At 65.2% G+C, this 55,410-nt stretch carries 52 protein-coding genes and 1 tRNA gene (2 of these 53 only partly in view); 35 read left to right on the top strand and 18 right to left on the bottom strand.

The features are described 5' to 3' along the window. A protein-coding gene (locus tag IB255_RS04070; RefSeq protein WP_081516085.1) for a TAXI family TRAP transporter solute-binding subunit crosses the window boundary here: on the bottom strand, positions 1 to 1,097 show its 5' portion. The gene continues 265 nt to the left of window position 1, outside the view; the window shows 1,097 of its 1,362 coding nt (coding positions 1-1,097); it begins with the start codon at positions 1,095 to 1,097; the stop codon falls past the left edge of the window. 237 nt (positions 1,098 to 1,334) lie between these two features. Between IB255_RS04070 and sbcD the strand changes: the two genes are divergently transcribed. The 4 genes from sbcD to IB255_RS04050 all read left to right on the top strand — a co-directional run bounded on the left by sbcD (position 1,335) and on the right by IB255_RS04050 (position 7,354). Continuing rightward, positions 1,335 to 2,555, top strand: coding sequence for an exonuclease subunit SbcD (sbcD, locus tag IB255_RS04065; RefSeq protein ID WP_081516083.1), 1,221 nt, complete (start codon positions 1,335 to 1,337; stop codon positions 2,553 to 2,555). Then, the gene (locus tag IB255_RS04060; protein WP_081516081.1) at positions 2,552 to 6,016 is read left to right on the top strand and encodes an AAA family ATPase; all 3,465 of its coding nucleotides are present in this window, start codon (positions 2,552 to 2,554) and stop codon (positions 6,014 to 6,016) included. The genes sbcD and IB255_RS04060 overlap by 4 nt, the downstream gene beginning before the upstream one ends. Then, on the top strand, positions 6,016 to 6,471 hold the full coding sequence (gene aac(6') / locus IB255_RS04055; RefSeq protein WP_081516079.1) for an aminoglycoside 6'-N-acetyltransferase: 456 nt from the start codon (positions 6,016 to 6,018) through the stop codon (positions 6,469 to 6,471). The genes IB255_RS04060 and aac(6') overlap by 1 nt, the downstream gene beginning before the upstream one ends. A 391-nt stretch (positions 6,472 to 6,862) precedes the next feature. After that, the gene (locus IB255_RS04050) at positions 6,863 to 7,354 is read left to right on the top strand and encodes a Dps family protein (RefSeq protein ID WP_138216203.1); all 492 of its coding nucleotides are present in this window, start codon (positions 6,863 to 6,865) and stop codon (positions 7,352 to 7,354) included. A 46-nt stretch (positions 7,355 to 7,400) separates the two neighbouring features. Here IB255_RS04050 and IB255_RS04045 read toward each other — a convergent pair whose 3' ends face one another. Further along, the gene (locus tag IB255_RS04045) at positions 7,401 to 8,216 is read right to left on the bottom strand and encodes a hypothetical protein (RefSeq protein WP_081516075.1); all 816 of its coding nucleotides are present in this window, start codon (positions 8,214 to 8,216) and stop codon (positions 7,401 to 7,403) included. 29 nt (positions 8,217 to 8,245) lie between these two features. After that, entirely contained in the window at positions 8,246 to 9,481 is a 1,236-nt protein-coding gene (locus tag IB255_RS04040; protein WP_081516073.1) for a dienelactone hydrolase family protein, read from the bottom strand. Between the two features lie 158 nt (positions 9,482 to 9,639). Between IB255_RS04040 and IB255_RS04035 the strand changes: the two genes are divergently transcribed. Next, entirely contained in the window at positions 9,640 to 10,362 is a 723-nt protein-coding gene (locus tag IB255_RS04035) for an energy transducer TonB (RefSeq protein ID WP_192209821.1), read from the top strand. Positions 10,363 to 10,400: 38 nt separating this feature from the next. Next, the gene (locus IB255_RS04030; protein WP_081516069.1) at positions 10,401 to 10,943 is read left to right on the top strand and encodes a hydrolase; all 543 of its coding nucleotides are present in this window, start codon (positions 10,401 to 10,403) and stop codon (positions 10,941 to 10,943) included. Between the two features lie 18 nt (positions 10,944 to 10,961). Here IB255_RS04030 and IB255_RS04025 read toward each other — a convergent pair whose 3' ends face one another. Beyond that, a complete protein-coding gene (locus IB255_RS04025; protein WP_081516067.1) occupies positions 10,962 to 11,852 on the bottom strand; it encodes a LysR family transcriptional regulator in 891 nt (296 codons plus the stop codon). Positions 11,853 to 12,010: 158 nt separating this feature from the next. Here IB255_RS04025 and IB255_RS04020 point away from each other — a divergent pair, with 158 nt between their 5' ends. Next, on the top strand, positions 12,011 to 13,534 hold the full coding sequence (locus IB255_RS04020) for an MFS transporter (protein WP_081516065.1): 1,524 nt from the start codon (positions 12,011 to 12,013) through the stop codon (positions 13,532 to 13,534). 196 nt (positions 13,535 to 13,730) lie between these two features. On the opposite strand, the gene rlmF is transcribed toward IB255_RS04020, so the two are convergent. From rlmF to IB255_RS03995, 5 genes are all read right to left on the bottom strand, one after another. Further along, positions 13,731 to 14,738: a 23S rRNA (adenine(1618)-N(6))-methyltransferase RlmF gene (gene rlmF, locus IB255_RS04015; RefSeq protein WP_139791472.1), complete on the bottom strand. Its 1,008-nt coding sequence runs from the start codon at positions 14,736 to 14,738 to the stop codon at positions 13,731 to 13,733. Positions 14,739 to 14,790: 52 nt separating this feature from the next. Further along, positions 14,791 to 15,369, bottom strand: a complete 579-nt coding sequence (locus IB255_RS04010; protein WP_081516063.1) for a VTT domain-containing protein — start codon at positions 15,367 to 15,369, stop codon at positions 14,791 to 14,793. A gap of 10 nt (positions 15,370 to 15,379) precedes the next feature. After that, entirely contained in the window at positions 15,380 to 15,676 is a 297-nt protein-coding gene (locus IB255_RS04005) for a winged helix-turn-helix domain-containing protein (RefSeq protein WP_024762881.1), read from the bottom strand. A 34-nt stretch (positions 15,677 to 15,710) separates the two neighbouring features. Further along, positions 15,711 to 17,540, bottom strand: a complete 1,830-nt coding sequence (locus IB255_RS04000) for an SLC13 family permease (protein ID WP_081516061.1) — start codon at positions 17,538 to 17,540, stop codon at positions 15,711 to 15,713. Between the two features lie 111 nt (positions 17,541 to 17,651). Continuing rightward, positions 17,652 to 19,307: a thiamine pyrophosphate-binding protein gene (locus tag IB255_RS03995; RefSeq protein WP_192209820.1), complete on the bottom strand. Its 1,656-nt coding sequence runs from the start codon at positions 19,305 to 19,307 to the stop codon at positions 17,652 to 17,654. Between the two features lie 249 nt (positions 19,308 to 19,556). Between IB255_RS03995 and IB255_RS03990 the strand changes: the two genes are divergently transcribed. Beyond that, positions 19,557 to 21,461 carry a M14 family metallopeptidase gene (locus IB255_RS03990; RefSeq protein ID WP_081516057.1) on the top strand — a complete coding sequence of 635 codons (1,905 nt, stop codon included), beginning with the start codon at positions 19,557 to 19,559 and terminating at the stop codon, positions 21,459 to 21,461. Between the two features lie 6 nt (positions 21,462 to 21,467). Here IB255_RS03990 and IB255_RS03985 read toward each other — a convergent pair whose 3' ends face one another. From IB255_RS03985 to IB255_RS03960, 6 genes are all read right to left on the bottom strand, one after another. Continuing rightward, the gene (locus tag IB255_RS03985; RefSeq protein ID WP_081516055.1) at positions 21,468 to 21,821 is read right to left on the bottom strand and encodes a DUF86 domain-containing protein; all 354 of its coding nucleotides are present in this window, start codon (positions 21,819 to 21,821) and stop codon (positions 21,468 to 21,470) included. Next, positions 21,814 to 22,104 (bottom strand): nucleotidyltransferase family protein, encoded by a 291-nt coding sequence (locus IB255_RS03980; protein WP_081516053.1) that lies wholly within the window; start codon positions 22,102 to 22,104, stop codon positions 21,814 to 21,816. The genes IB255_RS03985 and IB255_RS03980 overlap by 8 nt, the downstream gene beginning before the upstream one ends. Positions 22,105 to 22,188: 84 nt before the next feature. Next, the gene (locus IB255_RS03975) at positions 22,189 to 25,038 is read right to left on the bottom strand and encodes a valine--tRNA ligase (protein WP_081516051.1); all 2,850 of its coding nucleotides are present in this window, start codon (positions 25,036 to 25,038) and stop codon (positions 22,189 to 22,191) included. A gap of 211 nt (positions 25,039 to 25,249) precedes the next feature. Then, positions 25,250 to 25,621 (bottom strand): DNA polymerase III subunit chi, encoded by a 372-nt coding sequence (locus IB255_RS03970; RefSeq protein ID WP_081516049.1) that lies wholly within the window; start codon positions 25,619 to 25,621, stop codon positions 25,250 to 25,252. 21 nt (positions 25,622 to 25,642) lie between these two features. After that, positions 25,643 to 26,071, bottom strand: a complete 429-nt coding sequence (locus IB255_RS03965) for a DNA polymerase III subunit chi (protein WP_081516047.1) — start codon at positions 26,069 to 26,071, stop codon at positions 25,643 to 25,645. A gap of 34 nt (positions 26,072 to 26,105) precedes the next feature. After that, complete coding sequence (locus IB255_RS03960) at positions 26,106 to 27,596, bottom strand: leucyl aminopeptidase (RefSeq protein WP_081516045.1); 1,491 nt, start codon at positions 27,594 to 27,596, stop codon at positions 26,106 to 26,108. 190 nt (positions 27,597 to 27,786) lie between these two features. On the opposite strand from IB255_RS03960, the gene lptF reads away from it, so the two are divergent. Together lptF and lptG are read left to right on the top strand one after the other, a co-directional pair. Further along, complete coding sequence (lptF, locus tag IB255_RS03955) at positions 27,787 to 28,911, top strand: LPS export ABC transporter permease LptF (RefSeq protein WP_081516043.1); 1,125 nt, start codon at positions 27,787 to 27,789, stop codon at positions 28,909 to 28,911. Continuing rightward, entirely contained in the window at positions 28,904 to 29,971 is a 1,068-nt protein-coding gene (lptG, locus tag IB255_RS03950; protein ID WP_081516041.1) for an LPS export ABC transporter permease LptG, read from the top strand. The genes lptF and lptG overlap by 8 nt, the downstream gene beginning before the upstream one ends. 71 nt (positions 29,972 to 30,042) lie before the next feature. Here the strand turns inward: lptG and IB255_RS03945 are convergent, their stop codons facing one another. Next, complete coding sequence (locus IB255_RS03945; RefSeq protein ID WP_081516039.1) at positions 30,043 to 30,558, bottom strand: RDD family protein; 516 nt, start codon at positions 30,556 to 30,558, stop codon at positions 30,043 to 30,045. A 161-nt stretch (positions 30,559 to 30,719) separates the two neighbouring features. Between IB255_RS03945 and IB255_RS03940 the strand changes: the two genes are divergently transcribed. The 7 genes from IB255_RS03940 (at position 30,720) to IB255_RS03910 (ending at position 38,965) form a co-directional block, all read left to right on the top strand. Further along, the gene (locus IB255_RS03940; protein ID WP_081516037.1) at positions 30,720 to 32,267 is read left to right on the top strand and encodes a cyclic diguanylate phosphodiesterase; all 1,548 of its coding nucleotides are present in this window, start codon (positions 30,720 to 30,722) and stop codon (positions 32,265 to 32,267) included. 586 nt (positions 32,268 to 32,853) lie between these two features. Further along, positions 32,854 to 33,243, top strand: coding sequence for a type IV pilin protein (locus IB255_RS03935; protein WP_081516035.1), 390 nt, complete (start codon positions 32,854 to 32,856; stop codon positions 33,241 to 33,243). A 5-nt stretch (positions 33,244 to 33,248) separates the two neighbouring features. After that, entirely contained in the window at positions 33,249 to 33,800 is a 552-nt protein-coding gene (pilV, locus tag IB255_RS03930) for a type IV pilus modification protein PilV (protein WP_081516432.1), read from the top strand. After that, positions 33,797 to 34,915, top strand: a complete 1,119-nt coding sequence (locus tag IB255_RS03925; RefSeq protein ID WP_081516033.1) for a PilW family protein — start codon at positions 33,797 to 33,799, stop codon at positions 34,913 to 34,915. Before pilV ends, IB255_RS03925 begins: the two co-directional genes overlap by 4 nt. Next, positions 34,912 to 35,400: a PilX N-terminal domain-containing pilus assembly protein gene (locus IB255_RS03920; RefSeq protein WP_081516031.1), complete on the top strand. Its 489-nt coding sequence runs from the start codon at positions 34,912 to 34,914 to the stop codon at positions 35,398 to 35,400. Before IB255_RS03925 ends, IB255_RS03920 begins: the two co-directional genes overlap by 4 nt. 2 nt (positions 35,401 to 35,402) lie before the next feature. Further along, positions 35,403 to 38,453: a pilus assembly protein gene (locus IB255_RS03915; protein ID WP_218189934.1), complete on the top strand. Its 3,051-nt coding sequence runs from the start codon at positions 35,403 to 35,405 to the stop codon at positions 38,451 to 38,453. 11 nt (positions 38,454 to 38,464) lie between these two features. Then, the gene (locus IB255_RS03910) at positions 38,465 to 38,965 is read left to right on the top strand and encodes a GspH/FimT family pseudopilin (protein WP_081516029.1); all 501 of its coding nucleotides are present in this window, start codon (positions 38,465 to 38,467) and stop codon (positions 38,963 to 38,965) included. 118 nt (positions 38,966 to 39,083) lie between these two features. Here the strand turns inward: IB255_RS03910 and IB255_RS03905 are convergent. Continuing rightward, positions 39,084 to 39,169, bottom strand: a tRNA-Leu gene (locus IB255_RS03905). Between the two features lie 105 nt (positions 39,170 to 39,274). On the opposite strand from IB255_RS03905, the gene queA reads away from it, so the two are divergent. From queA to IB255_RS03875, 6 genes are all read left to right on the top strand, one after another. Then, positions 39,275 to 40,318 carry a tRNA preQ1(34) S-adenosylmethionine ribosyltransferase-isomerase QueA gene (gene queA, locus IB255_RS03900; RefSeq protein WP_045210558.1) on the top strand — a complete coding sequence of 348 codons (1,044 nt, stop codon included), beginning with the start codon at positions 39,275 to 39,277 and terminating at the stop codon, positions 40,316 to 40,318. Positions 40,319 to 40,330: 12 nt separating this feature from the next. Further along, positions 40,331 to 41,449, top strand: coding sequence for a tRNA guanosine(34) transglycosylase Tgt (tgt, locus tag IB255_RS03895; protein ID WP_138215487.1), 1,119 nt, complete (start codon positions 40,331 to 40,333; stop codon positions 41,447 to 41,449). A 38-nt stretch (positions 41,450 to 41,487) separates the two neighbouring features. After that, positions 41,488 to 41,829 (top strand): preprotein translocase subunit YajC, encoded by a 342-nt coding sequence (gene yajC, locus IB255_RS03890; RefSeq protein ID WP_017522301.1) that lies wholly within the window; start codon positions 41,488 to 41,490, stop codon positions 41,827 to 41,829. A gap of 64 nt (positions 41,830 to 41,893) precedes the next feature. Further along, positions 41,894 to 43,756: a protein translocase subunit SecD gene (gene secD / locus IB255_RS03885; protein WP_081515992.1), complete on the top strand. Its 1,863-nt coding sequence runs from the start codon at positions 41,894 to 41,896 to the stop codon at positions 43,754 to 43,756. 10 nt (positions 43,757 to 43,766) lie between these two features. Next, the gene (gene secF / locus IB255_RS03880) at positions 43,767 to 44,684 is read left to right on the top strand and encodes a protein translocase subunit SecF (RefSeq protein WP_081515990.1); all 918 of its coding nucleotides are present in this window, start codon (positions 43,767 to 43,769) and stop codon (positions 44,682 to 44,684) included. A gap of 159 nt (positions 44,685 to 44,843) precedes the next feature. Next, positions 44,844 to 45,380 (top strand): glycine zipper 2TM domain-containing protein, encoded by a 537-nt coding sequence (locus IB255_RS03875; protein ID WP_081515989.1) that lies wholly within the window; start codon positions 44,844 to 44,846, stop codon positions 45,378 to 45,380. 176 nt (positions 45,381 to 45,556) lie between these two features. Here the strand turns inward: IB255_RS03875 and suhB are convergent, their stop codons facing one another. Then, positions 45,557 to 46,372, bottom strand: a complete 816-nt coding sequence (gene suhB / locus IB255_RS03870) for an inositol-phosphate phosphatase (RefSeq protein ID WP_081515987.1) — start codon at positions 46,370 to 46,372, stop codon at positions 45,557 to 45,559. 146 nt (positions 46,373 to 46,518) lie between these two features. On the opposite strand from suhB, the gene trmJ reads away from it, so the two are divergent. The 12 genes from trmJ to rlmN form a co-directional block, all read left to right on the top strand. Further along, entirely contained in the window at positions 46,519 to 47,298 is a 780-nt protein-coding gene (gene trmJ, locus IB255_RS03865; protein ID WP_081515985.1) for a tRNA (cytosine(32)/uridine(32)-2'-O)-methyltransferase TrmJ, read from the top strand. Further along, entirely contained in the window at positions 47,291 to 48,070 is a 780-nt protein-coding gene (gene cysE / locus IB255_RS03860; RefSeq protein WP_081515983.1) for a serine O-acetyltransferase, read from the top strand. Before trmJ ends, cysE begins: the two co-directional genes overlap by 8 nt. A 140-nt stretch (positions 48,071 to 48,210) precedes the next feature. Then, positions 48,211 to 48,705: a Fe-S cluster assembly transcriptional regulator IscR gene (gene iscR, locus IB255_RS03855; RefSeq protein WP_017522294.1), complete on the top strand. Its 495-nt coding sequence runs from the start codon at positions 48,211 to 48,213 to the stop codon at positions 48,703 to 48,705. Positions 48,706 to 48,733: 28 nt separating this feature from the next. After that, entirely contained in the window at positions 48,734 to 49,948 is a 1,215-nt protein-coding gene (locus tag IB255_RS03850) for an IscS subfamily cysteine desulfurase (protein ID WP_081515981.1), read from the top strand. A gap of 27 nt (positions 49,949 to 49,975) precedes the next feature. Continuing rightward, positions 49,976 to 50,362, top strand: coding sequence for a Fe-S cluster assembly scaffold IscU (gene iscU, locus IB255_RS03845; RefSeq protein ID WP_015478505.1), 387 nt, complete (start codon positions 49,976 to 49,978; stop codon positions 50,360 to 50,362). A gap of 26 nt (positions 50,363 to 50,388) precedes the next feature. Next, entirely contained in the window at positions 50,389 to 50,712 is a 324-nt protein-coding gene (gene iscA / locus IB255_RS03840; protein ID WP_017522292.1) for an iron-sulfur cluster assembly protein IscA, read from the top strand. Between the two features lie 8 nt (positions 50,713 to 50,720). Then, a complete protein-coding gene (hscB, locus tag IB255_RS03835) occupies positions 50,721 to 51,242 on the top strand; it encodes a co-chaperone HscB (RefSeq protein WP_081515979.1) in 522 nt (173 codons plus the stop codon). A 44-nt stretch (positions 51,243 to 51,286) separates the two neighbouring features. After that, on the top strand, positions 51,287 to 53,146 hold the full coding sequence (hscA, locus tag IB255_RS03830) for a Fe-S protein assembly chaperone HscA (RefSeq protein ID WP_081515977.1): 1,860 nt from the start codon (positions 51,287 to 51,289) through the stop codon (positions 53,144 to 53,146). A 6-nt stretch (positions 53,147 to 53,152) separates the two neighbouring features. Beyond that, complete coding sequence (fdx, locus tag IB255_RS03825) at positions 53,153 to 53,491, top strand: ISC system 2Fe-2S type ferredoxin (protein ID WP_081515975.1); 339 nt, start codon at positions 53,153 to 53,155, stop codon at positions 53,489 to 53,491. Between the two features lie 14 nt (positions 53,492 to 53,505). Continuing rightward, complete coding sequence (gene iscX / locus IB255_RS03820; protein WP_017522288.1) at positions 53,506 to 53,706, top strand: Fe-S cluster assembly protein IscX; 201 nt, start codon at positions 53,506 to 53,508, stop codon at positions 53,704 to 53,706. A 250-nt stretch (positions 53,707 to 53,956) separates the two neighbouring features. Further along, a complete protein-coding gene (ndk, locus tag IB255_RS03815) occupies positions 53,957 to 54,388 on the top strand; it encodes a nucleoside-diphosphate kinase (protein ID WP_024762960.1) in 432 nt (143 codons plus the stop codon). Positions 54,389 to 54,415: 27 nt separating this feature from the next. Continuing rightward, positions 54,416 to 55,410, top strand: partial view of a 23S rRNA (adenine(2503)-C(2))-methyltransferase RlmN gene (gene rlmN, locus IB255_RS03810; protein WP_081515973.1) — the 5' portion only. The gene runs 154 nt beyond the window's last position; only the first 995 of its 1,149 coding nucleotides appear in the window; the start codon lies at positions 54,416 to 54,418; the stop codon falls past the right edge of the window.

The raw sequence follows: 55,410 nt of genomic DNA, 5'->3' as shown, positions 1-55,410 counted from the left end.
CGCCAACGGTACAGCGGGCCGATGGACTTGAGCAGCGGGATGAGGATGGCGATGAAGGGGATCAGCAGGATGATGTAGCGGTCCGCCAGCGAGGCAATGCGGAACGGCAGGAAGCGCTGCAGCAGCGGCGGGCCGCTCTTGTAGTAGCGCTCGGCGTCTTCCTGCAGGGCCAGTGTGCGCGGCTCGGCGCTGGGGAAGGCGCCGGCTGCGTCGAGCAGGGTGCCGCTCTTCATCACCGCACGCGCGGCTTCGAGGATCAGCGGGGTGAGCGCCGGGTGGAAGTCGCCGTTGACCACCAGGGTGGCGACCGGCGAGAGGGTCGCAAGGTCCTCGTCCGGCACGTTCTGCGCCAGGTTCAGCAGGCCCTCGCTGACTTCCACGCGCTTGAGGAAGGGAATCCGCGCCTCGTAGGCATGGGCGCGGCGAAACCCGGTGAGCTTGAGCTCGGGGCTCGCCGCCAGGCGCTGGATCAGCGGGTTCTCCGCCGGACCGACGAAGAAGGCGGCGTCCAGTTCGCCGGCCAGCAACTGGTTGGCCACCGCGTTGCCGCCGTGCGCTTGCCAGCCGGCGGGCAGGGGATCGGTGGGAATCTCGTTGGCCTTGAGGATGGCCTCGGTCACCGCCTCGGTGCCGCTGCCGGAACCGCCAATGGCGACGCGCAGGGCGAGCAGGTCGGCCAGGCGGTCGATCTTCGCCTCGCGGCGCTGGAACAGCCACAGCGGCTCCTGGAACATCGCGCCGAGGGTTTGCAGGTGCGCGCGCTGCTTGGGTTCGAGCTGTTGCTCCTGGCCACTTTGCACCAGCGCCAGGTCCACGCCGCTCTTGCCGTCCAGCAGCTTGCCGAGGTTGTCGCGGGAACCTGCGGTGCGTACCAGCTGCAGGTCGAAGCCCTGCTTGGCCAGTTCCTCCTTCAGCCGTTGGCCGAACACCGCGTAGCCGCCACCCGGCGCGCCGGTGGCCAGGGTGGCGCTCATCGGTGGCGGCGGCGCGACGAAGTAGAAGACCGCGGTGACCAGTGCGGCCAGCACCGGCACCAGCCAGAGGTTGGCGCGGACCAGGATGGCAAGGTCCTTGAGCATGTTCAGAAGGCGTTGCATGGGGAGTCCTTGTGACGACGTGCTGTCCTGAAAAGATAGCCAGCCTGGACGCTGGTGAATGACGGGTGACGAATCAGGTGTTTCCGAACCGCCAGCACCGCGGCTCCGTGGCGCAGGAGATTCCCTGTAGGAGTGGGTCATGCCCGCGATCCGCCGGCAAGGCCGGCGAATCCGCCATCGGCAGGGCGCAAACCGCTATCATCGCAAGCCTCGAAACACGGCTGCGGACTTCACGGCATGCGCATTCTCCACACCTCCGACTGGCACCTGGGCCAGCATTTCATGGGCAAGAGCCGCGAGGCCGAGCACCAGGCGTTCTGCGCCTGGCTGGTCGAACAGGTGCGCGAGCAGGCCGTGGACGCGGTAATCATCGCTGGCGACGTGTTCGATACCGGCGCGCCGCCCAGCTATGCCCGTGAGCAGTACAACCGCTTCATCGTCGAGCTGCGCGATACCGGCGCGCGTCTGGTGGTGCTGGGTGGCAACCACGACTCGGTGGCGATGCTGGAGGAGTCCCGCGACCTGCTGGCCTGCCTGGATACCCAGGTGATCGCCGCCGTCGGCACCGACCTCGATCGCCAGTTGCTGGTGCTGCCGCAACGTGACGGCCAGCCTGGCGCCATCCTCTGCGCGATTCCCTTCATCCGTCCGCGCGACGTGCTCACCAGCCAGGCCGGGCAGAGTGCGCAGGACAAGCAACTGGCCCTGCAGCAGGCGATCCAGGCGCATTACCGCGAGCTGTTCGAGCGCGCCGAGGCGCAGCGCGAACAGCTTGGCCGGCACCTGCCGATCATCGCCACCGGCCACCTCACCACCGTTGGCGCCAGCGCCAGCGAGTCGGTGCGGGAAATCTACGTCGGCACCCTGGAGGCTTTCCCCACCAGCGCCTTCCCGGCGGCGGACTACATCGCTCTCGGCCATATCCACCGGCCGCAGAAGGTCGGCGGCCTGGAGCACATCCGCTATTGCGGCTCGCCCATCGCGCTGAGCTTCGACGAGGCGACCCAGGGCAAGGAAGTGCTGCTGGTGAACCTGGATGACAGCGGCCTGCAAAGCGTCACCGCACTGCCGGTGCCGCGCTTCCAGCCGCTGAAGTCGGTGTCCGGCAGCCTCGCCGAGCTGCCCGCCGAACTGGCCCGCGTCGCCCGCGAAGGCAGCGCGGAGCAGCCGGTCTGGCTGGAAGTCATGGTGCACACCGACGACTACCTGACCGACATCCAGCTGCGCGTCGAGAAGCTCTGCGAGGAGCTGCCGGTGATCGTCCTGCGCACCCGTCGCGAGCGCGGCACCACGCAGGCGGCGCTGTTCAGCGAAGCCAGGGAAACCCTCGACGAACTCAGCCCCGAAGACGTGTTTCGCCAGCGCCTGGACGCCGAGGACCTGGAGGCGCCGCTGCGCGAGCGCCTGACCGGGCTCTACCGACAGGTCGTGGCCGATCTGCAGGAGGAGCACCCGTGAGAATCCTCAGCCTGCGCCTGAAGAACCTCAACTCGCTCAAGGGCGAATGGAAGATCGACTTCACCGCCGAGCCCTTCGCCGGCAACGGCCTGTTCGCCATCACCGGGCCGACCGGGGCGGGCAAGACCACGCTGCTCGATGCCATCTGCCTCGCCCTGTACCACCGCACGCCGCGCATGAGCGTGCTGTCGCAGAGCGGCAACGAACTGATGACCCGGCACACCGCCGACTGCCTTGCCGAAGTGGAATTCGAGGTGAAGGGCCAGCCTTACCGCGCCTTCTGGAGCCAGCGCCGCGCCCGCGACAAGGCCGAAGGTGCATTGCAGGCGCCAAAGGTGGAGCTGGTGCGCATCGACCGCGCCACTGGTGAAGGGCAGATTCTCACCGACAAGATCAACGACAAGCTCAAGCAGACCGAGACGCTCACCGGCCTCGACTTCGAGCGCTTCACCAAGTCCATGCTGCTGGCCCAGGGCGGTTTCGCCGCCTTCCTCGAGGCCAACGCCAACCAGCGCGCGGAGCTGCTGGAGGAGCTCACCGGTACCGAAATCTACGGGCTGATTTCCCAGCGTGTATTCGAGCGCACTCGTGAAGTACGCGGCGCGCTGGACCAGTTGCGCGCCCGCGCCGAAGGCTTCGAGCTGCTCAGCGCCGAACAACGCGGCGAACTGGAACAGCAGGGCCGCGACGCCGCCGTGCAGGAAACCGCCTGGCAAGCACAGCACGCAGCACTCCAGGCACAACGCCGCTGGCGCGAAGACCTGACCCGCGCGCAGCAGCAGGTCGAGCAGGCCGGTGCGAAAGAGGCAGGCGCGCGCCAGGCGCTGGAGCAGGCGCAACCCGATCTGCAACGCCTGGCGGACAGCGAGCCCGCCGCACGACTGCAACCGCTGCACCAGGCCTGGCGCAGCACCCACGAGAGCGCTGAACAGGGCCGCGCGGCGCTGGAGGACAATCGCACACAGCAGGCGTCCAACCGTGAAGCAGTCGCCCAGGCTCTGTGGGCGGCCAGCCAGTACGCGCAGCAGTTGCTGGCTGCGCGCGAGGGCGAGCACAAGGCTGTCAGCGAACAACACCAGGAACTGCAGGCGCGTCTGGCGCAGCATCCGCAGCGCGCGAAACTGGGAGAACTGCTCGGCGGCTGGCGCGCGCAATTCGCCCAGCGCTCGCGTCTGGCGCAGGCCATTGCCGATCTGCAGCGGCAGACGCAGGCAGCCGACCAGGCATTGCAGAACGCGACCGCGCAGCGGCAGACGCTGCAGGGCACCGTCGCCTTCATGCAGCAGCAGATCGACACGGCCGGCACGCAGGAGCGTCAGCACCAGCAGCAGCTCGATGCCTTGCTGGGCGGCGCAACTGAAACTGAGCTGCGTGAACGCCTGCAACAGGCGCAACTGCATAGCCGTGGGCTGGACCGTCTGGAGCAACTGGCCCAGGCCCGCGCCCAGGCTGCTGCGCAGCTGGCGCGCTGGCAGCCCGAACTGGATGCGCTGCGCCAGAAAAGAGCCGAGCGCGACACGGCCATCGTCGCGCTGCGCGAGCGTTATCAGGCGACCAAACAACAGGTCGCCGACAAGGAAAAACTCCTGCAGCAGGAGCAGCGCATCCACCAGCTGGAGCATCTGCGCGCGCAGTTGCAGCCCGGCGAGGCCTGCCCGTTGTGCGGCTCGCCGGAGCACCCGGCGGTGGCGGCCTACCAGGCGCTGGATGTTTCCTCCACGCAGTCAGCGCTGGAGCAGGCACGTCAGCAGCTGGCCGAGCTGGAAAGCCAGGGCATTGCCCTGCGGGGTGAACTGGCCGAACTGGATGCGCAACTGCAGCAGGGGCAGCGTCAGCGGGACGAAGCCCAGGCCGCGTTGGCGCAGCACCAGCAGGCTTGGCAGCAACAGTGTGAAGCACAGGGCATTGCGCTGAAGGACGATCAGCAGCTCAGCGCCGAGCGTGAGCGCCATGAAGCTTTGCAGGCTGCCTTGCAGCAGCAACTGAAGGCGCTGGAAGCGCTTCGGGTTCAGCTCCAGCAGGCGCAGCAGCAACGCCAGCGCGCCGAGCGCGATCACGCCGAAGCCGCACAGCAGCTGGCACTCTTCGAGCAGCAACAGACCCACGAACGCCAGCGCCAGGAAGAGCGCGCGCAGCAACTCGCGGTGCAGCGTACTGACCTGCAACAGCAGGACCAGACACTGGCCACCACGCTGGGCGAACTGGGCTACAGCGTGCCGGACGACGGAGAGCAATGGCTCGCCGAGCGCACCGCGGAATGGCAGCAATGGCAGCAGGACCAGCAGCGCAGCCAGGAGCTGGCCACAACCGAGCGCGACGCCGAACAGGCTGCCCGCGCGGCGCAACAGATCGCCGCGCAATGGCAGCAGCGTTGGCAGACGGCTGGCTTCGATGGGCGCCAGCCGCTGGCGATTCACGCAACTCCACAACAGGCATTGGTACAGGCCGAGGAGCAGCTGGCAGCAGCCCAGCGCCAGGCCGATGCCTTGCAAGGGCGCGAGCAGTCGCTGGCGGAACGGCTGGAGCAGGAGCAGGCGCGCCTTGCCGAGCGCCTGGCGAGTTGGCAGCAGGCGCTGGCGGTGAGCCCGTTCGCCGATGAGGCGACCTACCTCGCCGCGCTGCTGGACGATGCCCGGCGCAGCGAACTCAGTGAACTGCGCCAGCGTCTGGAAACGGCCATCACCGAAGCCGTTACCCTGCGCGCGGCCGCGAATCAGGACGTCGAGCGCCTGCAGGCCGAGCCCCATGGCGAACACGCGCTGGAGGAACTCGACGAGCAGCTGCAAGCGCTCGCCACTCAGCTGCGCGAACTCGGCCAGCGCCAGGGCGAGATTCGTGCCCAGCTGCAAGGCGACGACAATCGCCGCGCCAGCCAGCAGAGCCTGTTTGCGGAAATCGCCCGGCAGGAAGAGGAACATGATCTCTGGCAGCGCCTCAACAGCCTGATCGGTGCCTCCGACGGTGCGCGCTACCGGCGATTCGCCCAGGGCCTGACCCTCGACCACCTGGTGCACCTCGCCAACCGCCAGCTGCAGCGCCTGCACGGTCGCTACCAGCTGGCCCGACGCAGCGACGGCGAGCTGGAACTGGAAGTGGTGGACACCTGGCAGGGCGACACCGCGCGTGACTGCAAGACGCTGTCGGGCGGCGAGAGCTTCCTGGTCAGCCTGGCCTTGGCGCTGGCGCTGTCCGACCTGGTCAGCCACAAGACCAGCATCGATTCGCTGTTCCTCGACGAAGGCTTCGGCACCCTCGACGGCGAGACCCTGGAAGTGGCGCTGGATGCCCTCGACAGCCTCAACGCCACGGGCAAGACCATCGGCGTGATCAGTCACGTCGAGGCGTTGAAGGAACGTATCCCGGTGCAACTCAAGGTACACAAGGGCGTCGGCATGGGTTACAGCCAGCTCGACGCACGCTTCCGTTTCAACCCCGAGCGATCCGAGCCGGAGAAAGCCTGATGGACACGCCCGTGCGCCACTGCGAAGAGAACGATCTACCCGACTGGATCGACCTGCGCCTGCAACTCTGGCCGGGCGATCACGCGGAAGAGTTCGTCGAGGAGGCACGCGACATCCTCGTGCAGCCGCAGCGCTATGGCGCGTGGCTGGCCCGCGATGAAAAGGGCAGGGCGCTCGGATTGGCGGAAGCCTCGGTGCGCAGCGATTACGTGAATGGCACGGACGGCTCGCCCGTGCTGTTTCTCGAAGGCATCTACGTGCGTGAGGTCGCCCGCCGGCAAGGCGTGGCGCGGGCTCTGGTGCGCGCGGTACAGGCCTGGGGCCTTGCGCGCGGCTGTGTGGATTTCGCCTCCGATGCGGCGCTGGACAACAGCGTCAGTCATGCCTTGCATCGTGCCCTGGGCTTCGTCGAAACCGAGCGGGTCGTGTACTTCCGCAAGCCCCTCCACGATTGATCCACATCAGTCGGAACGCGAGCGCGGCACTGCGGTCAACTTGCAATCGACGTCAGGCGAGATAGGCTCAAGACCGCGTAAGTCAGCCGTTCCCGCCCGGGTCGGCATCCACAGGTATCGTGATCTTTCGTAGAGGTGATTTGTGATGAAGCAATCCGCATCGGCTCCGAAGAAACCCGCAGCGGCCAAACCCGCCGCGAAGCCGGCTGCGAAAGCGGCCAGCAAACCTGCCGCAAAACCCGCTGCTGCCAAGCCGGCCGCCAAGCCTGCTGCCAGCAAACCCGCCGCCGCCAAGACCGCCGCGGCCAAGCCCGCCACCAAGGCCTCTGCTGCCAAGCCAGCCGCTGCCAAACCGGCTGCTGCCAAGGCCGCTCCGCGCCGCGCCCCTGCGCTGGCCACGCCGTCGGACCTGAGCAAGAACGCCACCCGCGATCTGTCGGCGGCGCTCAACCGCCTGCTGGCGGATGTCTTCGCGCTGTACCTGAAGACCAAGAACTTCCACTGGCATGTGAGCGGTCCGCACTTCCGCGACTACCACCTGCTGCTGGACGACCACGCCACCGAAATCTTCGCGATGACCGACGCCATCGCCGAGCGCAACCGCAAGATCGGCGGCAACACCATCCGCTCCATCGGCCATATCTCGCGGCTGAAGCGCATCCTCGACAACGATGCCGAATTCGTCCAGCCGCTGGACATGCTGGCCGAGCTGCAGGAGGACAACAAATCGCTGACTTCATACATGCGTGAAGTGCACGATTTGTGCGATGAGTACCATGACATCGCCACCGCCAGCCTGATCGAGAACTGGATCGACGAGACCGAGCAGCGCACCTGGTTCCTCTTCGAGACCAGCCGCCGGGGTGACAACACCGGCCACTGATCCTGGTGCCGGCAATGGAAAAAGGCCCCGCGAGGGGCCTTTTTCGTTACTGCGCCGCCGTGGGCGGGCTCTGCCAGAAGGTGGAGAACTCCTCGAACGGATAGCGCGTTCCGTCGTAGCTGACGGTGGTGCGCACGGTCTTCGGTGCGCCAACGTCGTCGCCTTCGTGCTCGCGCTGCACCTTCGACGTCACGATCAGGTCGGCGTAGCCGTGGTGACTGTCCTTGCCCATGGCCAGGGTGAGTTGCGAGCGCTCGATGACCAGCTTGTCGGCTCCACCGCAGACCACGCCTTCGAGCGTCGTCCACTGCCGCAGGTAGGTGCGGAACACCTCCTTGAGCTGGTCACCTTGCGGCGCGTAGAGGCTGAAGTCGTCATAGGACCAGGCGTCCGGGCAGCTTGCGCCGCGCGCCACGCTGCCGATGATCAGGCCGAAGCCGCGCACCTCCGGCGCCAGGCGATAGCGTGCGGTGTCGAGCCACAGGCTGGAGCTGTCGATCTCCACCATGGCGTCCTCGCCGATGCTGTCGTCGCTGCGCGTCACCAGTTTGCCGCTTTGTGTGTCGAGCTGGCCGACCAGCAGGTTCAGGTTGCGCTCGCCCGGTTCGGCCTTGTCGCCCGCCGCGCTGTAGGCGACCGCAATCACCTTCAGCTTCGGGTCGTCCGGCCAGGGCTTGCACGCAGCGGCTACCACGGGTGTTGCCGCTCCGGTCTCCGGTGCCTGCCAGCCCTGCTGGCCGAGCAGCCCGGCCAGGGTCTGCAGGGTGCCTGCGTCGCAAGGCTGCGCGGTGCGCTCCGCTGCGCCGGCGCTGGCGGCGAGGGTCAGCAGCGCGGCGCAGGTCCATTTCCCTATGGGGTACATCGGGTGCTCCTTGGGTTGATCGAGGAAGATCAGCGACCTTCGCTGTCCTTCCACTTGGTCATCAGGGTGTTCGATTCCAGGCTTTCGTCGAGCAGCTTCTTCGCCGTCTCCACGCCGGCCACCGGCAGCCCGGCGGGGTCGAGCAGACCGATCTGCACCAGCACGCTGGCCTGGTCCCAGTAGATGTGCTCGTGGCACAGCTTGTCGCCACGGAAGCGGATCACGCCGAGCATGGGAATCTCCACGTACTTGCCGGTGGGCGGCACGCCGGGAAGCATCCAGTCGATCTCGCTGGTGTGGGTGAAGCACATGACGAATTCGTCCACTACCTGCAGCGCGCCGACGGTGCGGGAGATCGGCACCAGCTTCATGTCCGGCGGGTTGTCGTGGACGAAGTGGTTGCGGTAGAAGCGCGCCAGTTCGTCCTGGCCGACGCCGCCGGTCATGGTCGGGATGTGGTTGACGTAGGGCTGGGCGACCATGGTCGCCATGGTGGCGGGCACGTCGCGGGCGGCGAACTCGTGGTGGATGTGGTCTTCCCACAGCTGCGACAGGTCGAAGTCCGGGCCGATCTCGCGCTTGAGCGCGCCGATGCTGCGCTCGTGGGCCATCAGCGCAGCGGGTTTGTCGAAGTGCATGCCGCCCGGTCGGGCGAAGGCGTGGTCGACGCCGGGGTAGCTGTAGATTTCCGCCTTCGGCAGCTTGCCGAGGACTTCGCCGATGGCCGCGCGGGCGCTGGCGTCGCAGTACACGTCCTGCTCGGCGAAGTGCAGCACCAGGCGACCTTTGATGTTCTGCGCCTCGTCGAGCATCTGCTCGATGCCCATGCCGTAGTAGCCCACCGAGCAGGCCGCGTCGGTACGCGCGGCGGTCAGGTAGGCGAGCTTGCCGCCCAGGCAGAAGCCGACGTAGCCGATGCCGCGTTCCTCGACCTCCGGCAGGGCGCGCAGGGCGTCCATGGCAGCGGCGATGTCGTCCACGCCCTTGTCTACGTCGAAGCGCTGGAACAGGCCGATGGCCTGGCCGAACTCGGCTTCGCTGTAGCCCAGTTCCAGGTTCGGCTCCAGGCGCCAGAACAGGTCGGGCACCAGTGCGACATAGCCTTCCTCGGCATAACTGTCGGCGATGCTGCGCATGTTGGCGTTGACGCCGAAGATCTCCTGGCCGATCACCACGCCAGGGCCGTGCCCGCTGGCTGGTACCGCGAGATAACCGCTGAAGCTGCCGCTGCCGTCACGCGCGGCGATGCTGATGTTCTTGCCCATGTTCCCTTTTCTCCCAGGCTCGTTGTTGTGTTGTTCTGGCGCCGCATAGGGTGCGTGCTGGAGCGGCGCCTGCCAAGGGGGCCTGATGCTTGTGAGGGAAAGTGGCGCAGCGCTACCATCGCGCCCCTCATGAACAGGGAGCTTCGGGATTGCATCGCATGGAGAGGACAACGGGTATCGCGCGTATCGGCCTGCTGCTGGCGGTAGCGGCAATGACGGCCTGCAGCAGCGTACCGAAGGACGAGACCCCACGACTGGTGCCGCGCGACATCGCGTCGCCGGAGTATCCGCAGCAGTTCCGGCCACGGGGTATCGATGGCAGGGTGAAGACCTCCTTCGATATCGAGGCCAGCGGCGAGGTTGTCAACGTGCAGATCGTCGAGTCGAGCAACCCTGCGCTGGCCGAAGCCGTGCGCGAGCGTGTATCCCGGTGGCGCTTCGAGCCCTGGCAGCCCACCGCCAAGTACCCCGCGCCACGGCAGGTGGTGAAGACCTTCGAGTTCAAGCAGGCCGAAGCCGGCACCCCGATGCTGCCCTCGGACAAGGCGGCGGGTAACTCCGAGGAGAGTCTGGCGAACACCGTGCGCGAACTCCTCGCCCAGCCCTGCAGCGCGATCAGCAGCCAGTACGCCGAGTTCCATCAGGCCTACCCGGACCGACCGCTGGATCAACTGGCGACCTTCCGCATGACCAGTGGCGCGCTGTTCCTTGCCCAGCTCGGTGGCAAGCTGGATGTGGAGAAGAACCGGCTGATCGGCAAGCGCTTCGATGCCGCTCTGCCTCGCGTGCTGGAGCGCTGCCAGCAGCAGCCTGACGCCGTTTATTCCGATGTGCTCGCCGAGGAGATGCGCCGCGCACAGGTTGACAGCACCAGCTCCTGAGCCGAAAAACACAGCTTGGACCTGCGAGGAACCTAGCCATGCTGATACGCGCGCAAACCGCCTGCCTGCTGCTCATCGACATCCAGGAACGTCTGTTCCCGGCCATCCACGACAACGAGGCGGTGCTCGAGCACAGCGCCTGGCTGCTGGCCATCGCGCGGCGGCTGGGTGTGCCGGTACTGGCCACCGAGCAGTACCCCAAGGGCCTCGGCCCGACGCTACCGGCGCTGCGCGCCGAGCTGGTCGAAGGCGAGGTGCTGGAGAAGATCGCCTTCTCGGCCGTCACCGATCCCGGCCTGTCGCAGTTGCCCGGTGGCGATCGCCGACAGTTCGTGGTGTGCGGCACCGAGGCCCATGTGTGCGTGCTGCAGACGGTGCTGGGCCTGTTGGCGGAGGACCGCGAGGTGTTCGTGGTGGCGGAGGCCGTCGGCTCGCGCCGCCCGCAGGACAAGGCGCTGGCGCTGGAGCGGATGCGCCAGGCCGGCGCGGTGATCGTCTCGCGGGAGATGGTCGCCTTCGAGTGGCTGGAGCGCGCCGGGACGGAAGTCTTCCGCGAGATCAGCAAGCAGTTCATCCGCTGAACTGCCCGTGAGTCCCCCTCAACGGGTGACGAACAGGCGGTCGCCGAGGAAGTCGAGGAACACCCGCAGCTTCAGCGGCATGCGCCGGCCCGCCGGCCACAGCGCGTGGAAGCTGCCCTGGTGCGTGGTGTGTTCGCTCAGCACCTGCACCAGCCGGCCGTCGTTCAGTGCGCTGCGCACTGCGAAATCCGGCAGGCAGGCGATGCCCATGCCCTGGCTGGCGACGTTGATCAGCATGTCGGCGGTATTGCAGATCAGCCCGCCGTCCAGACGCGGCTCCGTTTCTCCGGGGGCGAGCTCGAGCGGCCAGCGCTGCACCAGCCCGCTGCTCGGGTAGCGGTAGTGCAGGCACAGGTGCTGGTTGAGGTCCGCCGGCCGCCGCGGCGTGCCGTACTGCCGCAGGTAACCGGGCGAGGCCACCAGCAGCAGGCTGAAGTCGCCCAGCTTGCGCGCCTTCAACCGTGAGTCGCGCAGCTCGCCACCGCGCACCACGAGGTCGAAACCCTCTTCGATGACGTCCACCAGGCGGTCGGTGAAGTCGATGTCCAGCTGGATGCGCGGGTAGCAGCGGAGGAATTCCGGCAGTACCTGCGGCAACAGCCCGGCCACCAGCGGCATGCTGATCTTCAGGCGGCCGCGAGCCTGCTGGGTCGATAGCGCCAGTTCCTGCTCCGCCGCTTCCAGCTCGTCGAGGATGCGCCGGCAGCGTTCGAGGAACAGCTGGCCTTCGTTGGACAGGCTCAGGCTGCGCGTGCTGCGGTGGAACAGGCGCACGCCCAGGCGCTCCTCGAGACGAGCGATGCTCTTGCCCACCGCCGAGGCGGAGAGGCCGAGCAGGCGCGCGGCCTGGGCGAAGCTCAGGGAGTCGGCAACCTGGAGGAAGACGCGCAGGCCGTTGAGGCTGTCCATGGAAAGGTGTCCGTGCGGGCGGGCCGCCATTGTGCCGCGCGATGGGGGATCGATTGCGGACAAAGATGTCCGTTTTGTTCGGAATTCTAGCCTGTTTTTCCGCAATGCCGGGTTGATTAGCTTTGGGCCGGTCTTCCTCGATTCCTTGCGGACCCACCATGAAGCCCTCCCACGACACTCCTGAAAACCGATCCGAAGCCTCGCGCTGGCTGTTGTTGCTCGCCGCCAGCCTGACGGCGGTGCTGATTCCCCTGTGCTTCACCGGCCCGGCCGTGGTGCTGCCGGCCATTGCCCATGAGCTGGGCGGCTCGGCGGTGGCGCTGAACTGGATCGTCAACGGCTATGTGCTGGCCTACGGCGCGGCGATGATGGGGGCTGGCAGCCTGGCGGACGTTTACGGGCGCAAGCGCGTCTGGCTGGTCGGCCTGGCGCTGTTCTGCGTGACCACCCTGGCGATCCCGCTGGCCGGTTCGGTGGCGGCCATCGACGGGTTGCGCCTGGTCCAGGGCGCGGGCGGTTCGGCTGCCTTCGCCGCCGCCATGGCGGCGCTGGCGCAGGAGTTCGACGGGCCGATCCGCACACGGGTGTTCAGCCTGCTGGGCACTACTTTCGGCGTCGGCCTGGCGTTCGGCCCGCTGCTCGCCGGCTGGCTCACCGACGGGCCGGGTTGGCGCTGGGTGTTCCTGGTCCCGGCGGTGTGCGCGCTGGCCTCGGTTCCGGTGGTGGTGCGCTTCTGCCGCGAGACCCGTGACCCGCAGGCGCGCGGCCTGGACTGGCCCGGCGCGCTGAGCTTCACCGCCGCGCTCAGCCTGTTCACCTACGGCCTGCTGCTGGCGCCGGAACAGGGCTGGGCTAGCATCCCGGTAATCGCGACGCTGGTGCTGAGCGGCGTGTTGCTGGTCGTGTTCATTGCCGTCGAACGCCGCGTGGAGCGCCCGTTGCTGGACCTGTCGCTGTTCAGCCAATGGCGTTTCGTTGGCGTGCAACTGCTGGGCGCGTCGCCAGCGTTCGCCTATGTGGTGCTGATCGTGCTGTTGCCGGGGCGCTTCATCGGCATCGAGGGGCAGGGCGCGCTGCAGGCCGGCTGGACCATGCTGGCGCTGTCGGCGCCGCTGCTGGTGGTGCCCTTCCTGGCGGCGCTGCTGGCGAAGCACTTCAGCGCTGGCAGCCTGTCGGCGATCGGCCTGCTGATCGTCGCGGGTGGCTTGCTCTGGCTGGCGCGAAACCTGGCGGGCGGTGTCGCGCCGGATATGCCGCTGCTGGTGATCGGCATCGGCATTGGCCTGCCGTGGGGGCTGATGGATGGCCTGGCAGTGAGCGTGGTCGAGCGCGAACGTGCTGGCATGGCGACGGGCATCTTCAACACGGTGCGGGTGTCCGCCGACGCGGTGGCCATCGCCGTGGTCGGCGCCTTGCTGGCGACCCTGCTCGCGGCGCAACTGCAGCCGCTGGGCCTGGCCGCGGCGGAGCGCCTGATGAGTGCGAACCAGCTGGCCATCGGCAACTTGGCGGCGGTGGTCGAGCAACTGCCGCAGCTGGCGCCCGAGCAACTGCGCAGCGACTACGTGGCGGTGTTCAGTCGGGTGCTGGAGCTGCTGGCGGGCGTGACCTTCGTGGTCGCCGGGCTGGTGTTTCTGCTGCTGGGCCGGAAACGCGCGCCGGTGCTGGCTGCCGAGGTGTAGGGCGAATAACCGCTTGCGGTTATCCGCCGACCTCTGCACGGCGGTAGACGGCGGATAACGCGTGCCGCGTTATGCGCCCTACGGTCGTACTCGGTGGTGTTCCGGTTCGAGGTTGTAGGGCGAATAACCGCTTGCGGTTATCCGCCGGCCCTTGCGTGGCGGTGGACGGCGGATAACGCGTGCCGCGTTATGCGACCTACGGTCGTCCTCGGCGGTGTTCCGGTTCGAGGAAGGTCCAGGCGACGAAGCGGCTCTGCTTCTGCCCCTGGGCCATGTCCACGGTGCGCATGGAAATGGCGCCGGCCTTCTTCAGCGCGCGGCGGAAGTCGTCGAGGTTGCCGGCCTTGGACACCAGCGAGCTGAACCAGCGGACCTGCTGGCCGACCTCGGCGCTTTCCATCGCCAGCTTGCGCAGGAAGGCGATCTCGCCGCCTTCGCACCACAGCTCGTTGCTCTGCCCGCCGAAGTTCAGCTTGGGCAGCTGGCGCGACGGGTCGAGCTTGCCGAGGTTCTTCCATTTGCGCCGGCTGCCACTGCTGGCTTCCTCGGGCGAGGAGTGGAAGGGCGGGTTGCACAGGGTCGCGTCGAAGCGCTCGTCGGCGTCGAGCAGGCCGCGGAAGATGTGTTTCGGATCGTGCTGCTGGCGCAGTTCGATGGCATCGCTCAGGCCCGGATTGTCGTTGACGATGGCGTGGGCGGAGGCCAGGGCAGCGGGTTCGATGTCCGAGCCGAGGAAGCGCCAGCCGTAGTCGCGGTGGCCGATCAACGGGTAGATGCAGTTGGCGCCGACGCCGATGTCCAGTATGCGCACGTCCGGCCCGCGCGGCACGCTGCCGCCGTTTTCCTCGGCGAGCAGGTCGGCGAGGTAGTGCACGTAGTCCGCTCGGCCGGGGATCGGCGGGCAGAGGAAGCCGGCGGGGATGTTCCACTGGCCGATGCCGTACTGCGCTTTCAGCAGCGCGCGGTTGAACACGCGCACCGCCTCGGGGCTGGCGAAATCGATGCTCGGCTTGCCGTAGGGGTTGGTGATGACGAAACGGCCCAGCTCCGGGCAGCCTTCGATCAGCGCCGGGAAGTCGTAGTGCCCCTGGTGGCGGTTGCGCGGGTGCAGCAGGTTCGGGCGCTTGGCGGCGGGGTCGCGCAGGGGCTGGGCAGGCTTTGCCAGGGCGGCGGGGCGTTTGGGCGGTCTGGGTGCTTTCGACATGAGGGCGCGCGGGGCTGGGAGGCGGTGGGCGATTTTCCCACAGTTGGGCGCTTCAGCCGAGCAGCACGTTGCCCAGGCGGTCGAACAGCAGGCAGCAGAGCAGCAGCGGAATCGGCAGGCCGAGCAGGGTGCCGAGCATGTAGGGCCAGAAACCGATGCCCGACAGCGCGAGGCTGTAGTTCAGCGTCGGCGAGGTGATGAAGGCGTGGCGCAGCAGGAACACGCTGCTTGCCGGGCGCTGGTCGAGGTGGCTGAACACCGCGCGGGTCAGCTTGTTGTTCAGCAGGCGCAGGCCATTGCCGCCGACGGCGCGCACGATCAGGAAGGTGAAGCCGCAGGAGAACACCGCCGCGCAGTAGGTGATCAGCCCGCCCCACAGCTTGCCCATGGCCAGCACGGCGGCGGCGAGGAACAGCAGGCCGGGGATGTGCAGCAGGTTGCCCAGGGCGAACAGGCCGACGAACAGCAGCAGGCCGCGCAGGCGGTTGTCAGTCAGCTCGTTGCGCAGGTAATCGAGGCTGAACTCCTCATGCAGCCCGCTGGCGCGATAGAGCAGCACCAGCACCACGGCGAAGGCTAGCAGCAGGATCAGTCGGCGAAAGCGCCAGAGGGTGGGTGGGACGGCAAGCATGCGGGCGGGCTCAGGGGTACTGCAGGATGTCCTTGATCTTCGGCAGGTGCGCGGCGATCCAGCGCGGATCGATGGCGCCCCAGTCGCGGATGCGGTAGTGGCCGGCGTTGTTGCGCTCGCCGTCGTGCTGCTCGAAGGCGCAGTCGATGTCCAGGTCGGCCAGCGCGGCCAGGGTGTCCTGGGCGGTGCGCCGGGGCATGCCGGTGGCTTCCATCAGCGCCGGGACACTGGTGGCGGTGCCGCTGTCGATCAGCCAGGCCACGTAGAGGCGGCGGTAGAAACTGCTTTTGGTCTTGCTCACTTCCATCGAGACGATTCCTTGGCGATCTTGTAATGGGCGGCTACAGCGGCAGCAGCCAGGGTACCAGCACAACGCTGACGATCATCACCAGAATCGTGAAGGGTACGCCAACCTTGACGAAATCGGCGAAACGATAGCGCCCCGGCCCCAGCACCAGGGTGTTCACCGGTGAGGAAATCGGCGTCATGAAGGCGGCCGACGCGGCCAGCGCGACGATCATCGCGAAGGCTTCCGGGGAGGCGCCCAGGGCCTTGGCCGTGGCGATGGCGACCGGCGCCATGAGCACGGCGGTGGCGGTGTTGGAGATGAACAGGCCGATCACCGCGGTCAGCACGAACAGGCTGGCGAGGATGGCATAGGGCCCGGCCCCGCCGAGTGCACCGACCAGGCCGTTGACCGCCAGGGTGATACCGCCGGTCTTCTGCAGCGCCAGGGCGAAGGGCAGCATGCCGACGATCAGCAGCAGGCTCTGCCAGTGGATGGCGCGGTAGGCGCTGTCCATGTCGATGCAGCGGAACGAACCCATCAGCAGGCAGGCGATCAGCGCCGCCATGACGTTGGGCACCAGCCCGCTGACCATCAGGACCACCATTACCGCCAGGCTGAACAGTGCGTGGGGAGCCTGACTGGCGGCGGGGGCGGCTTCGTCCACCTCGGCGGGCAGGCTGAGCACCAGGAAGTCGCGGGCGCGCGCCTGAAGCTGGCGGATTTCCTTCCAGCCGCCGATCACCAGCAGGGTGTCGCCGACCTTCAGCTTGGCGTCCAGCAGGCCTTCCACCAGGGCTTCGCGGTTGCGCCGCAGGCCGACCACGTTGAGGCCGAACTGGCTGCGGAACTCCAGGTCCAGCACGCTCTTGCCGAGCAGGACGGACTCCGGCGGCATCGTCACCTCGGCCATGCCCACTTCGTGGGCGCGTTCGGTGAAGTAGTCGCCCTGGAGGCTCAGTGGCTCGAGGCCGAACTCGTGGTACATGCCCAGCAGGTCGCTGCGCTCGCCGTAGATATCCACCAGCAGCACGTCGCCGGCGTGCAGCACGATGTTGGCACCGGGGCTCAGTATCTTCAGGCGGAAGTGCACCATGCGCTCGATGGCCACCACGTTGGTGCCGGCGCGGGCGCGCAGCTCGATGTCGCCCAGGCTCTTGCCCACCAATTGCGAATCGGGGCGGATGCGCAGGCGGCGCTCGCGGCCGGCGAGCTGGTAGTCGCGGATCAGGTCGCCCAGTGTGCGGCGCTTGACGCGCTGCCCGTCGTCGTCGCCGTCATCGCCCAGCCAGCGCCGCGCCACCAGCATGTAGCCGACGCCGAGCACCAGCACCACCAGGCCGAACGGCGTGAAGCTGAAGAAGCCGAAACCCTTCGAACCTTCGCGCACCAGCTCGCTGTGAATCACCACGTTGGGCGCGGTGGCGACCAGGGTGAGCATGCCGCTGATCAGCCCGGCGAAGCTCAGCGGCATCATCAGCCGGCGCGGCGACACGTGCAGGCGCGCGGCGATGCTCAGCACCACGGGAATGAAGATGGCGACCACGCCGGTGGAACTCATCACCGAGCCGAGCCCGGCCACGGCGAGCATCAGCAGCACCAACAGGCGCGTCTCGCTGGCGCCGGCACGGCGGGTCAGCCATTCGCCGATGCGATAGGCCACGCCGGTGCGCACCAGGCCTTCGCCGATGACGAACAGCGCGGCGATCAGGATGACGTTGGGATCGGCGAAGCCGGCCAGTGATTCCTGCACGCTGAGGATGCCCGACAGCGGCAGGGCGACCATCACCAGCAGGGCGACCACGTCCATGCGCGGACGGTTGATGACGAACAGCCCGACGGCGGTGGCGAGCAGGGCGAGGACCCAGATCAGTTGCAGACTCATGCGCTTCCCTAGCGATTTCCCGGCGCCATTGTGCCCGCAGGAGCGGGCGCAATGCCTTGACCCGGTGCAGCTTAGCGAAGCCTGCGCTGCTGCGGGGGATGCTGGAGGTCCTCAGGGCAGCCGTGCGACCGGGGTGATCTGCTGTGGATCGGTGCGCAGTTCGATCAGCGCCGGCTTGCCGCTGGCCTGGGCGCGCTCGAAGGCGGCGGCGAAGTCCTCGGTTCTCTCCACCAGCTCGCCATGGGCACCGAAGGCGCGGGCGAGGGCGACGAAGTCGGGGTTGCGCAGCTCGGTCGCGCTGATGCGGCCGGGGTACTCGCGCTCCTGGTGCATGCGGATGGTGCCGAGCATGCCGTTATTGACCACGATGACGGTCAGCGCCGCGCCGTACTGCACGGCGGTAGCCAGCTCCTGCGGGTACATCATGAAGCAGCCGTCGCCGGCGAAGCACACCACGCTGCGCTGCGGGTCCCGCAGCTTGGCGGCGATGGCGGCGGGAAAGCCGTAGCCCATGGCGCCGTTGGTGGGGGCGAGCTGGCTGCGCGGCGAGCGATAACGGTAGAAGCGGTGCACCCAGACGGCGTAGTTGCCGGCGCCGTTGCTGATCACCGCGTCGTCCGGCAGGGTTTCGTTCAGGTACTGGACGACCTGGGTGAGGTCCACACCCTTCGGCGATTCTGCGTTCGACGGCGGGGTGATATAGCCGAGGTAATCGGCGCGTGCCGCGGCGGTCCAGTCGGCCCAGGGAGTCTCGGCAAGGGGAGCGAGGTCGGCGAGGGCGGCGGCGATCTCCGGCATGCCGGCCTGGATGCTCTGGTCCGCCTGGTAGACGCGGCCCAGCTCGCTGGCGTCGGGGTAGACGTGGATCATGCTCTGCAGCGGGCGTGGGCTCTGGATCAGGCTGTAGCCGGCGCTGGGCGTTTCACTCAGGCGCGAGCCAAGCACCAGCAGCAGGTCGGCTTCCTGCACGCGGGCGGTGAGCTTGGGCGAGGCGCCGAAGCCGAGCTGGCCGGCGTACTGCTCGTCGCGGTTGTCGATCAGGTCCTGGCGACGGAACGAAGCCACCAGCGGCAGGCGGTTGGCGTGGGCAAAGGCGCGAACCTGCGCGCAGGCCTGCGGCGTCCAGCCGGTGCCGCCGACGATCAGCAGCGGGCGCCGGGCCTGGCTCAGGCGCTCGCGCAGTTCGGCCAGCGAACCGGCGCTTGGCGCTGCTCGGGTGATCGGCGTCGGCGCTACGTCGGCGACCTGTGCAGAGCCGAACAGTACCTCCTCCGGCAGGCCGACCACCACCGGACCGGGCCGCCCGGACTGGGCGACGCGGAAGGCGCGGGCGACGATCTCGGGGAGGCGCCGGATGTCGTCGACCTCGGTGGCCCACTTGGCCAGGCCGCCGAACATCTGCCGATAGTCCACTTCCTGGAAGGCTTCGCGGCCCTTGAACGCGCTTTCCACCTGGCCGATGAAAAGGATCATCGGCGTCGAGTCCTGCATCGCCGTGTGCACGCCGTTGGCTGCGTGGGTCGCGCCCGGCCCGCGGGTGACGAAGCAGATGCCGGGGCGGCCGGTGAGCTTGCCGTAGGCATCGGCCATGTTCGAGGCGGCGCCTTCGTGGCGGGTGACGATGGTCTGGATGGCGGCCGCGTCGTGCAGCGCATCGAGTACCGGCAGGTAGCTTTCGCCGGGAATGCAGTAGACGGTATCCACCGCGTGGCGCAGCAGGGCATCGACGAGGATCTGGCCGCCTTTGCGGGCCGGAGTATCGGACATGGGCGTGGGGTTCCTTGGCAGGGGAGCAGGGCGCAGCTGTGCGCTGATCTTCGGCGAACCGGCGCGGTGATCCAAGCGAGCATTCTTCGCAAGGTCATTCCTTCGGGGAATGAACGCCTTTTGAAAAAGGTGCATGCCAGAGCGGGCGCGACGACGAACCGCGCGGGCATTTCCCGATGTTTGTCTATGGTTGATGCACGGACGCAGACGCGTCCGCAGGACGATATTGCTGCAAAAGGAGAACCTCCCATGTACCACCTCTCGTCCCGAGCACTGCTCGCCGGCTTCTTCGCCACCTCCAGCCTGCCCCTGTATGCCGCCCTGCCTTCGGCGCCGGGGTACGTCGATGACAGCGGCTACAGCGCCGCCGCGAAAACCCGCATCCTCCCGGCGATGTTCGAGCAGAAGCTCACCAGCACGAAGTACATCGCCAAGGCCGACAACCCGCTGATCACCCTGGCCGAATCCACCGGCTTCAAGCAGACCTCCGATTACCACCAGACCCGCGCGTGGCTGCAGAAGCTGGCCGATGCCTCCGGCGGCGCCATCACCCTCAGCGACCTGCCGGAGAACAGCGCCACCGGCGAGCCGATGCTGCTGGTGACCGCCAGCCGCGAGGCGGACAAGTCGGCAGCGGGGCTGAACAAGTCCGGCAAGCCGACGATCTTCGTCGAAGCGGAAATCCACCCCGGCGAGGCCAACGGCAAGGACGCCATGTTCATGCTGCTGCGCGACATGACCGCCGGCGACAAGCCGCTGGCCGCTCTGCTGGACAAGGTCAACATCCTCTTCATCCCCACCGTGAACATCGACGGCGACCTGCGCCGCAGCCCCTACGGGCGGATCAACCAGAACGGCCCTGACGTCACCGGCTGGCGGGTCAACGGCCTGAACTACAACCTCAACCGCGACTTCACCAAGCTCGACAGTGCGGAGATCCGCAACGTCGCCTCGGTGTTCAACCAGTACGACCTGAGCTTCTTCGCCGACACCCATTCCACCGACGGCGCCATGTATCCCTACGACAGCTCCTACTGCCACAACGGCAACGGCTGGTCGCCGGCTTCCAGCGATTGGATGGACAAGGTGATGCGCGGCCCGGTGTACAAGGAGCTGGAGGGCGACGGGCATGTGGTCCATGAGTGCATCAGCTTCAACGACAACCAGGACCCGACCCAGGGTTACTACCCGTACCGCACCGACCTGGCGCGCTTCTCGAATCAGTACGGCGATATTCGCAACGTGCCGTCGATCCTCATCGAGCAGCATGCCCTGCACCCCTACGAAACCCAGGTGCTGGGCAACTACGTGATGCTCAAGGCGATGTTCCAGGTGATCGGCGACAACGCCGACTCGCTGAAGCAGGCCATTGGCAAGGACCGCGAACGGCTGGCGGCGCAGAAGGAGGTGATCCTCACCTGGAAGCCGGGCGAGCCGCAGCACACGCCGTTCACCGTGGGTGATTACCGCTATGAGGTGTCACCGATCACCGGCAAGAAGACCATCGTCTGGAGCAACAAGCCCAAGCAGCTGAACGTGCCGGTCACCGACAACTCGGTGCCGGACCTGGTGGTGAAGCGGCCGAAGCAGTATGTGGTGCCGGTGCAGTGGAGCGAGGTGATCGCGCGCCTGAAGTCCCATGGCATCCAGATGAAGACTCTGGACAAGGCGACGCCCATCGAGGTGACCCTGTACCGCATGGACAACATCAAGCTGGCCGGCGGTTTCGAGCCCGATCGCGCTGCCACCAACGAGATTCCCGGTTATGAGGGGCACCTGCTGGTCAGCGGCGTCGGCAAGCCGTTCCAGCGCCTGCAGACCTACCCGGCAGGCTCGGTGGTGATCGACACCGACCAGCCGCTGGGCGTGCTGGCGGTCAACCTGCTGACGGCGGAAAGTCCGGACTCGTTCTGGTCCTGGGGCTTCTTCAACTCGACCCTGGTGGTGGCCGAGGAGCCGGAGGAATACGTGATGGAGCCGATGGCGCGCAAGATGCTCGCCGAAGACCCGAAGCTGAAGGCCGAGTTCGAGAAGAAACTCAAGGACGACAAGGCCTTCGCCAAGGACGCCCAGGCGCGGCTGCAGTGGTTCTTCGAGCGCACGCCGTTCCATGACGTGAATGCCTACGTGTACCCGGTGGGGGCGGTGTACTGAGGCTCTTCAGGGTTGCTGCTGGCGCAGCTCTCGCAGCTGCGTCAGTAGCTTGGGAACCTCGTCGCGGACGATGCTCCAAAGGGTGTCGTTATCGATACCCAGATAGCCGTGGATCAGTCGGTTTCGGGTAGCCACCAGCATGCGCCAAGGGACCAGCGGGTGTGCCTGGCGAACTTCATCGGGAATGCGGGTCGCGGCTTCGCCGATGATTTCCAGATTGCGCAAGGTCGCGTCATAAACTAGCGGGGTAGTGACGAAGCTCTGCTGATCCAGATTCGCGCAGTAGGCGAGGACCTTCTCAGCGCATGCAATCATGTCGTCGACGTAGAAATACCAGACTCGCTCGGGACGCTCAGACATTCACCGCCTCCGCCTCGATGAAGGGGCGGAGCTCCGGGCGAAGTGCCTTTTCGGTTACCAGATCGACACTGCTGCCCAGCAGGTCTTCCAGGTAGAACTGCACGCCGAAGTAGCGCTCCGAGGTCGCGGGGCCGTCGAAACTGACCAGAATATCCACATCGCTGTCCGGTCCTGCGTCGTCACGTGCGGTCGAGCCGAACAGAGCCAGCCTTACTACACCGAAGCGGTTGGCCAGTTCTGGCTTGCAGCTTTCCAGCAGGGTCAGGGTGTGGCGGCGGTCCATGTTGGTTACCGGATCAGGGAATACGCCTGAAGGTAGCACAAGCGAAAAGCACAAGGCCCGCATTGGCGGGCCTTGTGTTGGGGCTTACAGGCTGGCGATCTTCTCGCGCTGCTGGATCAGGTTGGTCACGGCCTGCTCGGCTTCAGCCAGCTTGGCGCGTTCCTTCTCGATCACTTCCGGCGGTGCCTTGGCGACGAAGCCTTCGTTGGACAGCTTGCCGCCCACGCGTTTGACTTCGCCTTCCAGACGCTGGATTTCCTTGTCCAGGCGCGCCATCTCGGCAGCCTTGTCGATCAGGCCGGCCATCGGCACCAATACCTGCAGGTCGCCGACCAGCGCGGTGGCGGACATCGGCGGCTCTTCGCCTTCGTCCAGCACGCGGATGGTCTCCAGCTTGGCCAGCTTCATCAGCAGCGGCTCGTTGTCGGCCAGGCGACGGTGATCCTCGGGGGAGGCGTTGTTCAGCACCAGGTCGATGCGCTTGGCCATGGAGATGTTCATCTCGCCGCGGATCTGGCGGATGCCCAGCATCAGGGCCTTGACCCACTCGATGTCGCCTTCGGCGGCGGCGTCGATCTTCGCCTCGTCGGCGATCGGCCAGGGTTGCAGCATCAGGGTGTCACCGGACTTGCCAGCGGCGGTCTTGATGCGCTGCCAGATTTCCTCGGTGATGAATGGCATGAACGGGTGCGCCAGGCGCAGTGCGGTTTCCAGCACGCGCGCCAGGGTGCGGCGGGTGCCGCGCTGACGCTCGATCGGCGCGTTCTCGTCCCACAGTACCGGCTTGACCAGTTCCAGGTACCAGGCGCAGTACTCGTCCCAGATGAACTCGTAGAGGGCCTGGGTGGCGAGGTCGAAGCGGAAGGCGTCGAGCTGGCGCGCGACTTCGATCTCGGTGCGCTGCAGGGCGGAGATGATCCAGCGGTCCACCGAGGACAGCTCGACCGGCTCGCCATTGACGCCGGTGTCCTTGCCATCGGTGTTCTCGATGACGAAGTTGGCGGCGTTCCACAGCTTGTTGCAGAAGTTGCGGTAGCCCTCGACGCGGCCCATGTCGAACTTGATGTCGCGACCGGTGGAAGCCAGCGAGCAGAAAGTGAAGCGCAGGGCGTCGGTGCCGTAGCTGGCGATGCCTTCGGGGAACTCGGCTTTCGTCTGCTTGGCGATCTTCTCGGCGAGCTTGGGCTGCATCATGCCGCTGGTGCGTTTCTCCAGCAGCTCGTCCAAGGTAATGCCATCGACGATGTCCAGCGGGTCGAGCACGTTGCCCTTGGACTTGGACATCTTCTGGCCCTGGCCGTCGCGCACCAGACCGTGGACGTAGACGGTCTTGAACGGGATCTGCGCGCTGCCATCGCCATTCTTGATCAGGTGCATGGTCAGCATGATCATGCGCGCAACCCAGAAGAAGATGATGTCGAAGCCGGTCACCAGCACGTCGGTGGGGTGGAAGGTCTTCAGGTAGTCGGTCTGCTCCGGCCAGCCGAGGGTGGAGAAGGTCCACAGGCCCGAGCTGAACCAGGTGTCGAGGACGTCTTCGTCCTGGCGCAGGTTGGCGTCGCCCAGGTTGTGCTTGGCGCGCACTTCGGCCTCGTTGCGGCCGACGTAGACGTTGCCGGCATCGTCGTACCAGGCCGGGATGCGGTGGCCCCACCACAGCTGACGGCTGATGCACCAGTCCTGGATGTCACGCATCCAGCTGAAGTACATGTTCTCGTACTGCTTGGGCACGAACTGGATGCTGCCGTCTTCCACGGCGGCGATGGCGGGTTCGGCCAGCGGCTTGGTGGAGACGTACCACTGGTCGGTCAGCCACGGCTCGATGACGGTGCCGGAGCGGTCGCCCTTGGGCACTTTCAGTGCGTGGTCGTCGATCTTCTCGAGCAGGCCGGCGGCTTCGAAGTCGGCAACGATCTGCTTGCGCGCGACGAAGCGGTCGAGACCGGCGTAGGCGGCCGGCAGGCTGGCGTCCAGCTCTGCGTTGACGCTGCCGTCGAGCTTGAACACCTGGGCGACGGCGAGGACGGCGGCGTCCTTGTCGAAGATATTGATCAGCGGCAGATCGTGGCGCTTGCCGACTTCGTAGTCGTTGAAGTCGTGGGCCGGGGTGATCTTCACGCAGCCGGTGCCGAACTCGCGGTCGACGTAGTCGTCGGCGATGATCGGGATGCGCCGGCCCACCAGCGGCAGGTCGATGAAGGTGCCGATCAGCGCGGCGTAGCGCTCGTCTTCCGGGTGCACGGCGACGGCGCTGTCACCCAGCACGGTTTCCGGGCGGGTGGTGGCGACGACCAGGTGGTCCTTGCCGTCGGCGGTCTTGTTGCCGTCGGCCAGCGGGTAGCGCAGGTGCCAGAGGTGGCCCTTCTCGTCGTGGTTCTCCACTTCGAGGTCGGAAATGGCGGTGTGGAACTTGGTATCCCAGTTGACCAGGCGCTTGCCGCGGTAGATCAGGCCGTCCTCGTGCAGGCGCACGAAGGCTTCCTTCACGGCGTTGGACAGGCCTTCGTCCATGGTGAAGCGCTCGCGCGACCAGTCCACGGAGGAACCCAGGCGGCGAATCTGGCGGGTGATGGTGCCGCCGGACTGATCCTTCCACTCCCAGACCTTCTCCAGGAACTTCTCGCGGCCCAGATCATGACGGGCGATGCCCTGGGCGGCCAGCTGGCGCTCCACCACCATCTGGGTGGCGATGCCGGCGTGGTCGGTGCCCGGCTGCCACAGGGTGTTGCGGCCCTGCATGCGGCGGTAGCGGATCAGCGCGTCCATGATGGCGTTGTTGAAGCCGTGGCCCATATGCAGGCTGCCGGTGACGTTCGGCGGCGGGATCATGATGGTGTACGGCTCGCCGGAACCTTGCGGGGCGAAGTAGTTCTCTTTCTCCCACAGGGGGTACCAGTGGGATTCGATGGCGTGGGGCTGGTAGGTCTTGTCCATGAGCGCGGCGGGACCCTGATAAGGCTAGACGGAAAACCGCTGAGTATAACGGGAGGCGGGGAGTTCAGGCCACCGGGGGCTTATCGGCGGCTTTCGGGGTGCAGGCGTGGGCGGTCTGGCGCCGACGCCCGTTGTAGGAGCGGGCCATGCCCGCGATCGCGCCCATGGGGCGCTTCTATAGGCTGGCTCTGGTGTTTCCCTGGGCGGGGAGTCAAGTCTTGCGCTGGGCCAGCAGCCGCTGCATGCGCGCTTCGAGCCGGCGTTGCAGTTCGGCTTCGATCTGCGGGGCGAAGTCATCGAGGACGTCCTGCAGGATCAGCTGGGCCGCGGCGCGCAGTTCCAGGTCCAGGCGGTTCAGCTCGCTGGCGGCGGGAGTGGCCTGCGGCGCGGCGGGCTGGGTGGCTGCAGGCTCCGGCGCCTGGGGCGCGGGCGTGACGACGTCGGAGAGCAGCGGGATGTTGTCCGGCTCGAAGGATTCGGTGAGCAGGGGCGGCTCGGCGCCCGACTCGTCCAGCAGGTCCTGGATCTTCTTCAGGTCTTCCAGCAGGTGGTCGGGGTCGTGCGGGGGCTTGTGGTTGTCCATGGTGTCTTGGCTGAGACGCTCTCAAGGGCGCGGCAGGCGGTGGTCCTGCAAAGGATAGCCCTGCTCGCGGTAGCGACGGAAATTCTCCCGCGCGGCCTGACGAATCGCCGCCTCCTCGATCACCAGTTCGGCGACCCGGTTGAAGCGGTCGACGAAGGCAGGGATGGCCAGGGTCAGGTTGATCAGCAGGTCCCGGTGGCTTTCCGGCGGCTCGCCGAGGGCGAGAACTATCGGCGAGTCGGCATCTTCTTCCACCGCGTTGTGTGGGATGAAGGTTTCGCCCCGGAAGTTCCACAGCCGGGCATCCAGCGCATCGCGCTGGGCCTCGTCGCTGCACAGCACGAAGATGCGCATGCCTTGCCGCCAGGCTTTTTCAGCCAGGCGGCAGGCGATGGTCAGGCGTGCGTCGGGATCGGCGCTGGGAATGACGTAGAAATCCACACGCGTCATGCGTTCGATCCCATCGGCAGGTTGCACTGTGCCATTACTTGGCGCGGTCCAGCAGGTACTGGGTCAGCAGCGGCACCGGGCGGCCAGTGGCGCCCTTGTCCTTGCCGCCGCTGATCCAGGCGGTGCCTGCGATGTCCAGGTGCGCCCAGTGGAACTTCTTCGCAAAGCGCGACAGGAAGCAGCCGGCGGTGATGGTGCCGGCCTTCGGGCCGCCGATGTTGGCGATGTCGGCGAACGGGCTGTCGAGCTGTTCCTGGTACTCGTCGAACAGCGGCAGCTGCCAGGCGCGATCGTCGGCGACTTCACCGGCCTTGAGCAGTTGCTTGATCAGCGCGTCGTTGTTGCCCATCAGGCCCGAGGTGTTGGAGCCCAGGGCGACGATGCAGGCGCCGGTGAGGGTGGCGATGTCCACCACCGACTGCGGCTTGAAGCGTTCGACGTAGGTCAGCGCGTCGCACAGCACCAGGCGGCCTTCGGCGTCGGTGTTGAGGATTTCGACGGTCTGGCCGCTCATGGTGGTGACGATGTCGCCCGGACGGGTGGCGCCGCCGCTGGGCATGTTCTCGGCGCAGGCCATCACGCCCACCAGGTTGATCGGCAGCTGCAGCTCCAGCACGGCGCGGAAGGTGCCGAACACGGAGGCGGCGCCGCACATGTCGAACTTCATCTCGTCCATGCCCAGGCCGGGCTTGAGGCTGATGCCACCGGTGTCGAAGGTGATGCCCTTGCCGACCAGTACGTGCGGGGCTTCCTCCTTCTTCTTCGCGCCGTTGTACTGCAGCACGATCAGGCGCGGCGGCTGGTCGCTGCCCTGGGCGACGGCGAGGAAGGAGCCCATGCCCAGCTCGCGCAGTTTCTTCTCGTCGAGGACTTCGACCTTCAGGCCCTTGTATTCCTTGCCCAGCGCCTTGGCCTGTTCGCCGAGGAAGGTCGGGTGGCAGAGGTTCGGCGGCAGGTTGCCCAGGTCACGGGTCAGGGCCATGCCGTTGGCGATGGCCTGGGCTTCCCTGGCGCCTTGTTCGACAGCAGCGGCGTCGGCCTTGTCGGCGAGCAGGGTGATTTTCTTCAGCTTCGGCGCTTCGGCCTTCTGGCTCTTGAAGCGATCGAAGACGTAGGTGCCGTCGGCCAGGGTTTCCACCTGCAGGCGGGCCTTGCCGTGGGCATTGCGGCCTTTGACGGCCAGGTCGCCCAGGGCCAGGACTGCGTCGGCACCACCCAGGTTCTTCAGATTGCCCAGGACGGCGGAAACCAGTTTGCGGTAGGCGCGGTCGGAGAGTTCGCGCTCTTTGCCGGCGCCGACCAGCAGGACGCGCTCAGCCTTAATGTTGGGTAAATCTTGCAGCAGTAGAGTCTGGCCCACCTTGCCTGCCAGATCGCCACGCTTGAGCAGGTTGGCGATGGCGCCGCCGGTGGCTTCGTCGACGGCCTTGGCGGTGGCGCCAAGCTTGCGGCCTTCGCCCACGGCGATGACCAGGGTGGCGGTCTTGAGAGTTTCCGGACGTACGCTTTTTACAAGGAATTCCATGGCTGAGTGTCCCCGGGACAAAGAGCAGAAGGGTCTGCGAATGAAGGTGGACTGCGCAGTGACAGGCCTGGCGAATCGCAGGATAATGCCGGTTATTTGCGCTGGGTCGCGTCCGCGCGCACCCGGCAATGCTTCACGGCGGCTAGTTTGAGCGTAGCCGCCTGAGCGTGACAACCCTGGAGTGTCCGGTTTGATTGTCTTCCGTTACCTGTCCCGTGAAGTGCTGATCACCATGAGTGCGGTGAGCGCCGTGCTGCTGGTCATCATCATGAGCGGCCGTTTCATCAAGTACCTGGCGCAGGCAGCCCAAGGCCTGCTCGATCCGGGTTCGCTGTTCATGATCATGGGCGTGCGCCTGCCGGGCTTCCTGCAGCTGATCCTGCCGCTGGGCCTGTTCCTCGGCATTCTGCTGGCCTATGGCCGCCTGTACCTGGACAGCGAGATGACCGTGCTCACCGCCACTGGCATGAGCCAGCAGCGCCTGCTGGCCATCACCCTGGTGCCGGCGCTGTTCATCGCCCTGCTGGTGGCCTGGCTGAGCCTGTGGCTGGCGCCCCAGGGCATTACCCAGATGCAGTTGCTGCTGAACAAGCAGGATGCGATGACCGAGTTCGACACCCTGGCGCCGGGGCGCTTCCAGTCAATGCGCGATGGCACGCGGGTGACCTATACCGAGACCCTGGCCAACGAGCGCACCGAACTGGGTGGTGTGTTCATTTCGGACAAGAACCGCCCGCGCAATGGCAAGGACGGCGGCACTTCGGTGCTGGTCGGCACCACCGGCGTGCAGGAAATCCATGCTGACGGCAGTCGCTACCTGATCCTCAAGGACGGCTATCGCTACGACGGTACGCCCGGACAGGCCGATTACCGCGAGATCAAGTACGACACCTACGCTGCCCTGCTGCCCAAGCCGGAAGTGAGCAGCGAGATCGACGACCGCGACGCCATTCCCACCTCCGACCTGCTGGGCAGCGACGATCCTCGCATGAAGTCGGAGTTGCAGTGGCGCCTGTCCATCCCGCTGCTGGTCTTCGTGGTGACCGTGCTGGCCGTGCCGCTGTCGCGCGTCAACCCGCGCCAGGGCCGCTTCCTCAAGCTGCTGCCGGCCGTGCTGCTGTACATGGCCTACCTGGCGCTGCTGATCGCCGGGCGCGGCATGCTCGACAAGGGCAAGATTCCCATGGCCCTGGGCCTGTGGTGGATTCACGGGATATTCCTGGCCATCGGCCTGTTGTTGTTGTACTGGGAGCCGCTGCGTCTGAAGCTGGCCGCCAAGCGAGCGAAGTCGGGCGGAGTGCTGAAGCATGCGTAAGCTGGATCGTTACATCGGCACCACTGTCTTCGTTTCCATTCTCGCGGTACTCGGGGTGATCCTCGGGTTGGCCGAACTGTTCGCCTTCGTCGACCAGCTGGGGCAGATCAGCGACACCTACACCCTTGGCGAGGCGCTCAAGTTCGTCCTGCTGACCGCGCCGAGCCGTGGCTACGACATGCTCCCCATGGCCGCGCTGATTGGCTGCCTGGTGGGCCTGGGTACCCTGGCCAGCAACAGCGAGCTGACCATCATGCGCGCCGCTGGCGTGTCGCTGCAGCGCATCGTCTGGGCGGTGATGAAACCGATGCTGGTGCTGATGTTCGCCGGCATCCTGGTGGGTGAGTACGTGATTCCCTACACCGAAACCGCTGCCCAGAGCGGTCGCGCCCTGGCGCAGAGCGGCAATGGTTCGCAAAGCTCGAAGTCGGGCCTGTGGCACCGCCAGGGGCATGAATTCATCCATATCAACGTGGTGCGCCCGGACGGCGTGCTGCTGGGCGTGACCCGCTACAACTTCGACGACAACCGTCGCCTGCAGAGCGCGAGCTTCGCCCGTCAGGCGGTGTTCGAGAACGACCAGTGGCAGTTGCAGGACGTGACCACCTCGGTGCTGCACGCGGCTGAAAAGCGCAGCGAGGTCGTAAGCAAGCCCAGCGAGACCTGGAACATCCAGCTCAGCCCGCAACTGCTCAACACCGTGGTGATGGAGCCGGAGGCGCTGTCCATCACCGGCCTGTGGAACTACATCCATTACCTGCAGGACCAGGGCCTGAGCTCCAACCGCTACTGGCTGGCGTTCTGGACCAAGATCCTGCAGCCGCTGGTGACCGCTGCCCTGGTGCTGATGGCGATCTCGTTCATCTTCGGCCCGCTACGCAGCGTGACCCTCGGCCAGCGCGTGTTCACCGGGGTGCTGGTGGGCTTCACCTTCCGCATCGCCCAGGACCTGCTCGGCCCGTCCAGCCAGGTGTTCAACTTCCCGCCGCTGCTGGCGGTGCTGGTGCCGGCGGCGATCTGTGCTTTCCTCGGCACGCTGCTGTTGAAGCGGGCGGGCTGAGTCCCATCGCGCGGTAGAACCCGCGCCCGCAAAAAAGCCGGCAATCGCCGGCTTTTTTATTGCCCGAGATTTCAGCCCCGCCCCTGCGATGCCTTGCGCACCGCCTTGGGGATCTGGATCACCACGCTTTCCGAGTAGCGGTCCTGCCAGGTGCGCTGGTCCTTGTCCCAGAGCATCCAGAGGAAGCCCAGGCCGGCGCAGCCCCAGGACGCGATGGCGATGACGAAGCGCAGCAGCGCCTGCATCAGGGTGATGCGCGTGCCGTTGGCGTTCTGCACACGAACGCCCCAGACCTGCATGCCCAGGGTCTGGCCGCTGTGGGTCCAGAACTTCGCGAAGAAGGCGAACACGCTGATGAACAGCAGGCTGGACAGCAGCGGGTCGCCGGTCAGCGCCCCCTGGTCGGCCAGCATCCGGAGCTTCTCGCTGCCATAGATCAGGCGCAGGAAGCCCTGCTGATAGGCCAGCGTCACCACCATCAGCAAGGCCACGCAGAGCAGGAAGTCATAGAACATCGCGGCAAAGCGACGGAGGAGCGTGGCGGGCGGGAAGTTCCCCGCGGGCTGGAGCTGCTGCGGCTTGGACATGGGCGTCTTCAGTGGCGATCAGGATGGATGGGGCGGGGATTATACGGATTCCGCCGCGCGGCGCCCGGCGGCGGTGGCTGTTCTAAGCTCAAACCACGTCGCTGCCCATGGGGGAGTGGCAATGCGTCGCAGGTCGCGGCGCCGTCAAGCAAGGAACAAGGATGCCGCTTCGCAACTACACCCGGCGCCGGCTGCTGCCTCGCCTGGTCTTCTCCCTCTCCATGGCCCTGCTGCCGTTGCTGCTGGGCAGCGCCATCATCTATTGGCAGGCCTTGCGCACCCTGAGCGTCGAGGCGCGTACTGCTTCGAACGAGGCCGTTCGGCTGTTCGACGTGATGCTGAGCAATGCGGCAGGGGCCGCCCAGGTGGCTCTGCTGCATGTGGACGAGGGCTGCGACGAGGCGACGCTCGTCCTGCGCGAACAGGTGGCGGTGGTGCCGTTCGTCCGGTCGGTCAATCTGACTCGCGATGACCAAATCTATTGCACCTCGCTGTTCGGCGATTTCGAGGCGCCGCTGGATTCGAGCCTGTATGTCGCCGGCCGGCTGCGGATGATGGCCGGTAACGAGATCACGCCGAACTACGCGCTGTTGATCCTGCGGCGTGTCGAAGGACGCCACGCCGCGCTGGCGACGGTGGATGGACGTTACCTGAGCAACACGCTGCAACTGGTCGATCAACGCAGCGACCTGCAATTGCAGGTCGGCGGGCAGTGGATGGACGAGGAGGGCAGGGTGTTCGACGGCAAGCCTGTCCGCCTGCCGCTGGGGCATGTCGAACTGACCTCCGAGCGATTCCCCTACAAGGTCATCGGCGGCTTCCCCGAAGGGGCGCAATGGCGGCACATCCACGAAGACGCGTTGCCGCTGGTGGCGTTGATGCTGATGCTGGGTGGTGCATCGGGCGTGGCCTGCTACTGGCTCTGGGGGCGTTCGGCGACGCCAAGCCTGGAGCTTGAGCGTGCCTTGCTCGCCGGGGAGTTCGTGCCGTACCTGCAGCCGCTGGTCGATGCCCGGGACGGCCGCTGGGTCGGTGCGGAAGTGCTGATGCGCTGGGTCCATCCGCGCGAAGGCATGGTCGGCCCCGACCTGTTCATCCCCATGGCCGAACGCTCCGGGCTGATCGTGGCGATGACCCGCGAGCTGTTCCACCAGGTCGCCGATGGGCTGGCACCGCACGGGCACCTGCTGGGCGAGGGCTTCCATCTGAGCTTCAACATCAGCGCCCGGCATTGCACGGAGCCGGGGTTGTTCGGTGATTGCCGCGACTTCCAGGCGCGCTTCCTGCCCCATCGGCCGGAGTTGACCCTGGAGCTGACCGAGCGCGAGCTGATCGTTTCCAGTGAGGTAACCGACGAACTCTTCGACAACCTTCATGGCCTGGGCGTCAAGCTGGCCATCGACGACTTCGGCACCGGCAATTCCAGTCTCGCCTACCTGCATCGCTTCAAGGTGGACGCGCTGAAGATCGACAAGAGTTTCGTGGCGATGATTGGCGTGGATGCCCTGTCTTCGCACGTTCTGGACAGCATCGTCGAGCTGTGCGGCAAGCTGGACCTGATGATCATCGCCGAGGGTGTGGAAACCGAGGAGCAGCAGGACTACCTGGCCCTGCGTGGGGTGGAGGTGCTGCAAGGGTACCTCTTCGATCGACCGATGCCGCTGGCGGCATTTGTCCAGGCCCTTCAGGGCCGGTCGCTGGGGGGCTGATGCCGGCTTGCCGTCCCTGTTGCGGTGAGGGGGCGGCGCACTGGGAAAATTTTCCAGCTTGTGGAGCGGATGTGAACAGCCGGCTGTTCCTGTCTGGGAGCTGATTGACTCGATAGTTAGCTGATGAATAGTCGGATAAGCCTAGTTTTAAAGATGTAATGGTTTCTCGTTCGTTATTGCGAGATGGCTGCTTTTTAATAGGTTATCAGTGCTGATTTTATTAATTTGAAATGCGCTATGGAGAGTTTGATTTTACGTTTTTTTCACAACTTCTTCATGTGTATTTCATGAATGGTACGGTTGTTCTTTATATTGCTTTTCTGGCTGGCTGTCGGGTGTTTGTTTTGATGCGGAAGTGCCTGATTTACAAGCCTTGCTGCCCTCGCGATGTTTCGTTCTAATGCCCCGGATTCAGAGGGTGTTGGTATTTTGGCGCTCCGGAATTGGCCCTCTTTTCGTTAGCTATTTTTATATATGGCGATACGTCGGCGACGACTGGTATTGAATTACTGTGTCGGCGGGGTGGCGATTCGCCATTTAACTAATAGAGTCTTTGAAAAAGGCCCCGGCAAAGAGAGTCTCGATAATGCCTGTTAGTTCCCGTGGTTTTACCCTGATCGAGTTGATGGTGGTGGCGGCGATAGTAGCGATCCTGGCTGCAATCGCTTACCCCAGCTATCAGCAGTACGTCATCCGGGGCAAGCGGTCCGCGGCCCAGGCGCAGATGATGGATATCGCCAACCGCCAGCAGCAGTACCTGCTGGCCAACCGCGCCTACGCCAGCAAGTCGGCGCTGGAAGGTGGTGGCTACGCGCTGCCCAGTGAGGTGTCGGGCGACTACAGCTACGACATCACCGTGGGCAGCGGCACACCGCCGACTTTCACCATCACCTTCACCCCGAGCGGCGGGCAGGCCAGCGACGGCAACCTGACCCTGGCCAGCGACGGCACTCGGACGCCATCGGCGAAGTGGTGATCAACATGATGACCTCCCGGCACCGCGGCTTCACCCTGATCGAGCTGCTTGTCAGCATCCTCATCATCTCGCTGGGCCTGCTCGGCCTGGCCAAGCTGCAGATGCGCATGCAGCTGTCGGACATGGAGTCCTACCAGCGCGCCCAGGCGCTGCTGCTGCTCAATGACATGTCCAGCCGGATGAACGCCAACGCGAAGAACTCCTCCAGCTATGTCACCGGCAGCAGCTCGCCGGTGGGAGCGGGCATGTCCTGTCCGACCAGCAGCGGGACCCGTCAGCAGGCGGACCTCGCTGACTGGTGCAACAGCCTGCAGGGCGCGGCGGAAGTGGGCGGCGGCAGCGTGAAGGCCGGCGCCATGCTCGGCGGGCGTGGCTGCATCGAGTCGCTGGGCAGCAATCAGTACCTGATCACCGTGGCCTGGCAGGGCATGTCGCCGATCTCGGCGCCGCCTTCGAGCGTGGCGTGTGGCAGTAACAGCTACAACGGCAGCTCCGGATGCAGCAGCGACCTGTGCCGGCGCGTGGTCACCACGGTTGTGCGGGTGGCCTCGCTATGAGGGGCGTATCCCGCCACAGGGGCTTCACCCTGGTAGAGATGATGATCGCAGTGACCATCAGCCTGCTGATCATGGTCGCGGTGCTGACGCTCTACCTGAACCTGCGCCGGACCAGTGACGACATGGCCCAGACCAACTCGCTGATCGAGAATGGGCGCTTCGCCGTGGGCCTGCTGCAGGAAGACCTCGCCCACGCCGGGTTCTGGAATGGCTATGTACCGCAGTTCGATGACCTGACCGCGACCGATCCGCCGGCCGATTACCCGACGGCGTTGCCGCCGGTGTGCTCGGCCTTCTCGACCTGGACGCAGCAGGACAGGATCAACTCCGTCGGCATCGCGGCACAGACCTTCTCCGCGGTGCCCCCCGGTTGTTCGGCGATAGTCACCAACCTGGCGAGCAACTCCGATGTGCTGGTGGTGCGGCATGTCGATACCTGCTCACCGGGCGTTGGCAATTGCGATGCACTGGCAGCCGGCAAGGTGTATTTCCAGTCGTCCTTCTGCAAGAACGAGACCCTCGGGGCCTTTGTGCTGGACACCACCGGGTTCACCCTGACGAGCCTCAATTGCCTGACCATCGCCGAGCGTCGCAAGTTCGTCATCGATCTGTATTACGTGCGCGATTACGCGGTGAGCGCAGGCGATGGCATACCGACCCTGATGCGCTCCACCTTCGATCTTTCCGGTGGGGCCACGCCGGCCAACGCGCTGCAGGCAGCAGTACCGCTGATCGAGGGGGTCGAGGCCTTCCGCGTCGAGCTGGGCCTGGACAGCCTCAGCAAGTCGAACGATCCGACCGATTACCTCGCGGCGCCGCATTGGGATGACCCCAATACCCGGGTCACCGTGACCAACCGTGGCGATGGCTCGCCCGACGGCAGCTTTGTCCATTGCGGGGCCGGTTCCTGCACGGTGGCCCAGCTGGCGAATGTGGTGGAAGCCCGGCTCTACGTCCTGGCTCGCGCCCGCACGCAAACCGCGGGCTACACCTCGGACAAGACCTACGCCCTGGGTAGCTCCACCCTGGGCCCGTTCACCGATGGCTACAAACGGCATCTGTTCACCTCCAGCGCCACGCTGGTGAACGTATCCCGTCGGAGGCAGACGCCATGACGACGCAGCGCAATTCGAGAGCCCAGCAGGGCGCGACCCTGGTGGTCGCCCTGGTGATGTTGCTGATGCTGATGCTGATGGTCGGCAGCGCCTACACCCTCAGCGGCACCAATCTGAAGGCAGTGGGCAACATGCAGTTCCGCAACGAGGCCATTGCCGCGGCTGATGTTGGTATCCAGCGGGTCATCGGCTCGGCCTTCACCGCCGCGCCGGCGGCCGAGCAGCTCAATGTCGACATCAATAACGACGGTACCACCGACTACCAGGTTTCCATGGCGTCGCCGGTGTGCATGAGCGCCAGGCCGAGTCCCTCCAATCTGGCTTGTGGTGGTGGCCAGGCAGCCATGTGTTCCACGGGATGGGACACCGTCTGGGGGCTCAACGCCGATGTCACCGATGCCGTGACCGGCACCTCGGTAAGAGTGCGTTCCGGGGTGCGCGTGCACCTGACCGATTCGCAGAAAGTCGCCGCGTGCGGAGCATGAACATGAACAAGAGCTGCCAGGCCGGAATGCTCCGGCGGATTTTCGCCCTCTGCCTCCTGTGCGTCGCCCAGTCGGCCGTTCGTGCCGAGGACATCGACTTGTTCGTCGGCACGCCCACCGGTGCCACGGACGCGCCCAACGTCCTGATCATCCTGGACAACACCGCCAACTGGACCACGCCGTTCAGCAACGAGATGACTGCGCTGGCCTCTGTGGTCAACGGGCTGCAGGTGAACAAGTTCCGCGTCAGCCTGATGCTGTTCAGCGAGACCGGCAGCGGCAACAAGGGTGACGACGGCGCCTATGTGCGTGCCGCCATGCGTCTGCTCGACAGTTCGACCAAGCCCAAGTACCAGGCGCTGGTCAGCAGCCTGGACGTGGGGAGCGACAAGTCCAATGGCGGCAAGATCAGCAAGGCCATGGAGGAGGCCTGGCTGTATTACTCGGCGGGCACGCCCAATTCCGGCAACCAGAAGGTCAAGACCGACTTCGCCGGCAACGCCAGCGGCACCACCGCATCCAACGCGATCTATGCCCTGAGCGGCAACGCCCTGGCGTCGAAGGACGCCACCACCTATAACAACCCGATCGTCGCTGGCTGCGCGAAAAACTTCATCATCTACATCAGTAACGGCGCGGCGCAGGACAACACCAACGATATCAAGCAGGCGACCAGTGCATTGACTGCTGCCGGGGGCAATACCACGGCGATCCCCATTTCCCCCAGCGGCTCGCAGGACAACATGGCCGACGAATGGGCGCGCTTCATGAAGAAGAGCACCCAGGCCATCACCACCTACACCGTGGATATCAACAAGGTCACCACCGGCCAGGGCCCGGGTTGGACCGCCCTGTTGAAGAGCATGGCCAACGTCAGCAGTGGCAAATATTTCGACGTGACGGCCAGTGGCACGCAGATCTCCGATGCGCTGAATGCCATCTTCTCCGAGATCCAGGCCACCAACAGCGTGTTCGCCTCCGTCACCCTGCCGATCAGCGTCAGCTCCCAGAGCACCTACCTGAACCAGGTGTTCGTCGGCATGTTCCGCCCCGACTCCGATTCCTTCCCGCGCTGGCCCGGCAACCTCAAGCAATACAAGGTGGGCGTGGTCAGCAGCCAGCTCACCACGGTGGACGCCAACGGCAACAGCGCAATCAACAGCGGCACCGGTTTCATCACCGAATGCGCCCGCAGCTTCTGGACGCCCACCTCGCTGGACAACTACTGGGCGTTCAAGCCGCAGGGCAACTGCCTGACCGTGACCGGCTCCGACGTGTCCAACTATCCCGACGGCAACATCGTCGAGAAGGGCGCCCAGGCCTATGTTTTGCGCCAGGCCAGTTCGCGGACCATGAAGACTTGCGATCCCACGACCTGTGCGACGCTGACCAACTTCAACACCGCCAACACGGCCGTCACCCAGGCCCTGCTGGGGGCGGCAGACGCCACCGAGCGGACCAACCTGATCGGTTGGGCCATCGGCGCCGACAATCAGGACGAGAACCTCAACGCCAACGTCACCGAGATGCGCTCCTCGGTTCACGGCGACGTCGTGCACTCGCGCCCTGCGGCGGTCAACTACGGAACCACGTCTTCACCCCTGGTGGTGGTCTACTACGGCGCCAACGACGGGCTGTTGCACGCTATCAACGGCAACCGCAGCGGAACCGTCGCGGGCGTCTCGGCCGGCAGTGAAATCTGGTCGTTCATGCCGCCGGAGTTCTACCCGCGGATCAAGCGCCTGCGGGACAACACCACCACCATCAGCTTCCCCGGCCATACCACGGGCACGCCCACGCCGCAGCCCAAGGACTATGGCATGGACGGCTCGGTTTCCGTGGTGCAGCAGGGCACCAGCACCTGGATCTATTCCGCCATGCGCCGCGGCGGCCGCTCGATCTATGCCTTTGACGTCACCACCCCGGCCAGCCCGACCCTGAAGTGGAAGATCGGTTGTCCCAACATGGCCAATGACACCGGCTGCGGTACTGGCCTCAGCGGCATTGGGCAGACCTGGGCGACGCCGGTTCCCGTCCTGGCGCAAGGCTACGGCAGCGGTGCGTCGACGATCCTGGCCATGGGCGGTGGCTACGACAAGTGCGAGGACGCCGATCCCAATACCTGCACGGCGACCTCCAAGGGCAATCACATCTATCTGCTGGATGCGGACACCGGCGCCTTGCTGAAAACCTTCGACACCGATCGCGGGGTCGTCGGCAGTGTCGCCCTGGTCACCAACAGCAGCGGCCTGATCGCCTACGGCTATGCCTCCGACATGGGCGGCAACGTCTACCGGATCTCCGGCGTCGATGCCTTCAGTGCCATCGGCAGTACCCCGCCGGCCAACTGGACCATGACCAAGATCGCTTCCCTGGGGTGCGCGACGGCGACTTCCTGTACAGCCAACCGCAAGTTCCTCTACGGCCCGGAGGTGGCCTCCGTCAACGGCGAGTACGTGATCCTGCTGGGCTCCGGCGACCGCGAGAAGCCGCTGCTGACCTACACCTCCGCCGCCAGCGTGGCGAACCGCTTCTATGCCCTGCGCGACAAGCCCAGCGACGTCAACTGGCTGACCCTGGAGAACGCCACCTGCGCCGCCAACCTGATTTGCAACAGCTCGCTGCTGCCCATTACCTCCACGGCAACGCCCACCAATACGCAGGTCGCGGCCTACCCCAAAGGCTGGTACCTGGGCTTGCAGTCGACCGAGCAGGTAGTGACCTCGGCGCTGCTGCTTTACAACAACATCACCTTCAGCACCCACCAGCCTGCCGTGGCCAGCCCCACCAGCTGCTCCAGCCTGGGCACCGCGCGCGTCTACAACATCAGCTACCTGAACGCCGCAGGCACCGGCGACCAGCGCTTCGGCGTCATCTCCGGCGGCGGCCTGCCTCCGTCACCCGTGGCGGGGCGCGTACAACTCGACGACGGCAGCCTGAGGGACTTCATCATCGGCGGTTCGTCCGATTCTCCGCTGAAGGTCTCCGAGCCGACCGCGCCGGGCACCAGCCCGCAGCCCAAGTCCTGGGTGTTCTGGGATATCGAGCGATAGGAGGGCGAGACATGAACGCGATCAACAGACGCCCGGCCAATGGTTTCACCTTGCTGGAACTGATGGTGACACTCGCGGTGCTGGCCATCCTGGTCGGCATAGCCGTGCCTTCGCTCAGCGATGCGACCCTTACCGGCAAGCTTGCCTCCAGTGCCAACGATCTGGTGGCGGGCGTCGCCATGGGGCGCAGCGAGGCGATCAAGCGCAACACGGTGACCAGCCTGTGCGTATCCAGCAATGGCACCAGTTGCGGCTCCGGGGGCTGGGAGCAGGGCTGGATCGTGATTTCCGGCTCCACCGTGATCCAGAAACATCCCGCCGCGCCGACGGGGTTCAAGGTCACTTCCAGTGTCGCCAAGATCGACTTCCAGCCCAGCGGCGTGGGCAATACCCAGGCCAGCGTCACCGTCTGCCGCTCCGCGCCGTCTGCCGGTGCCCAGGAGCGAGTGGTCAACGTCAGCGCCACGGGGCGTGCCTACGTCAGCAAGACGACGACAGGTTCCTGTTCCTGATACGGTGAAACTGCTCCTGCCAGCACCCGGCAGGGAAATCGCAGACAACAAAAAACCGGCCCGAGGGCCGGTTTTTCGTGGGTTTCGACAGTTCATCGGAACTGCCGGAACGATGTGGTGGTGCCCCGGGAGAGACTCGAACTCTCACTCTGTCGCCAGAAACGGATTTTGAATCCGCCGCGTCTACCATTCCGCCACCGAGGCAATGGCGCGGCAGTATAGGGAGGCGCTCTGCGCCGGTCAATCGGCTCGCATGGTCAGAAATCGGCATATCCAGTAAGATGTGCGCCCCTTCGAGAAAGCTCCCCCATGCGCGTCGCTGACTTTCATTTCGACCTGCCCGAGGCGCTGATCGCCCGCCATCCGCTACCTGAACGCCGCTCCAGCCGTCTGCTGGTGCTGGACGGTCCGAGCGGCGAGCTCAGCCACCGGCAATTCGCTGACATCCTCGGCTTCCTCAAGCCGGGTGACCTGATGGTGTTCAACAACACCCGGGTAATCCCTGCCCGCCTGTTCGGCCAGAAGGCTTCCGGCGGCAAGCTGGAAATCCTCGTGGAGCGCGTGCTGGACAGCCACCGCGTGCTGGCTCACGTGCGCTCCAGCAAATCCCCCAAGCCGGGTTCGAAGATCCTCATCGACGGCGGTGGCGAGGCCGAGATGCTGCAGCGCCACGACGCGCTGTTCGAACTGGGCTTCAGCGAGGACGTGTTGCCGCTGCTGGAGCGCGTCGGCCACATGCCGCTGCCGCCTTATATAGACCGTCCGGATGAAGACGCCGACCGCGAGCGTTACCAGACCGTCTATGCCGAGCGCGCGGGCGCAGTGGCCGCACCGACCGCCGGCCTGCATTTCGACGAGGCGCTGCTGGAATCGATCCGCGCCAAGGGCGTGGATACCGCCTTCGTCACCCTGCACGTGGGCGCCGGCACCTTCCAGCCGGTGCGCGTGGAGCGCATCGAAGATCACCACATGCACAACGAATGGCTGGAAGTCAGTCAGGACGTGGTCGATGCCGTGGCCGCCTGCAAGGCGCGCGGTGGTCGCGTGGTCGCCGTCGGCACCACCAGCGTGCGTTCGCTGGAAAGCGCCGCCCGTGACGGCGTGCTCAAACCGTTCAGTGGCGACACCGACATCTTCATATTCCCCGGGCGGCCGTTCCACGTGGTCGACGCCCTGGTCACCAACTTCCACCTGCCCGAATCCACCCTGCTGATGCTGGTCTCCGCCTTCGCCGGCTACCCCGAGACCATGGCCGCCTATGCGGCGGCAGTGGAGCAGGGCTATCGCTTCTTCAGCTACGGCGATGCCATGTTCATCACCCGCAACCCGGCACCGCGCGGCCCCGAGGACTGATCCATGAGCTTCATGAAATTCGAACTGCTGGCCACCGAGGGCAAGGCCCGTCGCGGCCGCCTGACCTTCCCCCGTGGTGTGGTGGAAACCCCGGCGTTCATGCCGGTGGGCACTTACGGCACCGTGAAGGGCATGCTCCCGCACGACATCGAGGGCATCGGCGCGCAGATCATCCTCGGCAACACCTTCCACCTGTGGCTGCGCCCGGGTACCGAAGTGATCCAGAAGCACGGCGACCTGCATGACTTCATGCAGTGGAAGGGGCCGATCCTCACCGACTCGGGCGGCTTCCAGGTGTTCAGCCTGGGCGCGCTGCGCAAGATCAAGGAGGAGGGCGTGTACTTCGCCTCGCCGGTGGATGGCGCCAAGGTCTTCATGGGCCCGGAAGAGTCCATGGCCGTGCAGCGTGCGCTGGGCTCGGACATCGTGATGATCTTCGACGAGTGCACCCCGTACCCGGCCGAGTTCGACGTCGCCAAGCGCTCCATGGAGCTGTCGCTGCGCTGGGCCAAGCGTTCGAAGACCGCCCACGGCGATAGCCCGTCGGCGCTGTTCGGTATCGTCCAGGGTGGCATGCACGAAGAGCTGCGCATGCGCTCGCTCGAAGGCCTGCAGGAAATCGGCTTCGACGGCCTTGCCATCGGCGGCCTGTCGGTGGGCGAGCCCAAGGAAGAGATGATCCGCGTACTGGACTTCCTCCCGCGGCACATGCCGGCTGACAAACCTCGTTACCTGATGGGTGTGGGCAAACCCGAAGACCTCGTGGAAGGTGTGCGCCGGGGCGTCGACATGTTCGACTGCGTCATGCCCACCCGCAATGCGCGCAATGGCCACCTTTTCGTTGACACCGGGGTGATCAAGATCCGCAACGCGGTGCACAAGCACGATGAGTCTCCGCTGGACCCGACCTGCGATTGCTACACCTGCAAGCACTTCTCCCGCGCCTACCTCTACCACCTGGACAAGTGCGGCGAAATGCTCGGCAGCATGCTCAATACCATCCACAACTTGCGGCATTATCAGCGGCTTATGGCTGGTTTGCGCGAGGCAATCCAACAGGGTACATTGGCGAACTTTGTCGACGCCTTCTACGCCAAGCGCGGCCTTCCCGTGCCGCCGCTGGCGGACTGACCTTATTCATCGAAAAAGCTTTGAGACAGGAGTTTCCAATGAGTTTTCTGATTCCCGCTGCCTACGCTGACGCCGCAGCTCCCGCCGCTGCTGCAGGCCCGGCCGGCACTGGCTTCGAGTGGATTTTCCTGGTCGGTTTCCTGGTCATCTTCTACCTGATGATCTGGCGTCCCCAGGCCAAGCGCTCGAAAGAGCACAAGAACCTGCTGTCCGGCCTGCAGAAGGGCGATGAAGTCGTCACTTCCGCCGGTATCGCCGGCAAGGTGACCAAGGTCGCCGAGGACTTCGTCGTCGTCGAGGTTTCCGACAACGTCGAGCTGAAGTTCCAGAAGGCCGCGATCGCCGCGACCCTGCCGAAAGGCACCCTGAAGGCGATCTGATCCTCCACCTAGAAACCCAACCGACGGGGCGCAAGATGCGCCCCGCGTCATAACGGGCGGTGTCATGCTCAACAAGTATCCCCTGTGGAAGTATCTGCTGATCCTGGCGGTCCTGGCCGTCGGTTTCATCTATTCCGCACCCAACCTCTATCCTGACGATCCGGCCGTCCAGATCAGTGGCGCGAGCACCGCGCTGCAGGTCACCCAGGCCGACGTCGACAAGGCCAGCAAGGCGCTCGCCGATGCCGGTATCGCCGTCAAGGCTGGCTCGCTGGGCAAGAACAGCGGCCTGATCCGTCTGGTCAAGCAGGAAGACCAGTTGCCGGCCAAGGACATCGTCCGCCGCGCGCTGGGTGACGACTACGTGGTCGCCCTGAACCTGGCCCAGACCACGCCGAACTGGCTGCGCAATATCGCCGCCCACCCGATGAAACTGGGTCTCGACCTGTCCGGTGGTGTGCACTTCCTGCTGGAAGTGGATATGGAGAAAGCCGTCGACGCTCGTATGAAGGTGTACGAGAACGAGGTCAAGAGCGCCCTGCGTAAGGAGCGCGTGCGCTACCGCAGCCTGCCTGTGCAGGACGGCGGCATCCAGCTGGGCTTCACCGAAGAAGCCGACCTGGACAAGGCCAAGTCGATCATCGCCAAGGATTTCCGCGATTTCGAAACCGCCCAGAGCGAGCGTAATGGCATGCAGGTCCTGCGCCTGGCCATGACCGCCACCAAGCTGGCCGAAATCCGCGAATACTCGATCAAGCAGAACCTCACCACCGTCCGCAACCGCGTGAACGAGCTGGGCGTGTCCGAACCGCTGGTACAGCGCCAGGGCGCCAACCGCATCGTCGTCGAGCTGCCGGGCGTACAGGACACCGCTGAAGCCAAGCGCATCCTCGGCAAGACCGCCAACCTGGAGTTCCGCCTGGCCGCCGAGCCGGATGCGATCAAGTCCTCCACCGAGACCTTCGATTTCCGCGAGCCGCGTCGCCCGCCGGCGAGCCTGGAGCGGGGCGTGATCATCACCGGTGACCAGGTCACCGACGCCAGCGCCAGCTTCGACGAGAACGGCCGTCCGCAGGTGAACATCCGTCTGGATGGCCACGGTGGCGAGCTGATGAACCGCGCGACCCGCAACAACGTCGGCCGCAGCATGGCTGTGGTGTTCATCGAGCAGAAGCCGATCACCCGCTACACCAAGCAGGTCGTCGACGGCGTCGAGCAGGAAGTCGCTGTTCCGGCGTTCAAGGAAGAGAAGCAGATCATCAGCCTGGCGACCATCCAGTCGCCGCTGGGCAACCAGTTCCGCATCACCGGCCTGGACGCCCCGGGCGAGTCCTCGGAACTGGCCCTGTTGCTGCGCGCCGGTGGCCTGGCTGCACCGATGTACTTCGCTGAAGAACGCACCATCGGCCCGAGCCTGGGTGCTGACAACATCGCCAAGGGTATCGACGCTTCCCTGTGGGGCATGGTCTTCGTTTCCCTGTTCATCATCGTCATCTACCGCTTCTTCGGCGTGATCGCCACCGTCGCCCTGGCCTTCAACATGGTCATGCTGGTGGCGCTGATGTCGATCCTCGGCGCGACCCTGACCCTGCCGGGTATCGCGGGTATCGTGCTGACCATGGGTATGGCGGTGGACGCCAACGTGCTGATCTTCTCGCGGATACGAGAAGAGCTGGCGGCGGGCATGTCGACACAGCGGGCGATCCATGAAGGCTTCAACCGCGCCTTCACCGCGATCATCGACGCCAACCTGACCTCGCTGCTGGTCGGCGGCATCCTCTACGCCATGGGCACCGGCCCGGTGAAGGGCTTCGCCGTGACCATGTCCCTGGGTATTCTCACCTCGATGTTCACTGCCATCATGGTCACCCGCGCAATGGTGAACCTGATCTACGGCGGCCGCGACGTTAAGAAGCTGTGGATCTAAGGGGCCAGAGATGAATATCAAGATCGGTACTATCAACTTCATGGGCGTGCGCAACATTGCGTTCGCCGCGACCCTGCTCCTGACCCTGATCGCCCTCGGCAGCTGGGTCTTCAAAGGCATCAACTTCGGCCTGGACTTCACTGGCGGTACGTCGATCAAGCTGACCTACGAGCAGCCTGCCGACCTCTCCAAGGTGCGTGAGCAACTGGTCGCCGCCGGTTACAGCGAAGCCGTGGTGCAGAGCTTCGGTGACACCCGCGACGTCCTGGTGCGCATGCCCAGCGAAGACCCGGAACTGGGCAAGAAGGTCGCCACTGCGCTGCAGAAGGCCGATGCTTCCAACCCGGCCAAGGTCAATGGCGTCGAGTACGTCGGTCCGCAGGTCGGTGAAGAGCTGCGCGACCAGGGGGGCCTCGGCATGCTCCTGGCGCTGGGCGGCATCCTCCTGTACGTGGGCTTCCGCTTCCAGTGGAAGTTCGCTCTGGGTGCGATCCTCTCGCTGATCCACGACGCCATCATCGTGATGGGCGTGCTGTCGTTCTTCCAGATCACCTTCGACCTGACCGTGCTCGCCGCGGTACTGGCGGTGGTGGGCTACTCGCTGAACGACACCATCGTGATCTTCGACCGGGTGCGCGAGAACTTCCGCGTACTGCGCAAGGCCAGCCTGATCGACAACATCAACATCTCGACCAGCCAGACCCTGCTGCGGACCATCGCCACCTCGGTGTCGACCCTGCTGGCGATCGCTGCTCTGCTGTTCTTCGGCGGCGACAACCTGTTCGGTTTCTCCATTGCCCTGTTCGTCGGTGTGATGGCGGGTACCTACTCGTCGATCTACATCGCCAACGTGGTGCTGATCTGGCTGAACCTGTCCACCGAGGACCTGATTCCGCCGCCGAGCAAGGAAGTCGACGAGCGCCCGTAATAGAGCGTTCCCGGCCTTCCAGAGAAAACTCCCGCTTCGGCGGGAGTTTTCATTTGTAGGTGCTGTGTCACGAAACAGCCGGAACTTTCTTACAAATCGATTGCTCCAAGGCAAGGTAAAGGGCGAGGCCCGAATGAGAAGAAAGACCAGGAGAACCCTATGAACAAGTCGTTGCTAATCGGTACCGTGCTGGGCGCTGTAGGCGTGACTGCCGGTGGCGCCGTGGCTACCTACAGTCTGGTGGACCGCGCGCCGCAATACGCCGAGGTGCTCGCCGTTCAGCCGGTCAAGGAAACCATCAAGAATCCGCGCCAGGTCTGCAAGGACGTGGCAGTGACCCATCAGCGTCCGGTCAAGGACACCCACCAGATTGCCGGTACGGCGATCGGCGCCATCGCTGGCGGCCTGCTGGGCAACCAGATCGGCGGCGGCAACGGCAAGAAGATCGCCACCGTGGCGGGCGCCATCGGCGGCGGCTACGCGGGCAACAAGGTGCAGGAAGGCATGCAGGAGCGTGACACCTACACCACCACCGAAACCCGCTGCAACACCGTCAACGACACCAGCGAGAAGGTTGTCGGCTACGACGTGAAGTACCTGCTCGATGGCAAGGCCGGTCAGGTCCGCATGGATCGCGATCCGGGCTCGCAGATTCCGGTCGACAAGAGCGGCCGACTGATCCTGGGTCAGCAATAAGCAGTCGCCAGGTGTGGAACGAAGAGGGCGCCCGATGGGCGCCTTTTTCTTTGGCTCTTTGTAGGAGCGAGCCTGCTCGCGAATCGCCGAAGGCTATGGCTTCAGGTGCAGGATTTGCCTTCTCGCAGGCACAAAAAAGCCCGGCAATGCCGGGCTTTTTCTGTCGTGGCTCAGGCTCAGCGCTTGAGCGACGCCGGCAGGTGCGGCTGGATGCTGGTCAGCAGCGCCTTGAAGCACTTGGTGTTGCCAGCGACGATCTGGCCTTTCTCGAGGAACTCGTGACCGCCGGTGAAATCGCTCACCAGGCCGCCCGCTTCCTGGATCAGCAGGGCGCCAGCGGCCATGTCCCACTCGGACAGGCCGAACTCCCAGAAGGCGTCGTAGCGGCCGGCGGCAACGTAGGCCAGGTCGAGGCTGGCGGCGCCGGCGCGGCGGATGCCGGCGGTCTGTCCGACCAGGCTGCGGAACATGCCCAGGTAGGCGTCCAGGTTGTCCATCTGGCTGTCGCGGAACGGGAAGCCGGTGCCGAGCAGGGCGCCTTCCAGGCTCTTGCGGTTGCTGACGCGCAGGCGACGGCCGTTCAGTGCGGCGCCACGGCCACGGCTGGCGGTGAATTCTTCCTGGCGGACCGGGTCGAGGACCACGGCGTGCTCGAGGCGGCCGCGGTATTTGCAGGCAATGCTGACCGCGTAGTGCGGAACGCCGTGGATGAAGTTGGTGGTGCCATCCAGCGGATCGATGATCCACAGGTAGTCGGCGCCTTCGCCGCTGCCTTCGAGCATGCCGCCTTCTTCGCCCATGATCCCGTGGTTCGGGTAGGCCTTGCGCAGGGCGGTGACGATGGAGAGCTCGGCCGCGCGATCGACTTCGGTGACGTAGTCGTTGGCTTCTTTCTCGTTGACCGACAGGGTGTCCAGGCGTTCGATGGAGCGGAAGATCAGTTCACCGGCGCTGCGAGCGGCGCGCAGGGCGATATTCAGCATAGGCTGCATGGAGAGGTCACCTGGGTCGTTAAAGAAAGCCGGACATTCTAGCAGAAAGCCATGGAGTTAATAGAGCGACCTGTCGCCTGCGTGGCGCAAGCCCCACTGCTGCGGTAGGATTCCCTCCCTTTTTCGCTTTTGTGTGGAGTCGCGCGTTGCTCGACAAAATTCGCGTGGTGCTGGTCAACACCAGCCATCCCGGCAATATCGGCGGTACGGCCCGTGCGATGAAGAACATGGGCCTGTCGCGCCTGGTCCTGGTCGATCCGATGGATTTCCCCAGTGGCGAGGCCCGCGCCCGCGCCTCCGGCGCCGATGACATCCTCGATGCGGCCGTGGTCGTTCCCACCCTGGAAGATGCCCTGGCGGGCTGCAGCCTGGTGCTCGGCACCAGTGCGCGAGATCGTCGCATCCCCTGGCCGCTGCTCGATCCTCGCGAGTGCGCCACCACCAGCCTGGGGCATGTCCAGCAGGGTGGCGAGGTTGCGCTGGTGTTCGGTCGCGAATACGCCGGCCTGACCAACGAGGAGCTGCAGCGATGTCAGTTCCATGTGCACATCCCGGCCAATCCCGAGTTCAGCTCGCTGAACCTGGCGACGGCAGTGCAGGTGCTGGTCTACGAGGTGCGCATGGCCTGGCTGGCCGTTCAGGGGCAGCCGACCAAGCAGGAGAAGGTCGAGTCCACTGCCATGCTCAACAGCGTCCCGGTGACGTCGGACGAGCTGGAGCGCTTCTATGCGCACCTGGAGTCGACCCTGGTGGATATCCAGTTCCTTGACCCGCAGAAGCCGCGCCACCTGATGTCGCGCCTGCGCCGCCTGTATGGCCGTGCCGGTGTCAGCAAGCTGGAGATGAATATCCTGCGGGGTATTCTCACCGAGACACAGAAAGCTGCCCGCGGGGAGCTTTCCAAGCGGAGTGATGAAGATGTTTGAGCGTGTACGCGAAGATATCCAGAGCGTATTCCATCGTGACCCGGCGGCGCGCAACGCCTTCGAGGTGCTCACCTGCTACCCGGGTCTGCATGCCGTCTGGCTGCATCGCCTGGCCCATGGTCTGTGGACGTCCGGCTGGAAGTGGCTGGCGCGCATGGTGTCCAACTTCGGTCGCTGGATGACCGGTATCGAGATTCATCCAGGCGCGAAGATCGGTCGCCGCTTCTTCATCGATCACGGCTTGGGCATCGTCATCGGCGAAACCGCCGAGATCGGCGACGACGTGACCATCTATCAGGGCGTGACGCTGGGCGGTACCAGCTGGAACAAGGGCAAGCGTCACCCGACCCTGGCAGACGGCGTGGTGGTGGGGGCGGGCGCCAAGGTGCTCGGTCCGTTCACCGTTGGTGCTGGTGCCAAGGTCGGTTCCAATGCCGTGGTCACCAAGGAGGTGCCGCCTGGTGCCACTGTGGTGGGTATTCCCGGCCGCATCATCGTCAAGGATGACGCGGATCAGGCCGCCAAGCGTCAGGCCATGGCAGAAAAGCTCGGGTTCGATGCTTATGGCGTCAGCCAGGACATGCCCGACCCGGTGGCTCGTGCCATCGGCCAGTTGCTCGACCACCTGCAGGCAGTCGATGGCCGTTTGGAAGGCATGTGCAAGGCTCTGACAGCTCTGGGTAGCGACTACTGTGCGAAAGATCTTCCGGTTCTGCGGGAAGAGGACTTCGCGGGAGTCAAGGACGAGGAGAGCAGCAAGTCGGCGCAGTGATGCGCCGGCCCTTGCATTGCTGCTACAATATGCCGCCGTTCGCTGGCTAATTCCGACTAAAGTAATAGGTCTTATAGTTGACTTAAATAGTCGGAAAAGAGCATACTTCCGCCATACCAGCGATTCTTCCGGATTTCCCCATGCGATTGACCACCAAAGGCCGCTATGCCGTCACCGCCATGCTCGATCTGGCGTTGCACGCCCAGCGTGGCCCGGTTTCTCTCGCCGATATCTCCGAGCGCCAGGGTATCTCCCTGTCCTACCTGGAACAGCTGTTCGCCAAGTTGCGCCGTGGCAACCTGGTGGTCAGCGTGCGTGGTCCGGGCGGCGGCTACCAGCTGTCCCGTGACATGACCGGCATCCACGTCGCCCAGGTGATCGATGCGGTCAACGAGTCGGTCGACGCCACCCGCTGCCAGGGTCAGGGCGACTGCCACTCCGGCGATACCTGCCTGACCCACCACCTGTGGTGCGACCTCAGTCAGCAGATTCACGAGTTCCTCAGCGGCATCAGCCTGGCCGACCTGGTCGAGCGCCGCGAAGTTCAAGAGGTCGCCCAGCGCCAGGACGAGCGTCGCTGCTCGGGCACCAAGCCGCTGCGCCTCGACAAGATTGAAGCGTCCGCCATCGATTGAGCGAACGCCCGCCTGTAGGAGTTACCTGATGAGATTGCCGATTTACCTCGACTACTCCGCCACCACCCCGGTGGATCCGCGTGTCGCTCAGAAAATGGCCGACTGCCTGCTGGTTGACGGCAATTTCGGCAACCCGGCTTCGCGTTCCCACCTCTTCGGCTGGAAGGCCGAGGAAGCGGCTGAGAACGCCCGTCGCCAGGTCGCCGAGCTGGTCAATGCCGACCCCCGCGAGATCGTCTGGACTTCCGGTGCCACCGAGTCCGACAACCTTGCCGTGAAGGGCGTCGCGCACTTCTACGCGACCAAGGGCAAGCACATCATCACCTCGAAGATCGAGCACAAGGCGGTCCTGGATACCTGCCGCCAGCTGGAGCGCGAAGGCTTCGAAGTGACCTACCTGGAGCCGACCCCCGAGGGCATCATCACCCCCGCGATGGTCGAGGCCGCCCTGCGTGACGACACCATCCTGGTCTCGGTCATGCACGTGAACAACGAAGTCGGCAGCATCAACGACATCGCCGCCATCGGCGAGCTGACCCGCTCGCGCGGCATCCTGCTGCACGTCGACGCTGCACAGTCGGCCGGCAAGGTGGACATCGACCTGGAGAAACTCAAGGTCGACCTGATGTCCTTCTCCGCCCACAAGGTCTACGGCCCCAAAGGCATGGGCGCTCTGTACGTGCGCCGCAAACCGCGCGTGCGCCTGGAAGCCCAGATGCACGGTGGCGGCCACGAGCGCGGCATGCGTTCGGGCACCCTGGCGACCCACCAGATCGTCGGCATGGGCGAAGCCTTCCGCATCGCCAAGGAAGAAATGCACCAGGAAATGGCCCGTATCGAAGGCCTGCGCAAGCGCTTCTTCGATCAGGTGCAGGACCTGGAAGAGCTGTACCTCAACGGCAGCCCGACTTCCTACGCGCCGAACATCCTCAACGTCAGCTTCAACTATGTCGAAGGCGAGTCGCTGATGATGTCGCTCAAGGATCTGGCCGTCTCGTCCGGTTCCGCCTGTACCTCGGCCTCGCTGGAGCCGTCCTACGTGCTCCGCGCGCTGGGTCGCAACGACGAACTGGCGCACAGCTCCATTCGTTTCAGCTTCGGTCGCTTCACCACCGAAGAAGAGGTCGATTACGCCGCCAAGAAGGTGGTGGAAGCCGTTTCCAAGCTGCGTGAACTCTCGCCGCTGTGGGATATGTTCAAAGAGGGTGTCGACCTGTCCAAGGTCGAATGGCAGGCCCACTGACCCGCCCCGTAGAAGTGAGGATTAGCCATGGCTTACAGTGACAAGGTCATCGACCACTACGAAAACCCGCGCAACGTCGGCAAGCTCAATGCCGAAGACCCGGACGTCGGCACCGGCATGGTCGGCGCGCCGGCCTGCGGCGACGTGATGCGCCTGCAGATCAAGGTCAACGAACAGGGCGTCATCGAAGACGCCAAGTTCAAGACCTACGGCTGCGGTTCGGCCATTGCCTCCAGCTCCCTCGCCACCGAGTGGATGAAGGGCAAGACCCTGGACGAAGCCGAATCCATCAAGAACACCACCATCGCTGAAGAACTGGCCCTGCCGCCGGTGAAGATCCACTGCTCGGTACTCGCCGAGGACGCCATCAAGGCGGCCGTGCGCGACTACAAGCAGAAGAAAGGTCTGCTCTGAAGCGATTCGGAAGTTAAGGAGTTCCCATGGCCATCAGCATGACCGAATCCGCCGCCAACCACGTTCGCCGCTCCCTTGAAGGGCGCGGCAAGGGCGAGGGCATTCGTCTTGGCGTGCGCACCACCGGGTGTTCCGGTCTGGCCTACGTGCTGGAGTTCGTCGACGAGCTGGCAGCCGAGGATCAGGTCTTCGAGAGCCACGGCGTGAAGGTCATCATTGACCCGAAAAGCCTGGTCTACCTCGACGGCACCGAGTTGGACTTCACCAAGGAAGGCCTCAACGAGGGCTTCAAGTTCAACAACCCGAACGTGCGCGGTGAGTGTGGCTGCGGCGAAAGCTTCAACGTCTGAGGCTGGGTGTGGGTAGTCCCTGTCACTTCGCGCTGTTCGACCTGCAGCCGGGCTTCCGGATCGATCTGGAAGCCCTCGGCAATCGCTATCGTGAGCTGGTGCGAACCGTCCATCCGGACCGTTTCGCCGATGCTTCCGAGCGCGAGCAGCGACTGGCGCAGGCCAAGGCCGCTGAACTCAACGATGCCTACCAGACGCTGAAGAGCGTTCCGCGTCGTGCCCTGTACCTGCTGGCCCTGCGCGGCGACTCGCTGCCGCTGGAAGCCACGGTGCAGGACCCGGAGTTCCTTCTGCAGCAGATGCAGCTGCGCGAGGACCTGGAAGACCTGCAGGAAAGCGCCGATCTCGACGGCGTGGCGCAGTTCAAGCGTCAGCTGAAGTCCGCCCAGCACCGGCTGGAAGAGGATTTCGCCGATTGCTGGGATGACGCCGCCCGCCGCGACCTGGCCGAACGCCTGGTGCGTCGCATGCAGTTCCTCGACAAGCTGGCGCAGGAAGTGCGGCAGCTGGAAGAGCGACTCGACGATTAATCCGCGCGGCCCGCGCCGCGCCCGATAGCCTGATTAGAAACCGCATGGCCCTACTGCAGATCGCCGAGCCCGGACAAACCCCCCAGCCACACCAGCGTCGCCTGGCCGTGGGGATCGACCTGGGCACCACGAATTCCCTGGTCGCTGCCGTGCGCAGCGGCGTCGCGGCTCCGTTGCCGGACGACCGCGGCGAAGTGATCCTGCCTTCGGCGGTGCGTTACCTCGCCGATCGCATCGAGGTGGGGGAGAGCGTTCGCGCCACCGCCTCGCAAGACCCGCTGAACTCCATCATCTCGGTCAAGCGCTTCATGGGCCGCGGCCTGGAAGATGTGAAGCAGCTCGGCGGCCAGTTGCCGTATCGCTTCACCCAGGGCGAATCGCACATGCCCTTCATCGAGACTGTCCAGGGCGCCAAGAGCCCGGTGGAAGTCTCCGCCGAAATCCTCCGTGTCTTGCGTCAGCGCGCCGAATCCACCCTGGGTGGCGAGCTGGTGGGCGCGGTGATCACTGTTCCCGCCTACTTCGACGACGCCCAGCGTCAGGCCACCAAGGATGCTGCGCGTCTGGCCGGCCTGCACGTGCTGCGCCTGCTCAATGAGCCGACCGCAGCCGCCGTTGCCTACGGCCTGGACAAGAACGCCGAAGGCCTGGTCGCCATCTACGATCTGGGCGGCGGTACCTTCGATATCTCCATCCTGCGCCTGACCCGTGGCGTCTTCGAAGTCCTGGCTACCGGCGGCGACACCGCCCTGGGTGGCGACGACTTCGACCATGCCATCGCTGGCTGGATCATCGAGCAGGCCGGCATCTCGGCCGACCTCGATCCGGGCGCCCAGCGCCGTCTGCTGCAGACCGCCTGTGCCGCCAAGGAAGCCCTGACCGATAGCGCCAGCGTTACCGTCGCCTACGACAGCTGGGCCGGCGAGCTGACCCGCGCCCAGATGGATTCCCTGATCGACCCGATGATCCAGCGCAGCCTCAAGTCCTGCCGCCGTGCGGTGCGTGATTCCGGCATCGAGCTGGAAGAGGTCAGCGCCGTGGTCATGGTCGGTGGTTCCACCCGCGTGCCGCGCGTTCGCGAGCTGGTGGGCGAGCTGTTCGGTCGCGAGCCGCTGACCGATATCGACCCGGATCAGGTGGTCGCCATCGGCGCCGCCATCCAGGCCGATGCCCTGGCCGGCAACAAGCGTGGCGAAGAGCTGCTGCTGCTGGATGTGATCCCTCTGTCGCTCGGCCTGGAAACCATGGGCGGGCTGATGGAGAAGGTGATTCCGCGCAACACCACCATCCCGGTGGCGCGTGCCCAGGAGTTCACCACCTACAAGGATGGCCAGACGGCCATGATGATTCATGTGCTGCAAGGCGAGCGTGAGCTGGTCAAGGACTGCCGGTCCCTGGCGCGCTTCGAGCTGCGCGGCATTCCGCCGATGGTGGCGGGCGCGGCAAAGATCCGCGTCAGCTTCCAGGTCGACGCCGACGGCCTGCTGGGTGTTTCCGCCCGCGAGCTGTCCTCGGGAGTCGAGGCGAGTATCCAGGTCAAGCCGTCCTACGGCCTGACCGACGGCGAGATCGCCCGGATGCTGCAGGATTCCTTCCAGTACGCCGGCGACGACATGGCTGCCCGTACGCTGCGTGAGCAGCAGGTCGAGGCCCAGCGTCTGCTGGAGGCCGTGCAGTCCGCGCTGGACGCCGATGGCGAGCGCCTGCTCGATGCGGACGAGCGCCTGGTCATCGATGCCGGCATGGACTCGCTGCGCGAGCTGGCTACCGGCAGCGATGCCACTGCCATCGAACTACAGATCAAGCGTCTGTCCCAGCTGACCGACGCCTTTGCCGCGCGCCGTATGGACGCCACCGTCAAAGCCGCACTGGCCGGTCGCCGGCTCAATGAACTCGAGGAATAAGCGAAGATGCCGCAGATTGTCTTTCTGCCCCACGCCGAACACTGCCCCGAAGGCGCCGTGATCGAAGCCCAGCCGGGCGAAACCATCATGAAGGCGGCGCTGCGCAACGGCATCGAGATCGAGCACGCTTGCGAGATGTCCTGTGCCTGCACCACCTGCCACGTGGTCGTGCGCGAAGGCTTCAACTCCATGGAAGCCTCCGACGAGCTGGAAGACGACATGCTGGACAAGGCCTGGGGCCTGGAGCCGGATTCGCGCCTGTCCTGCCAGGCCGTGGTCGGCGAGACTGATCTGGTGGTGGAAATCCCGAAATACACCATCAACCAGGTGTCCGAAGGACACTGAGGCGGAGCGCTCACATGAGTCTGAAATGGGTTGATGTGCTCGAAATCGCCATCCAGCTGGCCGAATCCAAGCCGGACGTCGATCCGCGCTACGTGAATTTCGTCGATCTGCACCGTTGGGTGCTGGCATTGCCGGAGTTCAGCGACGATCCTTCCCGCGGTGGGGAAAAGGTCCTGGAGGCCATCCAGGCCGCCTGGATCGAAGAAGCCGACTGAGGGCGCGGCTCACTAGAGCCGCGTACCCATTTGTCATGAACCCGCGTATAATTCGCGGGTTTTATCTTTAGGTGAGCTGTCGAAAATTTCCCCGAGGGAATTTTCCAGTCGCCGGCCCTGTCGCAGTCGGGCCGGTTTCGCGGCTTCCGCCCCCCGGGCGCAGCGCGCGGCAAACCCTAGAATCGCAGGAGCTCCTGGCCACGCCAGGGGCTTCTTGGCATTACCAACCTTGCTTTTCGGAGTTATTTCCATGGCCCTGCAACGTACCTTCTCCATCATCAAGCCCGACGCCGTTTCCAAGAACGTCATCGGCGAAATCCTGACCCGCTTCGAGAAAGCCGGCCTGCGCGTTGTCGCTTCCAAGATGGTTCAGCTGTCCGAGCGCGAAGCTGGCGGTTTCTACGCCGAGCACAAAGAGCGTCCCTTCTTCAAGGACCTGGTTTCCTTCATGACCTCCGGCCCGGTCGTTGTTCAGGTTCTGGAAGGCGAAGACGCCATCCTGCGCAACCGTGAACTGATGGGCGCCACCGATCCGAAGAAAGCCGACGCCGGCACCATCCGCGCCGACTTCGCCGTTTCCATCGACGAGAACGCCGTACACGGTTCCGACTCGGAAGCTTCGGCTGCCCGCGAAATCGCTTACTTCTTCTCCAGCACCGAGGTGTGCGAGCGCATTCGCTGATCCAGGCGAATGAGCGAGGGTGAATCCATGACTGATACCGCTGTAAAGGCCAACCTGCTGGGCATGACCAAGCCCCAGCTCGAGGAATTCTTCGAGTCCATCGGTGAAAAGCGCTTCCGCGCCGGCCAGGTGATGCAATGGATTCACCACTTTGGCGCCCTGGAATTCGGCGCCATGACGAACGTCGGCAAGGCCTTGCGCGAAAAGCTCGAGGCCGTTGCCGAAATTCGTCCTCCGGAGATCGTCAGCCAGGACATTTCCGCTGACGGTACCCGCAAGTGGGTGGTGCGCGTGGCCTCGGGCAGTTGCGTCGAGACCGTGTACATCCCGCAAGGCGGCCGCGGCACCCTGTGCGTGTCGTCGCAGGCCGGTTGCGCGCTGGACTGCAGCTTCTGCTCCACCGGCAAGCAAGGCTTCAACAGCGACCTGACCTCCGCCGAGATCATCGGCCAGGTGTGGATCGCCAACCAGTCGTTCGGGACCATCCCGGGCAAGATCGACCGTGCCATCACCAACGTGGTGATGATGGGCATGGGCGAGCCGCTGCTGAACTTCGACAACGTCGTGACCGCCATGAGCATCATGATGGAAGACCTCGGCTACGGTATTTCCAAGCGCAAGGTGACCCTGTCCACCTCTGGCGTGGTGCCGATGATCGACAAGCTCGCCGAGGTGACCGACGTGTCCCTGGCGCTATCGCTGCACGCACCCAACGACGAACTGCGCAACAAGCTGGTGCCGATCAACAAGAAGTACCCGCTCGAGATGCTGCTCGATTCCTGCTACCGCTACATCACACGCCTGGGCAAGGAGCGCGTGCTGACGATCGAGTACACCCTGCTGGCCGGCATCAACGACCAGCCCGAGCATGCTGAGCAGCTGATCGCACTGCTCAAGGATTTCCCTTGCAAGATCAACCTGATTCCGTTTAATCCGTTCCCGCATTCGGGTTACGAGCGTCCGAGCAACAATGCCATTCGCCGTTTCCAGGACATGCTGCACAAGAGCGGCTTCAACGTGAC

This window comes from Pseudomonas sp. PDM22, from assembly GCF_014851965.1.
Classification (GTDB): Bacteria; Pseudomonadota; Gammaproteobacteria; order Pseudomonadales; family Pseudomonadaceae; genus Pseudomonas.
Note: the sequence above shows the minus strand (reverse complement) of the source record. Positions and strands in the feature narration are given on the sequence as shown.

Excerpts from the sequence above, each read along its gene's own strand:
- sbcD (WP_081516083.1), top strand. The coding sequence starts at position 1,335 with ATGCGCATTCTCCACACCTCCGACTGGCACCTGGGCCAGCATTTCATG.
- IB255_RS04045 (WP_081516075.1), bottom strand. The coding sequence starts at position 8,216 with ATGTACCCCATAGGGAAATGGACCTGCGCCGCGCTGCTGACCCTCGCC.
- IB255_RS04040 (WP_081516073.1), bottom strand. The coding sequence starts at position 9,481 with ATGGGCAAGAACATCAGCATCGCCGCGCGTGACGGCAGCGGCAGCTTC.
- IB255_RS04035 (WP_192209821.1), top strand. The coding sequence starts at position 9,640 with ATGGAGAGGACAACGGGTATCGCGCGTATCGGCCTGCTGCTGGCGGTA.
- IB255_RS04030 (WP_081516069.1), top strand. The coding sequence starts at position 10,401 with ATGCTGATACGCGCGCAAACCGCCTGCCTGCTGCTCATCGACATCCAG.
- IB255_RS04025 (WP_081516067.1), bottom strand. The coding sequence starts at position 11,852 with ATGGACAGCCTCAACGGCCTGCGCGTCTTCCTCCAGGTTGCCGACTCC.
- IB255_RS04020 (WP_081516065.1), top strand. The coding sequence starts at position 12,011 with ATGAAGCCCTCCCACGACACTCCTGAAAACCGATCCGAAGCCTCGCGC.
- rlmF (WP_139791472.1), bottom strand. The coding sequence starts at position 14,738 with ATGTCGAAAGCACCCAGACCGCCCAAACGCCCCGCCGCCCTGGCAAAG.
- IB255_RS04010 (WP_081516063.1), bottom strand. The coding sequence starts at position 15,369 with ATGCTTGCCGTCCCACCCACCCTCTGGCGCTTTCGCCGACTGATCCTG.
- IB255_RS04005 (WP_024762881.1), bottom strand. The coding sequence starts at position 15,676 with ATGGAAGTGAGCAAGACCAAAAGCAGTTTCTACCGCCGCCTCTACGTG.
- IB255_RS04000 (WP_081516061.1), bottom strand. The coding sequence starts at position 17,540 with ATGAGTCTGCAACTGATCTGGGTCCTCGCCCTGCTCGCCACCGCCGTC.
- IB255_RS03995 (WP_192209820.1), bottom strand. The coding sequence starts at position 19,307 with ATGTCCGATACTCCGGCCCGCAAAGGCGGCCAGATCCTCGTCGATGCC.
- IB255_RS03990 (WP_081516057.1), top strand. The coding sequence starts at position 19,557 with ATGTACCACCTCTCGTCCCGAGCACTGCTCGCCGGCTTCTTCGCCACC.
- IB255_RS03985 (WP_081516055.1), bottom strand. The coding sequence starts at position 21,821 with ATGTCTGAGCGTCCCGAGCGAGTCTGGTATTTCTACGTCGACGACATG.
- IB255_RS03980 (WP_081516053.1), bottom strand. The coding sequence starts at position 22,104 with ATGGACCGCCGCCACACCCTGACCCTGCTGGAAAGCTGCAAGCCAGAA.
- IB255_RS03975 (WP_081516051.1), bottom strand. The coding sequence starts at position 25,038 with ATGGACAAGACCTACCAGCCCCACGCCATCGAATCCCACTGGTACCCC.
- IB255_RS03970 (WP_081516049.1), bottom strand. The coding sequence starts at position 25,621 with ATGGACAACCACAAGCCCCCGCACGACCCCGACCACCTGCTGGAAGAC.
- IB255_RS03965 (WP_081516047.1), bottom strand. The coding sequence starts at position 26,071 with ATGACGCGTGTGGATTTCTACGTCATTCCCAGCGCCGATCCCGACGCA.
- IB255_RS03960 (WP_081516045.1), bottom strand. The coding sequence starts at position 27,596 with ATGGAATTCCTTGTAAAAAGCGTACGTCCGGAAACTCTCAAGACCGCC.
- lptG (WP_081516041.1), top strand. The coding sequence starts at position 28,904 with ATGCGTAAGCTGGATCGTTACATCGGCACCACTGTCTTCGTTTCCATT.
- IB255_RS03945 (WP_081516039.1), bottom strand. The coding sequence starts at position 30,558 with ATGTCCAAGCCGCAGCAGCTCCAGCCCGCGGGGAACTTCCCGCCCGCC.
- IB255_RS03940 (WP_081516037.1), top strand. The coding sequence starts at position 30,720 with ATGCCGCTTCGCAACTACACCCGGCGCCGGCTGCTGCCTCGCCTGGTC.
- IB255_RS03935 (WP_081516035.1), top strand. The coding sequence starts at position 32,854 with ATGCCTGTTAGTTCCCGTGGTTTTACCCTGATCGAGTTGATGGTGGTG.
- pilV (WP_081516432.1), top strand. The coding sequence starts at position 33,249 with ATGATGACCTCCCGGCACCGCGGCTTCACCCTGATCGAGCTGCTTGTC.
- IB255_RS03925 (WP_081516033.1), top strand. The coding sequence starts at position 33,797 with ATGAGGGGCGTATCCCGCCACAGGGGCTTCACCCTGGTAGAGATGATG.
- IB255_RS03920 (WP_081516031.1), top strand. The coding sequence starts at position 34,912 with ATGACGACGCAGCGCAATTCGAGAGCCCAGCAGGGCGCGACCCTGGTG.
- IB255_RS03915 (WP_218189934.1), top strand. The coding sequence starts at position 35,403 with ATGAACAAGAGCTGCCAGGCCGGAATGCTCCGGCGGATTTTCGCCCTC.
- IB255_RS03910 (WP_081516029.1), top strand. The coding sequence starts at position 38,465 with ATGAACGCGATCAACAGACGCCCGGCCAATGGTTTCACCTTGCTGGAA.
- queA (WP_045210558.1), top strand. The coding sequence starts at position 39,275 with ATGCGCGTCGCTGACTTTCATTTCGACCTGCCCGAGGCGCTGATCGCC.
- tgt (WP_138215487.1), top strand. The coding sequence starts at position 40,331 with ATGAAATTCGAACTGCTGGCCACCGAGGGCAAGGCCCGTCGCGGCCGC.
- yajC (WP_017522301.1), top strand. The coding sequence starts at position 41,488 with ATGAGTTTTCTGATTCCCGCTGCCTACGCTGACGCCGCAGCTCCCGCC.
- secD (WP_081515992.1), top strand. The coding sequence starts at position 41,894 with ATGCTCAACAAGTATCCCCTGTGGAAGTATCTGCTGATCCTGGCGGTC.
- secF (WP_081515990.1), top strand. The coding sequence starts at position 43,767 with ATGAATATCAAGATCGGTACTATCAACTTCATGGGCGTGCGCAACATT.
- IB255_RS03875 (WP_081515989.1), top strand. The coding sequence starts at position 44,844 with ATGAACAAGTCGTTGCTAATCGGTACCGTGCTGGGCGCTGTAGGCGTG.
- suhB (WP_081515987.1), bottom strand. The coding sequence starts at position 46,372 with ATGCAGCCTATGCTGAATATCGCCCTGCGCGCCGCTCGCAGCGCCGGT.
- cysE (WP_081515983.1), top strand. The coding sequence starts at position 47,291 with ATGTTTGAGCGTGTACGCGAAGATATCCAGAGCGTATTCCATCGTGAC.
- iscR (WP_017522294.1), top strand. The coding sequence starts at position 48,211 with ATGCGATTGACCACCAAAGGCCGCTATGCCGTCACCGCCATGCTCGAT.
- IB255_RS03850 (WP_081515981.1), top strand. The coding sequence starts at position 48,734 with ATGAGATTGCCGATTTACCTCGACTACTCCGCCACCACCCCGGTGGAT.
- iscU (WP_015478505.1), top strand. The coding sequence starts at position 49,976 with ATGGCTTACAGTGACAAGGTCATCGACCACTACGAAAACCCGCGCAAC.
- iscA (WP_017522292.1), top strand. The coding sequence starts at position 50,389 with ATGGCCATCAGCATGACCGAATCCGCCGCCAACCACGTTCGCCGCTCC.
- hscA (WP_081515977.1), top strand. The coding sequence starts at position 51,287 with ATGGCCCTACTGCAGATCGCCGAGCCCGGACAAACCCCCCAGCCACAC.
- fdx (WP_081515975.1), top strand. The coding sequence starts at position 53,153 with ATGCCGCAGATTGTCTTTCTGCCCCACGCCGAACACTGCCCCGAAGGC.
- iscX (WP_017522288.1), top strand. The coding sequence starts at position 53,506 with ATGAGTCTGAAATGGGTTGATGTGCTCGAAATCGCCATCCAGCTGGCC.
- ndk (WP_024762960.1), top strand. The coding sequence starts at position 53,957 with ATGGCCCTGCAACGTACCTTCTCCATCATCAAGCCCGACGCCGTTTCC.